This window comes from Janthinobacterium rivuli (assembly GCF_029690045.1).
Taxonomy (GTDB): Bacteria; Pseudomonadota; Gammaproteobacteria; order Burkholderiales; family Burkholderiaceae_D; genus Janthinobacterium; species Janthinobacterium rivuli.
Window position 1 is genome coordinate 1,256,975 of record NZ_CP121464.1, and the last position, 56,477, is coordinate 1,313,451.

At 61.7% G+C, this 56,477-nt stretch carries 50 protein-coding genes, 2 tRNA genes, 3 rRNA genes and 1 riboswitch (2 of these 56 running past the window's edge); of the genes, 26 read left to right on the plus strand and 29 right to left on the minus strand.

The window, feature by feature from the left end; translation table 11 throughout:
- The 8 genes from ftsW to P9875_RS05760 all read left to right on the plus strand — a co-directional run.
- On the plus strand, nucleotides 1–1,054 hold the 3' portion of the coding sequence (gene ftsW, locus P9875_RS05725) for a putative lipid II flippase FtsW (protein ID WP_035824835.1). The gene continues 158 nt to the left of window position 1, outside the view; 1,054 of the gene's 1,212 nt are visible here — the last part of the coding sequence; its start codon lies off the left edge, out of view; it ends in the stop codon at nucleotides 1,052–1,054.
- Nucleotides 1,051–2,145, plus strand: a complete 1,095-nt coding sequence (gene murG, locus P9875_RS05730; protein ID WP_081922689.1) for an undecaprenyldiphospho-muramoylpentapeptide beta-N-acetylglucosaminyltransferase — start codon at nucleotides 1,051–1,053, stop codon at nucleotides 2,143–2,145. Before ftsW ends, murG begins: the two co-directional genes overlap by 4 nt.
- A gap of 10 nt (nucleotides 2,146–2,155) precedes the next feature.
- A complete protein-coding gene (gene murC, locus P9875_RS05735; protein ID WP_278317802.1) occupies nucleotides 2,156–3,559 on the plus strand; it encodes a UDP-N-acetylmuramate--L-alanine ligase in 1,404 nt (467 codons plus the stop codon).
- Nucleotide 3,560: 1 nt separating this feature from the next.
- A complete protein-coding gene (locus P9875_RS05740) occupies nucleotides 3,561–4,529 on the plus strand; it encodes a D-alanine--D-alanine ligase (RefSeq protein WP_278317803.1) in 969 nt (322 codons plus the stop codon).
- 1 nt (nucleotide 4,530) lies between these two features.
- Nucleotides 4,531–5,343, plus strand: a complete 813-nt coding sequence (locus P9875_RS05745; protein WP_035824841.1) for a cell division protein FtsQ/DivIB — start codon at nucleotides 4,531–4,533, stop codon at nucleotides 5,341–5,343.
- 42 nt (nucleotides 5,344–5,385) lie between these two features.
- Nucleotides 5,386–6,618, plus strand: coding sequence for a cell division protein FtsA (gene ftsA, locus P9875_RS05750; RefSeq protein ID WP_010394955.1), 1,233 nt, complete (start codon nucleotides 5,386–5,388; stop codon nucleotides 6,616–6,618).
- A 154-nt stretch (nucleotides 6,619–6,772) separates the two neighbouring features.
- Nucleotides 6,773–7,981, plus strand: a complete 1,209-nt coding sequence (gene ftsZ / locus P9875_RS05755; protein WP_034784974.1) for a cell division protein FtsZ — start codon at nucleotides 6,773–6,775, stop codon at nucleotides 7,979–7,981.
- 183 nt (nucleotides 7,982–8,164) lie between these two features.
- Nucleotides 8,165–8,671 (plus strand): peroxiredoxin, encoded by a 507-nt coding sequence (locus P9875_RS05760; RefSeq protein ID WP_099379775.1) that lies wholly within the window; start codon nucleotides 8,165–8,167, stop codon nucleotides 8,669–8,671.
- 45 nt (nucleotides 8,672–8,716) lie between these two features.
- Here P9875_RS05760 and P9875_RS05765 read toward each other — a convergent pair whose 3' ends face one another.
- Complete coding sequence (locus P9875_RS05765; protein WP_278317804.1) at nucleotides 8,717–9,484, minus strand: class I SAM-dependent methyltransferase; 768 nt, start codon at nucleotides 9,482–9,484, stop codon at nucleotides 8,717–8,719.
- 104 nt (nucleotides 9,485–9,588) lie between these two features.
- Here P9875_RS05765 and P9875_RS05770 point away from each other — a divergent pair, with 104 nt between their 5' ends.
- On the plus strand, nucleotides 9,589–10,362 hold the full coding sequence (locus P9875_RS05770; protein ID WP_278317805.1) for a helix-turn-helix transcriptional regulator: 774 nt from the start codon (nucleotides 9,589–9,591) through the stop codon (nucleotides 10,360–10,362).
- A 3-nt stretch (nucleotides 10,363–10,365) separates the two neighbouring features.
- Here the strand turns inward: P9875_RS05770 and P9875_RS05775 are convergent, their stop codons facing one another.
- The 8 genes from P9875_RS05775 to nosZ all read right to left on the minus strand — a co-directional run bounded on the left by P9875_RS05775 (nucleotide 10,366) and on the right by nosZ (nucleotide 19,559).
- On the minus strand, nucleotides 10,366–11,406 hold the full coding sequence (locus P9875_RS05775) for an FAD:protein FMN transferase (RefSeq protein ID WP_278317806.1): 1,041 nt from the start codon (nucleotides 11,404–11,406) through the stop codon (nucleotides 10,366–10,368).
- Nucleotides 11,407–11,454: 48 nt separating this feature from the next.
- Nucleotides 11,455–11,772 (minus strand): c-type cytochrome, encoded by a 318-nt coding sequence (locus P9875_RS05780; protein ID WP_278317807.1) that lies wholly within the window; start codon nucleotides 11,770–11,772, stop codon nucleotides 11,455–11,457.
- A 96-nt stretch (nucleotides 11,773–11,868) separates the two neighbouring features.
- Nucleotides 11,869–12,390 carry a nitrous oxide reductase accessory protein NosL gene (locus P9875_RS05785; RefSeq protein WP_278317808.1) on the minus strand — a complete coding sequence of 174 codons (522 nt, stop codon included), beginning with the start codon at nucleotides 12,388–12,390 and terminating at the stop codon, nucleotides 11,869–11,871.
- The gene (locus P9875_RS05790; RefSeq protein ID WP_200880309.1) at nucleotides 12,387–13,211 is read right to left on the minus strand and encodes an ABC transporter permease; all 825 of its coding nucleotides are present in this window, start codon (nucleotides 13,209–13,211) and stop codon (nucleotides 12,387–12,389) included. Before P9875_RS05790 ends, P9875_RS05785 begins: the two co-directional genes overlap by 4 nt.
- Entirely contained in the window at nucleotides 13,195–14,148 is a 954-nt protein-coding gene (locus tag P9875_RS05795) for an ABC transporter ATP-binding protein (protein ID WP_278317809.1), read from the minus strand. Before P9875_RS05795 ends, P9875_RS05790 begins: the two co-directional genes overlap by 17 nt.
- Nucleotides 14,117–15,385, minus strand: a complete 1,269-nt coding sequence (locus tag P9875_RS05800; RefSeq protein WP_278318793.1) for a nitrous oxide reductase family maturation protein NosD — start codon at nucleotides 15,383–15,385, stop codon at nucleotides 14,117–14,119. Before P9875_RS05800 ends, P9875_RS05795 begins: the two co-directional genes overlap by 32 nt.
- 29 nt (nucleotides 15,386–15,414) lie before the next feature.
- Entirely contained in the window at nucleotides 15,415–17,544 is a 2,130-nt protein-coding gene (locus tag P9875_RS05805) for a NosR/NirI family protein (protein ID WP_278318794.1), read from the minus strand.
- A 101-nt stretch (nucleotides 17,545–17,645) separates the two neighbouring features.
- Nucleotides 17,646–19,559 (minus strand): TAT-dependent nitrous-oxide reductase, encoded by a 1,914-nt coding sequence (gene nosZ, locus P9875_RS05810; protein WP_051959385.1) that lies wholly within the window; start codon nucleotides 19,557–19,559, stop codon nucleotides 17,646–17,648.
- 303 nt (nucleotides 19,560–19,862) lie between these two features.
- Between nosZ and P9875_RS05815 the strand changes: the two genes are divergently transcribed.
- Nucleotides 19,863–20,705 (plus strand): DMT family transporter, encoded by an 843-nt coding sequence (locus P9875_RS05815; protein WP_099403246.1) that lies wholly within the window; start codon nucleotides 19,863–19,865, stop codon nucleotides 20,703–20,705.
- A gap of 50 nt (nucleotides 20,706–20,755) precedes the next feature.
- On the plus strand, nucleotides 20,756–21,691 hold the full coding sequence (gene lpxC / locus P9875_RS05820; protein WP_099403245.1) for a UDP-3-O-acyl-N-acetylglucosamine deacetylase: 936 nt from the start codon (nucleotides 20,756–20,758) through the stop codon (nucleotides 21,689–21,691).
- Between the two features lie 70 nt (nucleotides 21,692–21,761).
- Here the strand turns inward: lpxC and P9875_RS05825 are convergent, their stop codons facing one another.
- Nucleotides 21,762–22,271, minus strand: coding sequence for a DciA family protein (locus tag P9875_RS05825; protein WP_034748833.1), 510 nt, complete (start codon nucleotides 22,269–22,271; stop codon nucleotides 21,762–21,764).
- 279 nt (nucleotides 22,272–22,550) lie between these two features.
- On the opposite strand from P9875_RS05825, the gene secA reads away from it, so the two are divergent.
- The 6 genes from secA (at nucleotide 22,551) to P9875_RS05855 (ending at nucleotide 28,771) form a co-directional block, all read left to right on the plus strand.
- Nucleotides 22,551–25,319 (plus strand): preprotein translocase subunit SecA, encoded by a 2,769-nt coding sequence (gene secA / locus P9875_RS05830; protein ID WP_035824866.1) that lies wholly within the window; start codon nucleotides 22,551–22,553, stop codon nucleotides 25,317–25,319.
- A 155-nt stretch (nucleotides 25,320–25,474) separates the two neighbouring features.
- Nucleotides 25,475–26,713 carry a bifunctional glutamate N-acetyltransferase/amino-acid acetyltransferase ArgJ gene (gene argJ / locus P9875_RS05835; protein ID WP_278317810.1) on the plus strand — a complete coding sequence of 413 codons (1,239 nt, stop codon included), beginning with the start codon at nucleotides 25,475–25,477 and terminating at the stop codon, nucleotides 26,711–26,713.
- The gene (locus P9875_RS05840; protein ID WP_278317811.1) at nucleotides 26,710–27,591 is read left to right on the plus strand and encodes an ATP-binding protein; all 882 of its coding nucleotides are present in this window, start codon (nucleotides 26,710–26,712) and stop codon (nucleotides 27,589–27,591) included. The genes argJ and P9875_RS05840 overlap by 4 nt, the downstream gene beginning before the upstream one ends.
- The gene (locus P9875_RS05845; protein WP_278317812.1) at nucleotides 27,588–28,010 is read left to right on the plus strand and encodes an NUDIX domain-containing protein; all 423 of its coding nucleotides are present in this window, start codon (nucleotides 27,588–27,590) and stop codon (nucleotides 28,008–28,010) included. The genes P9875_RS05840 and P9875_RS05845 overlap by 4 nt, the downstream gene beginning before the upstream one ends.
- A gap of 122 nt (nucleotides 28,011–28,132) precedes the next feature.
- On the plus strand, nucleotides 28,133–28,342 hold the full coding sequence (locus P9875_RS05850) for a FitA-like ribbon-helix-helix domain-containing protein (RefSeq protein WP_278317813.1): 210 nt from the start codon (nucleotides 28,133–28,135) through the stop codon (nucleotides 28,340–28,342).
- Between the two features lie 12 nt (nucleotides 28,343–28,354).
- Entirely contained in the window at nucleotides 28,355–28,771 is a 417-nt protein-coding gene (locus tag P9875_RS05855; RefSeq protein ID WP_278317814.1) for a hypothetical protein, read from the plus strand.
- A gap of 23 nt (nucleotides 28,772–28,794) precedes the next feature.
- Here P9875_RS05855 and yacG read toward each other — a convergent pair whose 3' ends face one another.
- From yacG to P9875_RS05885, 6 genes are all read right to left on the minus strand, one after another.
- Nucleotides 28,795–28,986 carry a DNA gyrase inhibitor YacG gene (gene yacG, locus P9875_RS05860; protein WP_034748814.1) on the minus strand — a complete coding sequence of 64 codons (192 nt, stop codon included), beginning with the start codon at nucleotides 28,984–28,986 and terminating at the stop codon, nucleotides 28,795–28,797.
- A gap of 18 nt (nucleotides 28,987–29,004) precedes the next feature.
- Nucleotides 29,005–29,760 carry a cell division protein ZapD gene (zapD, locus tag P9875_RS05865; RefSeq protein WP_035824877.1) on the minus strand — a complete coding sequence of 252 codons (756 nt, stop codon included), beginning with the start codon at nucleotides 29,758–29,760 and terminating at the stop codon, nucleotides 29,005–29,007.
- A gap of 62 nt (nucleotides 29,761–29,822) precedes the next feature.
- A complete protein-coding gene (coaE, locus tag P9875_RS05870; protein ID WP_278317815.1) occupies nucleotides 29,823–30,470 on the minus strand; it encodes a dephospho-CoA kinase in 648 nt (215 codons plus the stop codon).
- Between the two features lie 22 nt (nucleotides 30,471–30,492).
- Complete coding sequence (locus P9875_RS05875; RefSeq protein ID WP_278317816.1) at nucleotides 30,493–31,362, minus strand: prepilin peptidase; 870 nt, start codon at nucleotides 31,360–31,362, stop codon at nucleotides 30,493–30,495.
- Between the two features lie 106 nt (nucleotides 31,363–31,468).
- Complete coding sequence (locus P9875_RS05880; protein WP_278317817.1) at nucleotides 31,469–32,665, minus strand: type II secretion system F family protein; 1,197 nt, start codon at nucleotides 32,663–32,665, stop codon at nucleotides 31,469–31,471.
- Nucleotides 32,666–32,738: 73 nt separating this feature from the next.
- Nucleotides 32,739–34,211 carry a DHA2 family efflux MFS transporter permease subunit gene (locus tag P9875_RS05885; protein WP_278317818.1) on the minus strand — a complete coding sequence of 491 codons (1,473 nt, stop codon included), beginning with the start codon at nucleotides 34,209–34,211 and terminating at the stop codon, nucleotides 32,739–32,741.
- Nucleotides 34,212–34,379: 168 nt separating this feature from the next.
- Here P9875_RS05885 and P9875_RS05890 point away from each other — a divergent pair, with 168 nt between their 5' ends.
- Together P9875_RS05890 and P9875_RS05895 are read left to right on the plus strand one after the other, a co-directional pair.
- Nucleotides 34,380–35,351: a helix-turn-helix domain-containing protein gene (locus tag P9875_RS05890; protein ID WP_161784208.1), complete on the plus strand. Its 972-nt coding sequence runs from the start codon at nucleotides 34,380–34,382 to the stop codon at nucleotides 35,349–35,351.
- Between the two features lie 116 nt (nucleotides 35,352–35,467).
- Nucleotides 35,468–36,622, plus strand: a complete 1,155-nt coding sequence (locus P9875_RS05895; RefSeq protein WP_051959387.1) for a hypothetical protein — start codon at nucleotides 35,468–35,470, stop codon at nucleotides 36,620–36,622.
- Between the two features lie 66 nt (nucleotides 36,623–36,688).
- Here P9875_RS05895 and P9875_RS05900 read toward each other — a convergent pair whose 3' ends face one another.
- From P9875_RS05900 to cobT, 13 genes are all read right to left on the minus strand, one after another.
- Entirely contained in the window at nucleotides 36,689–38,143 is a 1,455-nt protein-coding gene (locus P9875_RS05900; RefSeq protein WP_278317819.1) for a cobyric acid synthase, read from the minus strand.
- On the minus strand, nucleotides 38,140–38,949 hold the full coding sequence (locus P9875_RS05905) for an ABC transporter substrate-binding protein (RefSeq protein ID WP_278317820.1): 810 nt from the start codon (nucleotides 38,947–38,949) through the stop codon (nucleotides 38,140–38,142). The genes P9875_RS05900 and P9875_RS05905 overlap by 4 nt, the downstream gene beginning before the upstream one ends.
- Nucleotides 38,946–39,848, minus strand: coding sequence for a cobalamin-binding protein (locus P9875_RS05910; protein ID WP_278317821.1), 903 nt, complete (start codon nucleotides 39,846–39,848; stop codon nucleotides 38,946–38,948). The genes P9875_RS05905 and P9875_RS05910 overlap by 4 nt, the downstream gene beginning before the upstream one ends.
- Complete coding sequence (cobD, locus tag P9875_RS05915; protein ID WP_278317822.1) at nucleotides 39,845–40,831, minus strand: threonine-phosphate decarboxylase CobD; 987 nt, start codon at nucleotides 40,829–40,831, stop codon at nucleotides 39,845–39,847. Before cobD ends, P9875_RS05910 begins: the two co-directional genes overlap by 4 nt.
- A complete protein-coding gene (gene cbiB, locus P9875_RS05920) occupies nucleotides 40,824–41,777 on the minus strand; it encodes an adenosylcobinamide-phosphate synthase CbiB (protein ID WP_278317823.1) in 954 nt (317 codons plus the stop codon). The genes cobD and cbiB overlap by 8 nt, the downstream gene beginning before the upstream one ends.
- Nucleotides 41,771–42,337, minus strand: coding sequence for a bifunctional adenosylcobinamide kinase/adenosylcobinamide-phosphate guanylyltransferase (gene cobU / locus P9875_RS05925; protein WP_278317824.1), 567 nt, complete (start codon nucleotides 42,335–42,337; stop codon nucleotides 41,771–41,773). The genes cbiB and cobU overlap by 7 nt, the downstream gene beginning before the upstream one ends.
- Nucleotides 42,338–42,344: 7 nt before the next feature.
- The gene (gene cobO, locus P9875_RS05930; RefSeq protein WP_035824906.1) at nucleotides 42,345–42,977 is read right to left on the minus strand and encodes a cob(I)yrinic acid a,c-diamide adenosyltransferase; all 633 of its coding nucleotides are present in this window, start codon (nucleotides 42,975–42,977) and stop codon (nucleotides 42,345–42,347) included.
- Nucleotides 42,974–43,747 carry an ABC transporter ATP-binding protein gene (locus P9875_RS05935; RefSeq protein ID WP_035824908.1) on the minus strand — a complete coding sequence of 258 codons (774 nt, stop codon included), beginning with the start codon at nucleotides 43,745–43,747 and terminating at the stop codon, nucleotides 42,974–42,976. The genes cobO and P9875_RS05935 overlap by 4 nt, the downstream gene beginning before the upstream one ends.
- Nucleotides 43,744–44,769 carry a FecCD family ABC transporter permease gene (locus tag P9875_RS05940; protein ID WP_278317825.1) on the minus strand — a complete coding sequence of 342 codons (1,026 nt, stop codon included), beginning with the start codon at nucleotides 44,767–44,769 and terminating at the stop codon, nucleotides 43,744–43,746. Before P9875_RS05940 ends, P9875_RS05935 begins: the two co-directional genes overlap by 4 nt.
- Nucleotides 44,770–44,900: 131 nt before the next feature.
- Nucleotides 44,901–46,883 carry a TonB-dependent receptor gene (locus P9875_RS05945; protein ID WP_278317826.1) on the minus strand — a complete coding sequence of 661 codons (1,983 nt, stop codon included), beginning with the start codon at nucleotides 46,881–46,883 and terminating at the stop codon, nucleotides 44,901–44,903.
- Nucleotides 46,884–46,966: 83 nt separating this feature from the next.
- Nucleotides 46,967–47,208: riboswitch (cobalamin riboswitch) on the minus strand.
- A 44-nt stretch (nucleotides 47,209–47,252) separates the two neighbouring features.
- On the minus strand, nucleotides 47,253–47,807 hold the full coding sequence (locus P9875_RS05950; protein WP_278317827.1) for a histidine phosphatase family protein: 555 nt from the start codon (nucleotides 47,805–47,807) through the stop codon (nucleotides 47,253–47,255).
- Between the two features lie 6 nt (nucleotides 47,808–47,813).
- A complete protein-coding gene (locus P9875_RS05955; protein WP_278317828.1) occupies nucleotides 47,814–48,620 on the minus strand; it encodes an adenosylcobinamide-GDP ribazoletransferase in 807 nt (268 codons plus the stop codon).
- 4 nt (nucleotides 48,621–48,624) lie between these two features.
- Nucleotides 48,625–49,665: a nicotinate-nucleotide--dimethylbenzimidazole phosphoribosyltransferase gene (cobT, locus tag P9875_RS05960; RefSeq protein ID WP_278317829.1), complete on the minus strand. Its 1,041-nt coding sequence runs from the start codon at nucleotides 49,663–49,665 to the stop codon at nucleotides 48,625–48,627.
- Between the two features lie 464 nt (nucleotides 49,666–50,129).
- Here cobT and P9875_RS05965 point away from each other — a divergent pair.
- The 7 genes from P9875_RS05965 to P9875_RS05995 all read left to right on the plus strand — a co-directional run.
- A 16S ribosomal RNA gene (locus P9875_RS05965) occupies nucleotides 50,130–51,660 on the plus strand.
- A 98-nt stretch (nucleotides 51,661–51,758) separates the two neighbouring features.
- Nucleotides 51,759–51,835 (plus strand) — tRNA-Ile (locus tag P9875_RS05970).
- Between the two features lie 68 nt (nucleotides 51,836–51,903).
- A tRNA-Ala gene (locus P9875_RS05975) sits at nucleotides 51,904–51,979 on the plus strand.
- A gap of 239 nt (nucleotides 51,980–52,218) precedes the next feature.
- Nucleotides 52,219–55,094 (plus strand): 23S ribosomal RNA (locus P9875_RS05980).
- A gap of 138 nt (nucleotides 55,095–55,232) precedes the next feature.
- Nucleotides 55,233–55,345 (plus strand): 5S ribosomal RNA (gene rrf / locus P9875_RS05985).
- Together the 16S, 23S and 5S rRNA genes with 2 tRNA genes alongside form the textbook arrangement of a ribosomal RNA operon.
- Before the next feature lie 211 nt (nucleotides 55,346–55,556).
- Nucleotides 55,557–56,042, plus strand: coding sequence for a cytochrome c-550 PedF (gene pedF / locus P9875_RS05990; protein ID WP_035824926.1), 486 nt, complete (start codon nucleotides 55,557–55,559; stop codon nucleotides 56,040–56,042).
- Nucleotides 56,043–56,057: 15 nt separating this feature from the next.
- Nucleotides 56,058–56,477: the 5' portion of a substrate-binding periplasmic protein gene (locus P9875_RS05995; protein WP_278317830.1), read on the plus strand. The gene runs 414 nt beyond the window's last position; the window shows 420 of its 834 coding nt (coding positions 1–420); its start codon is at nucleotides 56,058–56,060; its stop codon lies beyond the right edge, outside the window.

The following is a 56,477-nucleotide window of genomic DNA, read 5'->3' on the forward strand; positions in this document are numbered from 1 at the left end:
GATTTCGCTGTCGGATGCGCGCAAGTTCGCCGCCTACACGAACAATTATTTCGTCGTGCGCCAGGCGCTGTTCATCGGTATTTCGATCATTGTCGGCGCGCTGGTGTTCCGCATCCCCGTCGCCACCTGGCAAAAGATGGCGCCGTGGCTGTTCATCGGCACCCTGGTGCTGCTGGTGATGGTCTTGATACCGGGCCTGGGCGTGTCGGTCAATGGCGGTCGCCGCTGGCTGAACCTGCCGGGCCTGCGGCCGCAGCCGTCCGAGCTGATGAAGGTGGTGATGGTGCTGTACGCGGCCGACTACACGGTGCGCAAGCAGGAATACATGCACAAGCTGACCAAGGGTTTCATGCCGATGGCGCTGGCCGTCAGCTTCGTCGGCCTGCTGCTGCTGATGGAGCCCGACCTCGGTGCTTTCGGCGTGATCGTCTGCATCGCCATGGGCATTCTGTTTTTGGGCGGCGTCAACGCCATCTGGTTCGGCGGCATCGGCGCCATGCTGACGGCGATCTTCGTCACCATCATCGCCTTGTCGAAATTCCGCCGCGAGCGGTTTTTTGCGTATCTCGATCCGTGGCAGGAAGACAATGCGCTGAACAAGGCGTATCAGCTGACGCACTCCTTGATCGCCTTCGGGCGCGGCGAGCTGTTTGGCGTGGGACTGGGCGGCAGCGTGGAAAAGCTGCATTACCTGCCCGAAGCGCATACGGACTTCTTGCTGGCCGTGATCGGCGAGGAACTGGGCCTGGTCGGCGTGCTGGTCGTGATCGGCATGTTTTACTGGATTATCAAGCGGGCGTTCGACATCGGCCGCCAGGCGATCGCCATCGACCAGACCTTTGCGGGCCTGACGGCGAAGGGCATCGCCATCTGGATCGGCGTGCAGACCTTCATCAACATGGGCGTGAACCTGGGCCTGCTGCCGACCAAGGGCCTGACCTTGCCCTTGATGAGTTATGGCGGCACGGGCGTACTGATTAACTGTATCGGCCTGGCGATCCTGCTGCGCATCGACTACGAAAACCGGATCCTGATGCGCGGGGGCCGGCTATGAACAACGTGACGAACTTGAAAACGACAAAAAGACTGATGATCATGGCGGCCGGCACCGGCGGCCATATTTTCCCGGGCCTGGCGATTGCGCAGACGATGCGCGCGCGCGGCTGGGAAGTGAGCTGGCTGGGCACGACCCACGGCATGGAGCAGGACCTGGTGCCGAAGAGCGGCATTCCCATGGACGCCATTGCGTTCTCGGGCATGCGCGGCAAGGGCCTGGCGCATACGCTCAAAGGCGGCTTCAAGATGCTGGCCAGTTTCTTTGCCATCCGCCGTTTCATCGCCAGCCGCAAGCCGGACGTGGTGATGGGCATGGGCGGCTACGTCACCGTGCCGGGCGGCCTGATGGCGCGCCTGAAGGGCGTGCCGCTGGTGCTGGTCAATGCCGACGCGGCGCTGCTGTTGTCGAACAAGACCCTGGTGCCGCTGGCGCAGCAGGTGTGCTTCGGCTTTCCCGCCGATTTCGGCAGCGCCGCCGGCAAGGCCGTCGTCACGGGCAATCCCGTGCGCGCCGAGATCCTCGCCATGGCGCCGCCTGCCATGCGTTTCACGGGCCGCAGCGGACCGTTGCGCATCCTGGTGGTGGGCGGCAGCCTGGGCGCGAAAGCGCTGAATGACAATCTGCCTGCCGCGCTGGCGCTGATGCCGGAAGCCGAGCGTCCGCTGGTGACGCACCAGTCGGGCAAGAAGAATATCGACGCCCTGCATGCCGCATATGCGCAGGCGGGCGTGCAAGCCAATGTGGTCGACTTCATCGACGACATGGCCAAGGCGTATACCGAAGCCGACCTGGTGATTTGCCGCGCAGGCGCGATCACCCTGTCGGAATTGACGGCGGCCGGCGTGGCCAGCGTGCTCGTGCCGCTGGTGGCGTCGACCACCAGCCACCAGCGCGACAACGCGCAATGGATGGCAAAACAAGGCGCGGCGATTCATCTGCCGCAGACGGAAATGAGTGCCGCGTCGCTGAGCACCTTGCTGGCGTCCTTGACGCGGGATACCTGCCAGCACATGGCGCAAGCGGCGCTGGCAGCAGGCAAGCGCGACGCCAATGAGGCGATCGCACACGTATTGGAAAAACTGGCATGAGGTTAGCTCTGTGAAGCATAAAGTAAATAATATCCACTTTGTCGGCATTGGCGGCAGCGGCATGAGCGGCATCGCCGAAGTGCTGGTCAACCTCGGCTACAAGGTGTCGGGCTCCGACCTGGGCAGCAATGCGGCGACGCAGCGCCTGGCGAGCCTGGGCGCGACCGTCATGCTCGGCCACGCGGCCGAGAACATCGGCGACGCCGATGCGGTGGTGACGTCGGGCGCCGTCCCGCAAGACAACCCGGAAGTGGCGGCCGCGCGTGCGCGCAAAATTCCGCTGGTGCCGCGCGCCGTGATGCTCGGCGAGTTGATGCGTTTGAAGCGCGGCATTGCGATTGCCGGCACGCACGGCAAGACGACGACCACCAGCCTGGTCGCTTCCGTGCTGGCGCAAGGCGGTCTCGATCCGACTTTCGTCATCGGCGGCCGTTTGACCAGCGCCGGCGCGAACGCCAAGCTGGGCTCGGGCGACTATCTGGTGGCCGAAGCCGATGAATCGGACGCCTCGTTCCTGAACCTGACGCCGATGATCGAAGTGATCACGAATATCGACGCCGATCACATGGATACGTACGAGCACGATTTTGAAAAGCTCAAGCAGGCTTTCGTGCAGTTCACGCACCGCTTGCCTTTCTATGGCCGCGCCATGCTGTGCATCGACGATCCGCACGTGCGCGCCATCATCCCGTCCGTGACCAAACCGGTCACCACCTACGGTTTCGCGGAAGACGCGCAAGTGCGCGCCATCAACGCGCGTGCCGTGGGCCTGGAAATGCATTTCACGGTGCTGCAGGAAGGTTATCCGGACCTGGACGTGGTGCTGAACCAGCCCGGCATGCACAATGTGCAGAATGCCTGCTCGGCGATCGCCATCGCGCGCGAAATCGGCATCGCCGACAGCGCCACGCAGCAAGGCCTGGCCGAGTTCTCCGGCGTGGGCCGTCGCTTCACGCGCTACGGCGACGTGGCGCTGCCGAACGGCGGCAGCTTCGCGCTGGTCGACGATTTCGGCCATCACCCTGTGGAAACGGAAGTGACCCTGGCCGCCGCGCGCGCCGCCTATCCGGGCCGCCGCCTCGTGCTGGCGTTCCAGCCGCACCGCTACAGCCGCACGCGCGACCTGTTCGAGGATTTCGTGAAAGTGCTCGGTGCGCCCGACGTATTGCTGCTGTCCGAAGTGTATGCGGCGGGCGAAGCGCCCATCGTTGCCGCCGACGGCCGCGCCCTGGCGCATGCGCTGCGCGCGCGCGGCAAGATCGAACCGATTTTCGTCGAATCCATGAAGGACATGGCCGACATCATCATGAGCGTGGCGCGCGACGGCGACGTCGTGCTGACCATGGGCGCGGGCTCCATCAGCGGCATCCCGCAACAACTGACTACGTATCCATCCAACACTGTAAAGGCCTGATGTGAACCAAGCTTCAGCTATCGACGTAAAACAATTGGGCAAGGTCGGCGTCCTGTTCGGCGGCAGCTCGGCCGAGCGCGAAGTGTCGCTGATGTCCGGCACGGGCGTGCTGGCGGCACTGAAAAGCCGTGGCGTGGACGCGCACGCGTTCGACACGGGCGAACGCAGCCTGGCCGAACTGGCCGCTGAACAATTCGACCGCGTCTTCATCGCGCTGCACGGCCGCTTCGGTGAAGACGGCAGCCTGCAGGGCGCGCTGGAGCAGCTGGGCATTCCCTACACGGGCAGCGGCGTGATGGCCTGCGCGGTAGGCATGGACAAGATCTACACCAAGATGATCTGGCTGATGCACGACTTGCCGACGCCACAGTACGCGGTGCTCGATGACAGCTCCGACCTGGCCAAGGTGGCGGCGCAACTGGGCCTGCCGCTGATCGTCAAGCCGCCGCACGAAGGCTCGACCATCGGCATCACCAAGGTCAGCGAGGCGGGCGCCTTCCAGGCCGCGTACGATATCGCCGCTGGCCTCGATGATTCGGTGCTGGCCGAGGAATTCATCACGGGCCGCGAGTTCACCGTGGCCGTGCTGGGCCAGGGCGCCACGGCGCGCGCGCTGCCGGCCGTGGAAATCGTCGCGCCGCAAGGCAATTACGATTACCAGAACAAGTACTTCACGGATGACACCAAGTATTTCTGCCCGCCACAGCTGGACCCGGCGATCATCGCCGAGATGGAACGCATCGCCGTGGCAGCCTACCGCGCCCTCGGCTGCGAAGGCTGGGGACGGGTCGACGTGCTGCTGCGCGCGGCCGACAGCAAGCTGTTTTTGCTGGAGGTGAATACCTCGCCCGGCATGACGGGTCACTCGCTCGTGCCGATGGCGGCGCGCGCGGTGGGCATCAGCTATGAAGACCTGTGCCTGGAAATCGTCGCTGGCGCGCGTCTGAAAATGCACAAGGGACAGCACTGATATGTGGCATGACGCTAAAAGCCTCAATACGACTGCCAACGGCTTGCTGGCCGCGGTTCTGGTCGTGTGCGTGGCCGCCGGCGTCTGGTGGGTGTCGCAGCGTCCCATGTTCGACCTGCGCACGATCAAGGTGGAAAGCGCGGACGACAAGGGCCTGCGCCATGTGAATTACCTGACCCTGCGCAGCGGCACCTTGGGCCGCATCAAGGGCAATTTCTTCACGACCAACCTGGAAAGCGTGCGCGGCGTGTTTGAATCGGTGCCCTGGGTACGCCGTGCCAGCGTGCGGCGCGAGTGGCCGAACCAGCTGATCGTGGCGCTGGAAGAACACGAAGCGCTGGGCACCTGGGGCGAGGACGGGCGCCTGCTGTCGGTCAAGGGCGACGTGTTTACGGCCAATGTGGCCGAAGCCGAAGACGACCATGAATTGCCTGCGTTCGCTGGCCCCGATGGCAGCGAAAAGGAAGTACTGGCCACCTATGTGCAGCTGGCCAAGTGGTTTGCACCGCTGAAGATGGTGCCGGAAACCCTGTCGCTGTCGAGCCGCTATGCGTGGACGGTGAAACTGGATAACGGCATGAGCGTGGCGCTGGGACGCGAACAGAATCATACGACCCTGAAGGCGCGGGTCGACCGGCTGGTGGGCATCTACCCGCAGCTGGCGAGCCGGCTGGAAAATATCGACACGATCGATATGCGCTACCAGAATGGCCTGGCGCTCAGTTCCGCCGGCCTGGTGATACCGGCCGAAGGCAAGGATGGCAAGCCAGTCATGAAGAAGAAAAACAGTAGTCCGGTTAAAAAACCGACTTAACCGAATAATTTTAATTTATAGCCCATACAGTAGGCGACAGAAATGACAAAAGACGCGAAAAACCTGATCGTCGGCCTCGACATCGGCACCTCGAAAGTGGTGGCGGTGGTAGCCGAAGTGATGTCCGACGGGCGCCACGAAGTGATCGGGCTGGGCCAGCACGAATCGAAGGGCCTGAAAAAAGGCGTGGTGGTCAATATCGAGGCCACGGTGGAGTCCATCCAGCGCGCGCTGGAAGAGGCCGAGCTGATGGCCGACTGCAAGATCCGCAATGTGTACGCGGGCATTGCGGGCAGCCATATCCGCAGCTTCAATTCCAGCGGCATGGTGGCCATCAAGGACAAGGAAGTGACGGCGACCGACGTGGCGCGCGTCATCGAGACGGCAAAAGCGGTTAACATTCCGACCGATCAGCAATTGCTGCACACGGTGCCGCAAGAGTTCATCGTCGACAGCCAGGAAGACGTGCGCGAGCCTATCGGCATGAGCGGCATCCGCCTGGAGGTGAAGGTGCATATCGTCACCGGCGCCGTGTCGGCGGTGCAGAACATCGTCAAGTGCGTGCGCCGCTGCGGCCTGGAAGTATCGGACCTGATCCTGCAGCCGATGGCGTCCGCCGATGCGGTGCTCACGCCCGACGAGAAGGAACTGGGTGTGGTGCTGATCGACATCGGCGGCGGCACGACCGATGTGGCGGTATTTTCCGATGGCGCGATCCGCCATACGGCAGTCATCCCCATCGCCGGCGACCAGATCACCAACGACATCGCCATGGCCTTGCGCACCCCGACCGCGGAAGCGGAAGAAATCAAGATCCGCTATGGCGTGGCCAAGCAGGTCCTGGCCGATCCCGGCGAATCGCTGGAAGTGCCCGGCCTGGGCGACCGCGGCCCGCGCAACCTGTCGCGCCAGGCGCTGGCGGCAGTGATCGAGCCGCGCGTCGAGGAGCTGTTCGCCATGGTGCACCAGGTGGTGCGCGAATCCGGCTACGAAGGCGTGCTGTCGTCGGGCATCGTGCTCACGGGCGGCACCTCCATCATGCCCGGCATGGTGGAAATGGCGGAAGATATTTTCCTGAAACCGGCGCGCCTTGGCACGCCCGAGTATCGGGGCCAGTTGGCCGACGTGGTGCGCAGTCCGCGCTATGCCACGGTATTGGGCCTGCTGCTGGAAGCGAAGAAGCAATACCTGCGCGGCCACATCGTGACGCGTCAGGACGGCTCGGTGAAGGCAGTCTGGCAGCGCATGAAGGAATGGTTTTTAGGGAATTTTTAAGGGCATGATTTGCGCCCGGCAGTACAGGTTTTTTGGCAGCATCGCAGGTACACACACATAACTTTATTTTATATTTAACCGCAGTTTTCAATCTCCAGTTCTCCTACCAATATGAGGCCTGGCGCTTGGAAACCGCATCTGATAGGAGCACATCATGGAGTTCGATATGGTCGATAACACAGCTTTAGGTACCGTCATCAAGGTCGTCGGCGTCGGCGGTGCGGGTGGCAATGCAGTCCAACACATGATCAACAAAGGCATGTCGGGTGTGGAGTTCATTGCCGCCAACACCGACGCACAGGCCCTGTCGACATCGAAGGCCCACAACATCATCCAGATCGGCGATACCGGTCTGGGTGCCGGCATGAAGCCTGCCGTCGGCCGCCAGCTGGCCGAAGAATCGCGCGCACGCATCGCCGATTCGCTGCGCGGCGCGCACATGGTCTTCATCGCCGCCGGCATGGGCGGCGGCACGGGCACGGGCGCCGCTCCCATCGTGGCCGAAGTGGCCAAGGAACTGGGCGCGCTGACGGTGGCCGTGGTATCGAAACCGTTCTCGTACGAAGGCCAGAAGTGCATGGACATCGCCGACGAAGGCCTGGAGCAGCTGTCCCTGCACGTCGATTCGCTGATCATCATCCTCAATGAAAAACTGGAAGAGATCTACGAAGACGAAAGCATGCTGGAATGGATGCAGCACGCCGATGATGTGCTCAACAACGCGGTGGCCGGCATTGCCGAGATCATCAACGTGCCTGGCCATATCAACGTCGACTTCAACGACGTGAAAACCATCATGGGCGAGCAGGGCAAGGCCATGATGGGCACGGCGACGGCGTCCGGCGTCGACCGCGCGCGCATCGCCGCCGAACAGGCTGTCGCTTCGCCGCTGCTGGACGGTATCGATCTGTCCGGCGCGCGCGGCGTGCTGGTCAACGTCACGGCCAGCCGTGGCTTGAAAGGTAAAGAGATCAAGGAAGTCATGGCTGCCGTGCGCGCGTTTGCCGCGCCGGACGCGTCGATCGCGCAAGGTATCGCCTACGACGACGCCATGGGCGACGACATCCGCGTGACCGTGGTGGCGACGGGCTTGGGCCGTGCGAAGAAAAACATCCAGCTGGTACCGCAGCAAGTGCTGCGCACCGGTACCCACAACAGCCCGTTGACCCCATCGGCTGCCATGGGTAGCGCGCAGGCGGCGACGACGACGGTTGGCGTGGCCACGCCGGCAGCCGGTTTCGACGGCATGAAGGCGCCGGCAGTATGGCGCCGCGAATCGGCTTCCGAGCAAGTGCGCGCGATGGAAAAGAATGGCATGGAGACGTACGACATTCCAGCCTTCCTGCGCAAGCAAGCCGACTAAGGTGATCCGATGTCAGTAAAGATGACGGCGGCCTGAGGGTCGCCGTTTTTTTTGCCGGCTTTTGACTTTTGACTTTGCCTTTCCGGCCATTTTCTGCACAAATACGGCAAGTCAGGCATACTATCGCGCAGTGTCGGCATCATGCCGGCAGCATCCTCAACCGACAGTACACAAGGAGTCAACATGACCATCAAGATCGGCGACACCCTGCCAGAAGGCACCCTGGCCGAATTCATCGAAAGCGAAACCGAAGGTTGCGCACTGGGCCCGAACACGTTCAACGTGCAAGATCTGGTCAAGGGCAAGAAGATCGCCATCTTCGGCCTGCCAGGCGCCTACACCCCGACCTGCTCCGCACAGCACGTGCCAGGCTACGTGCAGCACGCTGCCGACCTGAAAGCCAAAGGCGTCGATGAAATCTGGTGCATCTCCGTCAACGACGCGTTCGTGATGGGCGCCTGGGGCCGCGATCAGAAAGCCACCGGCATCGTGCGCATGATGGCTGACGGCAATGCCGCCTACAGCAAGGCACTGGGCCTGGACGCCGATTTTTCCAAGCACGGCATGGGTACGCGCTCGCAGCGTTACTCGCTGCTGGTCGACAATGGCGTCGTGACGCAATTGAACATCGAGCAAGGCGGCAAGTTTGAAGTGTCGAATGCGGAAACCTTGCTGGGCCAGCTGGCTTAAGAGCTTTTTGCTTGCATGAAAACGGCGCCATCGGCGCCGTTTTTTTTATTGCACCTGCGGTTTCGTCGCCTCGAACATGGCCGCATCGATGCTGAACGAATAATCGTCCTGCAACGCAAAATACTGGCGCGCTTCCTCGGGCGCGCCATCGAACAGGTTGCGGATGGCCGCCACGCGCTCGTTTGGCGTGCGCATGCGCGCCACCCATTCGTCGAACTGCATCGTCAGTTTCCACACGCTGCGCAAGCTGTGGCTAAAACCCGCGTTATTGAATTTGGCGCCCCATTCGCAGGTGCGGTAGTCGCGCACGTGGGATGCGTCGCGCAGCATTTCCACGGCCTGCAAGGTGCTGTCGTACAGGGCCGTCTTGGGCGCGACGATGTCGATCACGAGCAAGGTGCCGTTCGGGCGCAGCACGCGCCACGCTTCCGCGAGGGCAGCAGCCACGTCGTTCCAGTGGTGCGCGGAAAAGCGCGTGACGACCATGTCGAAGCTGGCGTCGGCAAACGGCAGGCGGGCCACGTCGCCCTGTTGCGTGCTGATGTTGTGCAAGCCGCGCTGCACTCTGGCGCAGTCCACCACGTCGAGCATGGGCTGGGCCAAGTCGTAGGCGACCACCGATTGCGCCACGGGAGCGACGGCAAAGCTGGCGTGGCCGGCGCCGCAGCCCAGGTCGAGCACCACCGGTTTGCCATGGCGGCGCGCGCATTCCTGCATCAGCACCAGGTCGGCGCCTTGCGCGTGGACGGCGCTGCTCAGGTAGGCATTGGCTGTTTTGCCAAACTGTTCGGTAACGACATCGTGCTGCTGCATGGTTTTCTCCTGGTGATGGGTGAGTTCCTGCAGAATAGGGATAAAATTATCCTGTAACAAGACCATAACTTATACTGGTATATCTACTACCATGCAGCCTTGCCATGTCGAACAAACTCGCTGAATTCATCCGCGCCCGGCGCGAAGCCGTCACCCCCGCCATGGCTGGCTTGCCCGGCGGCGGGCGGCGGCGCACGCCAGGCTTGCGGCGCGAAGAGCTGGCGCAGCTGTGCGACGTCAGTCCCACGTGGCTGACGTGGCTGGAACAGGGGCGGCCCGTGTCGGCGTCGGCCAAGATGCTGGTCCGCCTGGCGCAGGTGCTGCAGCTGAGCGCGGCCGAGCGCGCCTATCTGTTCGAGGTGGCCGACAAGCATGACCCCAGCCACGCGACAGGCGAGGGCGGGGGGCCTGCCAGCGCCGAACTGGCCGCCATCGTGTCCGCCATCGACGCGCCCGCGTACGTCCTCGACCGGGCATGGAATGCCGTGGCGTGGAACGGGGCGGCGTCCACCTTGTTTGCGGGCTGGCTGCAGGCCGGGGAGGACGCGCCGAACCAGCTGCGCTTCATGTTCCTCGATGCGGCTGCGCGCGAGCTCGTCGTCGGCTGGCCCGAGCGTGCGCGCCGCCTGGTGGCGGAGTTCCGCGCCGATATCGGTCGCCACGCAGACCAGGCGCCACTGGCCGGCCTGATCGCGGAACTGGCGCAGGCCAGCGTGGAGTTCCGCCAGTGGTGGGGCGCGCAGCAGGTGCAGGGCCGCGATGGGGGATTGCGCCGCTTCCAGCATGCGCAGCAGGGGCTGCTGGAGTTCAACCAGGTGACCCTGCACCTGGCGCGCCAGCATGAACTGAAGCTGGTGATGCTGTTGCCTGTGTCGTAGACGTCACTCGCGTGCTTGCCAGGTCCCGGCTTGCTCGTGCCGCTCTGCACCTGCAATGCGCGCTTGCATGGCTGCTGTCATGTGGACATTGCGCTGGGCGTCAACCATCAGCACTTCTTTCAGGTCGAGTTTTTCCGCCATCGCTTGCCAGTCTCGGGGGCCGGTGATGAACAGCGGTTTGGAGTGGCCGTCCGAGCGCAGGCCAGGGTCGCGGCCGCCGCTGGCGATGATGGTGACCGAAGCGACCAGATCGATCGGGTAGCCGCTGCGCGGGTCGATGATGTGCGGGCGGCGCTTGCCGTCCTTCATGAAGTAGCGTTCATAGTCACCGCTGGTGCCGATCGCTTCGTTGTCGCGCAAAGCGATCTGCGCAACTGTCCCGGCGCCACGCGGATCGCGGATGCCGACCTGCCACGGTCGTTCACCGGGCTGGCCGATGGCGATGACGTTGCCACCGATGTTGACCAGCGCCGCCTTGACGTGCGCTTCGCGCAGCAGCGCGGCGGCGCGGTCGAGCGCGTAACCTTTGGCGTAGCCGCCGAGGTCGATCATGACGGCAGGGTTGACGCTGCTGATGATGTTGCCGTTGTAGCGCAGGTCGGACAGCGATGGCCGCGCGTCGACCCAGCGCTTGATCTCGGCGGCCGGCGGTCCCTGCGCGCCGATGTCGTTTTTCTGGAAGCCCCACAGCCTGATCAGATGCCCAATGGTGGGGTTGAACAGCAGGCCGGAACGCACTGACAGTTTCTCGGCCGATTTTAGCAGGCCGACCATTTCAGCGTCGGCGCGCATTGGCTCGCCTTTGGCGATGCTGTCGTTGAGGGCGGTGAGCATGCTTGGCTCCCACGCGTGGAATTTACGGTGCAGGCGATCGAATTCTCTCAATACCTCGGCGCCAAGCAGGTCGGCGCGCTGCTGCGAACCACCGTAGATGGTGATGTCGACCGTGGTGCCGAACACGTGGCCCCGGGTTTTGTAGAGGCGTTCCTCGCCGGAACAAGCAGTCAGGAACAGCAGTAGCGCCAGCAGCGTGCGGGTGAACATGGAATGTCTCCGGGTGTGGCCGCCGCGCGCAGGCGGCGGCCAGCAGTTTTAATTGCTCTTGGCGACCATGTAGTCGACCAGTGCTTTCACTTCATCATCCTTCAGGCCTGGATTGCCGCCGCGTGGCGGCATCATTTTCACGCCGTTGATGGCGCTCAGGTACAGCGCCGGCTTGCCTTTGGTGATACGCGGTTTCCATCCCGCCTTGTCGCCAACCTTGGGCGCGCCCATGATGCCGCTGCCGTGGCAGGCCAGGCAGGTGGTGGAGTAGGTTTTCTCAACCTTGGCGGCGTCCGGCGCGGCGGCGGCGCTGGTGGCAGAGGTGATGGCTGCCAGCATTGCTGCCAGTGCAAGTAGTTTCTTCATGGTCTGTCTCTTTTCAAAAGTAAGTCGGCAAATGCCGGGGTAAAAACGGACCGGCGCTTTCCGCCGAACGGCAATGCCGGCCCAGGCGGTGGTGCTTCAATGCGCCATGGCGTGCGTCGGCATGGCGCCGCTGGCTTCGTTCAGCAGGGCCGGCGTGATCTGCTTGAAGCGCAGCACGCGGCCGCCTTCCTTGCGAACAAACGCTTCCGCGTCCACCTGCCGGCTGAACGAGGCGATGGCCGGGCCCATCGAGCCCTGCGCCTTGCTGCCTAATACATAGAGCGCGTCGTGTGCCCCGATCCAGTGGCCTTGCGGCTGTTGCCAGTTGGCGCTGCCCATGTCCTGCACGTAGAAGGCGCTGGTGGCGCGACGCTGTTCCGGTGCCAGCATTTCACCGAGCAGTTCTTTTACGTCACAGAAGTAGCTGGTCTTGCCGTCGGCGAAGCGAACCTGCGCTTTCGGCCCAGGGAAGTCGCGCAGCAGCATGCCGTCCAGTGCACACGCGGCTTCGTCGGACGGATTAATGGCTGGCAGGTTGGTGGCGCTGTACGTGCAGGCGGCCAGCGCAAGGGTGGCCAGTGCGGCCAGCGCGCTCCTGCGCAGGTGGAAAATAGTCATGAAAATCTCCTGAGTGCGATAGAAAACGGTAAAAAAATCCAGGCTAGCATCACGCCCGACAGCAGCGCCGGGTGGGTCCAGCCTTGCGGCATCACGGTGGCCAGGCCATACATGGCTTGCGCCTGGTCCGAGCTGAACACGTTCAGCAGGCGAAATACGTCGGCCGGGTTCAGCATCAGCATGGCGGCGAACAGGCCGCTACCGAGCTGGCCCTGGCTGAGCACCATCACCCCCATCAGCAGCAGGTCGAACACCAGCACGAACAGGAACCACAGCGCCAGTGCAATGCCGCTGGCGCGGACGCGGTCGCGGGTGCTGACCGATACCAGCATGGCAATGCTGAGGAAGGCCAGTCCCATCAGCACGGCGCTGGCGACGAATTGGGCGTAGCGCCAGCCCTCGGCCACAGTCAGTTGCGAGAACAGCGGCAGCAGGCCGGCGCCAAAGCCGATCGCGGTGGCGCTGGTGAGCGCCGCCGCCAGGCCGAGATATTTACCGAGCAGCACTTCCAGCGGCGTCACCGGCATCGACAGCAGCAGTTCCAGCGCACCGCGCTCGCGCTCGCCGACAATCGCGTCATAGCCGAGTATCAGGGCGATCAGCGGCACCAGATAGATCACCAGGCTGGACAGGCTGGCGATGGTGGCGTCGATGCCGTGGAAACCAACCTGTCCCTGCTGGGCTGCGCCGAAGTAGGCGATGGCCAGCGCGAAGAAGGCAAACACCAGCGCCACGGCCAGCACCCAGCGGTTGCGCAGCCGGTCACGCCATTCTTTTGCGGCCAGCACGCCGACCTGGCGCCATTCAATGCGTGCGCGCATGGGTGCCTCCGTAGCCGAGAAATACTTGTTCCAATGTCGATTCCTGAATCGCGATGTCGTCGGCGCAAGCGGCCAGCTGGCGCAGCACCGCCATCTTGTCGGCCCTGGCGCAGCGCACGTGCAGCTGTTCGCCATGCGCCTCCAGCGCCAGCTCCAGCGGCAACGCGGCCAGCGCCGCGCGCACGCCCGCCTGCAGCGCAGGCGCAATCGTGGCGGTAATGGTCAGCATCCGGGGCGCATGGGTACCCGTCCGCAGCTGCTTCAGCGTGCCTTGCGCGGCCACCGTGCCGCTCTGCATGATGAGCAGCTGGTCGACCCTGTGCTCGATCTCTGCCAGGATGTGTGAGGTGATGACGATGGTGGCGCCGCGGTCCTGCGCGGTGCGCAAGATGGCGTAAAAGTCGGCGATGCCTTGCGGGTCCAATCCGTTGGTCGGCTCATCGAGGAAGATCAAGTCCGGCTCGCCCAGCAGAGCCTGCGCCAGGCCGAGCCGCTGGCGCATGCCCTTGGAGTACCCCTGTACCGGCCGCGCGGCGGCATGCGTCAGGCCCACCAGGTCGAGCAACGGTGCGCAAGCAGCGCGCGCAATGTGCTTCAAGTCCGCAAAAAAGTGCAGTACTTCCTGGCCACTCAGGTTATCGTAGGTGAGAAAACTTTCCGGCAGATAGCCGACGCGCCGGCGCGTCTGGCGAAAGGCAGGTTCGGCCGCGTCCTGGCCCAGTACGTGCAGCGTGCCGGCGCAGGGCGTGATCAGACCGAGCATCAGCTTGAATAGCGTACTCTTGCCGGCGCCATTGTGGCCGATCAGGCCGAACATGGCGCCATGGGCGATGTCAAAGCTGACGTCCTGCAGCACCGTGAGCGCGCCGTAGCGATGCCGGATGCCGCGCAGGCTGACGGCGGCTTCAGTTGTATTCGATGCGGGGAGTGATGTCATTCCATTTCTTCCAATTCTGTGAGAGCGGGCGCATGCGCGGATGGCGGTCGACTACGCTTGGCGCGCGCAGTAGCGGAAACTGACGCGCGGCAAAGCGCAGCGTCTGCAGCGCGGGGCTGGCGCCGAGCAGCTTGAGCAGCGGGTATTGCCAGTTCAGACGGTCAACCAGGTCGTTCGCTTCATACGCCACGTCACCCTGGCCGTCGCCGTTCTGGTCCCAGCCGTTGTAATTGCTCCAGTAGTTGCCTTCCTGTTTGCCCCATTCGACATCGCGCGCGGCAACAAAGCGCACCTGCTCCTGGTTGCCGATGAAGTCGTTGCCATCGACTTGGTTGTTCGAGGAGCCGGCCGACAGGTGCACGCCGGTGCGGTTATTGATGATCAGGTTGTGACGCAGCGTGTTGTACTCGGCGTCATAGATGAAAAAACCACGGTCGTTGCCGGCCACCACGTTGTCTTCGATCAGCGAGTCCTGGATGGTGCGCAGCATGATGCCGTGATCGGTATTGCCCCACGCGATATTGCGGCGCACGGTCAGGCTGCGCACCTCCATCAGCGCCAGCCCGGCCCGGCTCAGATATACCTCGTTGTCTTCCCAGGTACTGTGGTTGGTGTTCATGTAGTGCGTGCCGTAGCGGACATGGTGGATGCGGTTGTGGCGAAATTGCGCGTCGCGCGAGACGTCGACATAGATACCGTCGCGCGTGCCGCTGATTTCGTTGCCGGTGACGCGCGCTCCGCGCGTGTCGTACACCTGGATGCCATTGCCGCGCTGCGCCGATTGCAGGTCGCGCCGGCCGGTGATGGTGTTGTTCAGCAAGCGCGCATCGTCAACGCCTTGCAGCCAGATGCCGAACAGGTTGGCGACCAGGCGACAGTCGTTGATCTGTACGCGATGCGCGCCAGGCACGATATAAATGCCGGCGTTCTGCGCAGTGAGGTCCGCGCCGCTGTCGATCACGATCAGGCCGATCAGGGTGACATCGGGGGCGGTGATGCGGATGGTGTCGCCGTGCCCTTGGCCGCTGATGGTGGGATGGCTGCGCCCTTGCAGCGTCAGCGCCTTGTCGACCAGCACGTGTTCGTTATACCTGCCGGGTGCGATCAGCAGTGTGTCGCCTTTCTGCGCACTGGCGATGGCCGCATTGATCGACGTGCCCGGCGCCACTTCCAGCACGGCGGCGGCCAGGCCCGGCCCATAGCCGGCCAGTATGACTGCCAGCACCAGCGTGCGCATCAGCGCCAGCAGGGCGGAAGGCGCCAGCCTCATGCGTCTTCCTTGCCTTGCGACGGCAGCGTTGAGCGCAAGCTGTCGAGCGTAAGGAAGTAGCCGTCGGCGCCGATACGCGTCAGCGCTTCGCCCTTGGCAGCGCGCCGCTTGCGCTCTTTCACCAGCGGTGGACAGGCGTGATCGTCGTAGTACATCACCATGCAGTCCAGGCACAGCATGCATTCCATCTGATCGATTTTGCCTTGGCTGTCGATGGCGTGCGAGCCGCAACCGGCGGCGCAGGCGTGGCAGCTGGTGCATTCTGCCTTGCGCTTCAGACCGAACAGACGGAACTTGCCGGGCAGCGCCAGGCCCGCGCCCATCGGGCACAGGTATTTGCAGTAGGGGCGCTCGCTGAACAGCGACAGGCCCAGAATGGCGCCGATGAAGAGCCAGAATGGCCAGCTGCGGTTCCATACGCCGACCAGAAACGTGGTCTTGAAGGGTTCGATTTCGGCCAGATGTTCGGCCGTCTCCATTGAGAACAGGGATACGCCGATCAGGCCGAAGAAGATGGCGTACTTCAGCCAGCGCAGCTTGTCGTGCAGTGGTTTTGGCAGCAGTTTCTGCCAGCGTTTCAGGCCGATGGCGGAACCGAGTTTCAGCATCAGGTGCTGCAGCGAGCCGAATGGACATAACCAGCCGCAGAACAGACCGCGTCCCCAGATCAGCACCGTGATGATGATGAACCACCAGAACAGGAAGATGAAGGGATCGGACAGGAACAGCTCCCAGCGCCATTGATGGATCAGCGAATGGAGCCAGGTCATGATCTGCGTGATGCTGGGCTGCGCCTTCAGGTAGAAACCGATGAAGCCGGCGCTGATGATCCACAGCACCAGCCGCGGCCAGCTGATCAAAGGCTTGTGCTTGCGCGTCGATGCACGCACCAGCCGGTCGCGTCGTGCGTACCAGATGGCGGTAAACAACAGGGTGGCGACGAAGAAGCCGATTTGCGCAATCCGGTCCAGCCAGATGTTTTGCCACGCCGGGCGCGCCGTCACCACTTTCGGATGGCCGCCTTCCAGATAGCGGGCCGGCAGCCAGTATGTCTGGTCGTAGTGGGTGAAGGTCTTGGCGCCCTTGGCGTCCAACTGATTGATCAGCAGCGTCAGCGTCCAGGGCCACGCCGGATTGAAGTGTTTCGAGCGGACGATGAAGATGCCCGATTCGCGGTATTGGGGCACATCGCCGGGCTGCAGGTGATACAGATTGAGATAGTCGGTATCGCGGAAGGTGTAGGTTTCAGGATCTTGCCGCACCTGGATGCGGTCGTAGATGCCGCCGCGCACAAAGCCCGAGCCCTTGAACGAGGTCTGGCCGCTGGCGATGACGAAGATCGCATGCTCGTCCGGCTTGAGGTCGCGCATCAGGCGCTGGTAGTTGTCCTCGCCCAGCAGGCTGTTGCCCAGCGTCGGCGTGTTGAGGTAGCCGAAGTAGAGATCGATGTAGTCGCCGCGTGCGCTGTCGGCGCCGACTTCGCGCGCGGTGATCGTCAGGCGGCCGACCGAGCCCTCGTCGGCCAGCTTGCCCCAGTTGAGGCGCTCGTCGAGCGGCGTGAAGCGGGCTGGCGGCCGCGCCGCCGCAGTGAAGATGCCGACCTGGCGGCCGATCTCATAGGCGCTGCGGGAAATTACCTGGTTCTCGGCGATGGCTGTCACGGTGGCGCCGCTGATCGCGTCCAATCCCACGCTGCCATCGCCGCCACGGCCAATTTCCAGCCTGGCGTCACCGCGCAGGCCGACATATTGTCCGATGAACTTGAGCAGCGCCGATTCCGGTATGCCGGCCAGCAGGATCGGTTCGGAATGCTTGATCACGCGCACGCCGGTAATGATGCCTGCGGTGTCCATGCCGATCAGTGTAATGACCGGCTTGCCGGAATAGGCGGGAATATCCACCACGTCGGTTGACAGGAAAACGTAGCCAACGAGCTTGCCGCCGGCGTCCAGCGCTTGCACATAGCGTGGAGAACCCATGCGCTGCGAGAAGCGCTGTGCTTGCGGCATCACGTCGCGGCAGGCGGCATGCGCGCACAGGTCGGCGCCGTGCAACAGTTCGGAGGAAAGTTCAGCGTCGTAGATGTTGGCGGCGGCGATGGGCGGCGCCAGCATAGCCAGTAACATCAAGCACGACGCCAGAGAATTGAACAAGGTTTTTAAAGTAGTCGTCATGAGAATATGCCATGCCGGCTGACGCATCAGCCGGCATGGACTTGCGGGACAACTCAGGCTTCAACCAGGAAACGGCTACGCATTTCCAGATGCAGGGCGTGGCAGAAGTGCGTGCAATACAACCAGAACGCACCGGCGTGATCGGCCTTGAAAGTGACCGACTTGGTTTCCTGCGGATTGACGATAAAGTTGATGTTGTAGGTCGGGATGGCGCAACCGTGGGTCAAATCTTCGACCTTGTCGTAGTTGGTCAGGGTGAGCGTGACTTCATCGCCTTTTTTGACCTTGATGACCGGCATGCTGAACGCCGGCGCTTGCGACATCAGACGCACATGCACCTTGTTGCCCTTGCGCTCGATGCCGGCGTTTTCCGGCGTGACGGCATTCGGGAAGTCGGTCATGGTGTGGATCTGGCGCGTCTTGACCACGTCGCGGCGCACGATAATGCCATCGTGCGGTTCCGGGTAGGCAGTGTGATCGGCTATCAGCTTCATGCTGGCGCCGCTGATGTCCACCAACTGTTCGGTTTCAGGATGCAGCGGGCCGACTGGCAGGAAGCGGTCCTTGGAGAACTTGTTGCCGGAGTTGAGGTATTTGCCGTCAGCTTCCCTGGTCTCACCCATCGATGAGTAGTTATGGCCCGGCTGGTAGTGCACGTCCAGCTTCTCGATGATGACCTTGGCGTTTTTGTCGCCCTTGAACTGGGCAATGGCTGCATCCACATTCCATTTGACGGCTTGGCTGTCGAGGAACAGCGAGGTATAGGCGTTGCCCCTGCCGTCGAAGGCGGTGTGCAGTGGGCCGAGGCCGATTTCCGGTTCGGCCACCACGGTGTCGCGCGGATCCTTGACGTTACCGTCGAACCACTGCAGCACCTTGCTCAATTCAATCACGGTGGCGGTCGGCGACAGCTTGCCGGAGCAGACGAAGTATTTTCCGTCCGGGCTGGCGTTGACGCCATGCGGGTTCTTGCTGACCGGGACGTACAGCGAGATCGCGCTTTTCGGATCGGCGTTGGCAGCCTTGCGGCCATCGACCACGGGGACCTTGGAACTGCCGATGGTGGTGAACTTGCCTGCCTTGACCAGGGCCTCGACGCGTTCGATATGCAGGAACACGCAGGCATCGCGCTCGGCCGCCATCATGCCGTTCAGGTCGGCGGCGTTTTCCACGTTGTACTGGTTGCAGGCGGCCAGCTTGCCGTCGTACGAGGTGGCGCACAGATCCATATTGCCGTCAACGCGCACCTGCCACATCACTTCCATGGTCTCTGCGCTGACGCAGCTGAACAACGCACCCCACTTGTCCGGATTGTCCAGGTCGCGGCCGTCGTTCGGCAGCGGGATATGGAATTCGGCGCCGCAGAACACGCGGGTGGTGTAGTCAATCTTCTGGTCGACCGGATCACGCTTGTCAGGGAACAGGCCGTGGAAGCCGGCCACATTCGGCAGTTCGGTGATCTTGTCGCATTCCATGGTGTCCATGCGGATGCGCGCCACGCGTGAATGCAGCTTGTCGTTGATGAACAGCCAGCGGCCGTCATACGTGCCGTTCTTGTAGCTGCCGTGGACGTGGTGGGTGTCGCCGGTGATGTATTTCAGCGTACCGTCGGGCTTGGTGCCGATGATGGCTTTCGATTCATTGGTAATACCCCAGCCGACCATGCAATCGACGTTGAACACCGGGATGCGCTTGAGCGTGCGCCCGGAAGGCAGGCCGAGCACCCGCGCTTCGCCCGAATGGCCGGAACTGATGAAAGCATAGTAGTCGTCCAGCTGGCCCGGCGCGATCTCGGTGCCGTGGTGTGCGGCCGGTGCGGCAGCGCTCTTGCCGCCGGCGGCAGCTTCCTCCTTGCAGCCGGCCAGGCCCAGCGTGACGCCTGCCAGGCCCAGTGCGGCGCTCTTGCCGAGAAAGCCGCGGCGGCTCGACGGCGTGTCGTTGGTGGTATCCATCTTCTTGCTGTCCATCTCTCGTTCTCCATCGTTGCAAAATTATAAACAGACATTTTACATACATCTTTTAAAAAAACGATGATGTGGATCAAGCATTTCAGGCACCGCCGCCGCGATTGCGGCGGTACTTGATCCAGGCACTGTTTTCGTCGTCGCCCCTGATGAGCTGGCCGGCTTGCTATAATCAATCCCGGCAGCGCCTCCGCTGTGCTGGCTCCGGACGTCGCCATAATGACGTTCCCAGTGGTCCGCCCCGGGCCTGTCGTCAAGGAGCTTTCCCTGTCTTCTCGTCAAGAAAATCTGCACAGCATCTATGCGATGCTGATTGCGGTCGCCATGTTCTCGTGCATGGATACCGCCATGAAGCTGCTGTCTGCCCATTATCCCGCCACGCAGGTCACGGCGATGCGCTCGCTCAGTTCGTTGCCACTGCTGTGCGGCTACATGCTGTACCGCGGTGCGTTCAAGGGCATCTTCCGCATACGCTGGCCTATGCACCTGTTGCGCGCCGCACTCGGCATCGCCATGCTGACCACCTTTGCCTTCGGGCTGAAGTCGCTGTCGCTGGCCGAGGCATATTCGATCTTCTTCATCGCGCCGGCTTTGATCACGGCGCTGTCGGTGTGGGTGCTGAAGGAGCACGTGGGCCGCGGGCAGTGGGTGGCGATTGGCGTCGGCCTGCTGGGCGTGCTGGTGGTGCTGCGCCCCGAAGGCACCGGCTTCCTGTCGCTGGGCGGGCTGGCGATTCTGGTGGCAGCTGCCTGCTACGCCGTGTCGGCCATCAGCGCGCGCGTGCTGGCGCGCACCGACAGCACCGAGGCGATGATGTTCTGGCTGCTGACGCTGATGTCGGTTGGCGCAGTAACGCTGGCGTGGCATATCTGGGTGCCTGTGCGTGCCGAACATGGCTCGATCTTGATGGTGCTGGCGCTGTCAGGCTTCTTCGGGCAGTTGGCGATTACCAAGGCCTTCAGCACCGGCAAGGCGTCAATCGTGGCGCCGTTCGAGTACACGGCGCTGGCCTGGGGCGTGGCGATAGACTGGCTGCTGTGGCAGGCGCTGCCGGATCGCTATACCTTGCTTGGCGCGGCGATCATTATCGCCAGCGGCATCTACCTGGTGCGGCGCGAGGCCGTGCATGTGGAAAGTGAGCATCCCTAGCATTTCTTTGCCGGTCAGCATTCCACGCCGCAACTGGATATAATCGTGCCATGTTAAAACAACGCACCATCAAACAACAGGTCCGCACCATCGGTGTCGGTTTGCACTCCGGCACCAAGGTCGAGCTGATCCTGCGTCCTGCCGCGATCGACACGGGCATCGTGTTTCGCCGCATCGACCTCGATCCCATCGTCGAGTTTCCCGCCAGCGCGATGGCCGTGGGCGATACGCGCATGGCTTCCGTGCTGATCAAGGATGGCGCCAGGGTGTCTACCGTGGAACATCTGATGTCGGCCGCGGCGGGCCTGGGCGTCGACAATATGGTTATCGACGTGAATGCGGAAGAAATTCCCATCATGGACGGTTCCGCCTCGTCCTTCGTCTACCTGCTGCAGCAGGCTGGCGTGGAAGAGCAGTCGGCGCCGAAGAAATTCATCAAGGTCATCAAGCCCGTGGAAGTGCGTCACGGCAAGGGCGACGCGGAGAAATGGGCGCGTTTGTCGCCGTACGACGGCTTCAAGCTCGATTTTTTTATTGAATTCAACCATCCGGCCGTCGATGGCACGATGCAGCGCGCCTCGGTCGATTTTGGCGACGTGTCTTACGTGCACGACGTGGCGCGCGCACGCACCTTTGGTTTCATGCAGGACGTGGAAAGCTTGCGCGGCATGGGCCTGGCCCGTGGCGGTTCGCTGGAAAACGCCATCGTCATGGACGAGTACCGCATCCTCAACGCCGACGGCTTGCGCTATGAAGACGAGTTCGTGCGCCACAAGATCCTCGACGCCATCGGCGACCTGTACCTGGTGGGCCACCCCTTGCTCGCGTACTACACGGCGCACAAGTCGGGCCACGCGCTGAACAACCAGCTGCTGCTGGCGCTGCTGGAGCAGCCCGATGCGTATGAAATCGTGTCGTTCGCCACGAACGAGGCGGCGCCGCAATCGTATTTGCGCCAGATGGAGCGCGAGTGGTCGCTGACGTAAGTCGGATGAGCGGGGCGACGCCCCGCGTAATCCGTCCTACCCGATATGCGTTAATTTAGCGCCGTTATTCTCAGTCCTTTGGTTCGCGGTGGTGGCGGACCATATTGCGCAGCGCCGCGATCAATTGCTCGTTCTGTTTCGACGCGGGCAGGGCCGTGCTCAGCTCTTCCAGGGCCGACATGGCTTTTTCCGGCAAGACCAGCGCCCGCGTATGCACGATGGGTGCGATGCTCTTGATGACTTGCACTTTCAGCTTGATGCCTGAAATCTGCCAGCCCTTTCTTTCCAGTTCCCCTTGCAGTTTCGGCAATTGCTGCTTGAGCTTGGCCGCGAGCGCCGCGTTCGGCGTGGCCAGCACCAGTTGGCCGCCCTCGAATTGCAGGATGTCGCAATGCTCGAACATGGCCGGCAAGGCCTTGGCGCAATCTTTTTGCAGGGCGGCCAGGCGCGTGACGGTGGGCATCAATGAGGCCATCGTGGCGTTGCCGCGCAGAAAATCGGTTGCGCCCGTGACGGCCGGGCCTGAACGGGCAAAGCCGTAGCCGCGGCGCGGCGCCGGAGAATAAGTGGGAGTTCGCATGGCCGAAACATAGCACACTCGCCCGCGCATGACGAGTGCTGCGGCGGGTGCGGCGTGGGCGGGCGGGCCGTATTGCCTTACAGTATGGAAAATGTCCGCAATTTCTGCCATTTGTTTGTCATTAAGCTATTGTTATATGGCGCATTACCCCAACCATGTCGGGAACGCATGATAAAATCATCGTCTTTTGCCATAGTCGAACTCCGTGCGGTGACGCGATTACTCCCTCGTTGTTCCCTACCGAGCTTTTTTTAACGGCGTTTTTTCAAGAATTCAAGCATGTCATTACTGACCCAGATTTTCGGTAGCCGCAACCAGCGGCTGCTCAAGCAATACCAAAAAACGGTACGCGAGATCAATGCGCTCGAGCCGGCCATCGAAAAGCTGTCGGATGCCGAGCTGCAAGCGAAGACGCCTGCCTTCAAGGAACGCATCGCCGCTGGCGAATCGCTCGATGCCTTGTTGCCGGAAGCATTTGCCGTCTGCCGCGAGGCCAGCAAGCGCGTCCTGCGCATGCGCCATTTCGATGTGCAGATGATCGGCGGCATGGTCTTGCATTTCGGTAAGATCGCGGAGATGGGCACGGGCGAGGGCAAGACCCTGATGGCAACCTTGCCAGCCTACCTGAATGCCTTGTCGGGCAAGGGCGTGCATATCGTCACCGTCAATGATTACCTGGCGCAGCGCGATGCCGAGACCATGGGTCGCCTGTATGCATGGCTGGGCCTGTCGACTGGCGTGAACATGTCGCAGATGGAGCACAGCGCCAAGCAGCAGGCGTACAACTCCGACATCACGTATGGCACCAACAATGAATTCGGTTTCGATTTCTTGCGCGACAACATGGTCTACGAAGCGCGCGAACGCGTGCAGCGCAGCCTGAACTTCGGCATCGTCGATGAAGTCGACTCGATCCTGATCGATGAGGCGCGTACGCCGTTGATCATTTCGGGCCAGGCCGAAAACCATACCGACCTGTATCACAAGATTAATGAAGTGCCTGCGCGCCTGACCTTGCAGATCGGCGAAGAAACGCCGGACGGCAAGGGCAAGGTTGACGTGCCGGGCGACTACACCAAGGATGAAAAAGCGCACCAGGTGCTGCTGACGGAAGCCGGCCATGAAAAGGCCGAAGGCATCCTGATGGAAATGGGCCTGCTGCCGGAAGGCGCGTCGCTGTACGATTCGGCCAACATCACGCTCGTGCATCACCTGTATGCGGCCCTGCGCGCGCATGCGCTGTACTTCAAGGATCAGCACTATGTGGTGCAGAACAATGAAGTGGTGATCGTCGATGAATTCACGGGCCGTCTGATGACGGGCCGCCGCTGGTCCGATGGCTTGCACCAGGCCGTCGAAGCGAAAGAAGGCGTCAAGATCCAGAACGAGAACCAGACCCTGGCCTCGATCACCTTCCAGAACTACTTCCGCATGTACGCCAAGCTGGCCGGCATGACCGGTACGGCCGATACCGAAGCGTACGAATTCCAGGAAATCTACGGCCTGGAAACGGTCGTGATCCCGCAAAACCGTCCGCTGCAGCGCAAGGACCGCCAGGATCAGGTCTACAAATCGTCGGCGGAAAAATACAACGCGATGTTGAACGACATCCGCGACTGCTACGAGCGCGGCCAGCCCGTGCTGGTCGGCACGACCTCGATCGAGAACTCGGAACTGCTGTCGGGCATCCTGACCAAGGCCAATTTGCCGCACAACGTGCTGAACGCGAAGCAGCATGCGCGCGAAGCGGAAATCATCGCCCAGGCAGGCCGTCCGAAAGCCATCACCATCGCCACCAACATGGCCGGTCGCGGTACGGACATCGTGTTGGGCGGTAACGTCGAAAACCAGATCAAGTTCATCGAAGCCAATGCTGAACTGAGCGACGCCGACAAGGCAGCCCAGTCGCAGACCTTGCGCGATGAATGGCAATCGCTGCACGACCACGTGGTCAATGCGGGCGGCTTGCACATCATCGGCACGGAACGCCACGAATCGCGCCGCGTCGACAATCAGTTGCGTGGCCGTGCCGGCCGCCAGGGCGATCCGGGTTCGTCGCGCTTCTACCTGTCGCTCGACGACGCGCTGCTGCGCATCTTCGCCGGCGACCGCGTGCGCGCCGTGATGGACCGCCTGAAAATGCCGGAAGGCGAACCGATCGAGGCAGGCATCGTCTCGCGTTCGATCGAATCGGCCCAGCGCAAGGTCGAAGCGCGTAACTTCGACATCCGCAAGCAATTGCTGGAATACGATGACGTCGCCAACGACCAGCGCAAGGTCATCTACCAGCAGCGTAACGAGCTGCTGGAAACGACCGATATCTCGGACATGATCGCTTCCCTGCGCCATGGCGTGTTCACCGACCTGGTGCACGAGTACGTGCCGCATGAATCGGTGGAAGAGCAGTGGGATATCAAGGGGCTGGAAAATACCCTGGCCGGCGAATGGCAGCTCGACTTGCCGCTGCAGCAAATGCTGGAAGCCGATGCGACCCTGACGGACGAAGAGATCCTGGACAAAGTGCTGGCCGCGGCCGACGCCGTGTACCAGTCGAAGATCGACATCGTCGGCAAGGAATCGTTTGGCGGCTTCGAACGCAATGTCATGCTGCAAAGCGTGGACAGCCACTGGCGCGAACACCTGGCGGCGCTCGATCACCTGCGCCAGGGTATTCATCTGCGCGGTTATGCGCAGAAGAACCCGAAACAGGAATACAAGCGTGAAGCGTTTGAACTGTTTGGCCAGATGCTCGACATGATCAAGAACGACGTCACGAAACACGTGATGACGGTACGCATCCAGTCGCGTGAAGAAGTCGATGCGGCCGAACAGGCGATGCAGCAGTCGCACGTGGAAAACGTGCATTACCAGCACGCTGAATTCGACCCGAACGCGGCGCCGGAAGAACTGCTGGCGCCTGTGGCCGGCGGCAACATGGACAACGTCGACGACATGAGCGTGAGCATGGGTGTCAAAGTGGGCCGTAACGACCCATGCCCTTGCGGCAGCGGCAAGAAGTACAAAGCTTGTCATGGAAAATTGGCGTAAAGCCGGTTTGACAGCTTGAGCAAAAACGGAGACCGCGGTCTCCGTTTTTTTATGCCGTTTCAATTGACGCGCGCGCATCTGTCGGTACGCATGTTCACCGGCGCCGCGAAGGCGCTACAATAGCGCTTCCATTTTCCCTCGCAGAAGAACTCACCATGGCCGTCAATTCTCCCAAGCCCGTCGCCGCCGACTTGAAAGCCGTCGCCGGCATTGAAATCGGTGTTGCCGAAGCCGGCATCAAGAAACCCAACCGCAAGGATTTGCTGGTATTGAAACTGGCGCCGACGGCCACCGTGGCCGGCGTGTTCACCTTGAACCGCTTTTGCGCCGCGCCCGTGCAAATTTCGAAAGCCAACCTGGCGGCAGTGACGGCCGGCGCCGCGCCTATCCGCGCGCTGCTGGTCAATACGGGCAACGCGAATGCGGGCACGGGCGAATCGGGCCTGGCCGACGCGCAGGCCAGCTGCGCCGCGCTGGCCGAGCTGCTGGGCTGCACGCCGCAGCAAATCCTGCCGTTTTCCACGGGTGTGATCCTCGAACCTTTGCCGGTCCAGCGCCTGGTCGCCGGCTTGCCGCAAGCCGTGGCCGCGCTGACGTCGGACAACTGGTTCTCGGCCGCCGAAGCCATCATGACCACTGACACGCAGCCGAAAGCCGGCTCGCGCAGCGTCACCATCGGTGGCCACGCGGTGACCCTGACGGGCATCAGCAAGGGCGCCGGCATGATCAAGCCGAACATGGCCACCATGCTCGGTTTCCTCGCGTTTGACGCCACCGTGGCGCAACCGGTGCTGGACGAACTGGTGAAGCAGGCGGCCGACAAATCGTTCAACTGCATCACCATCGACGGCGACACCTCCACCAATGACTCGTTCATGCTGGTGGCCACGGGCGCCGGCAGCCTGGTCATCGATTCCATCGACTCGCCGCACTATGCGGCACTGGCGGCGGCCGTCACCGAACTGTCTACTTTTCTCGCACAAGCCATCGTGCGCGACGGCGAAGGCGCGACCAAATTCATGACGGTGACCGTGGAAGACGGCCGCAACGTGGAAGAGTGCCGCAAGATCGCCTATTCCATCGCCCATTCGCCACTGGTGAAGACGGCTTTCTTTGCCTCCGACCCGAACCTGGGCCGCATCCTGGCCGCCATCGGCTACGCGGGCGTGGACGACCTGGACGTGGGCCAGCTGAACCTGTACCTGGACGACGTGTGGGTGGCCAAGAACGGCGGCCGCAACCCCGACTACCAGGAGCAGGATGGCCAGCGCGTGATGCAGCAAAGCGAAATCACCATCCGCGTCAAGCTGGCGCGCGGCGATGCCACGGCCACCCTGTGGACGTGCGACCTGTCGCATGACTACGTGTCGATCAACGCCGACTACCGCTCATGACCAGTCTCGATCAATTCCTGATCCGCACCGAGCGGGTGCTGGCGCGCCTCGAGTCGATCTTGCCGCCGACCTTGCCGGCCACCGACTGGAACAGCTTTGCCTTCCGCTGGCGCCGGCGCCAGGGCGCGCTGCCTTATTTGCAGGCCGTAGCCCACGTGTCGAACATCGCCTTGGATGACTTGCACAATATCGGCATGCAAAAGGCGCAGATCGAGCAGAACACGCGCCAGTTCGTCAGTAACCGTCCGGCCAACAACGTGCTGTTGACGGGCGCGCGCGGCACGGGCAAGTCCTCCTTGATCAAGGCTTGTCTGAACCAGTTCGCCGACCAGGGCTTGCGCCTGATCGAAGTGGACAAGGCGGACCTGGCCGACTTGCCCGACATCGTCGACCTGGTGGCGGCGCGCCCCGAACGCTTCATCATCTTTTGTGACGACCTGTCGTTTGAAGAAGGCGAGAGCGGCTACAAGGCGCTGAAAGTGGCGCTCGACGGCAGCATCGCCGCGCAATCGGACAATGTGCTGATCTACGCCACCTCGAACCGCCGTCACCTGATGCCGGAACGCATGTCGGACAACAGCAGCTACAAGACGGACGACGATGGCGATCTGCATCCGGGCGAGACGGTGGAAGAGAAAATCTCGCTGTCTGAGCGCTTCGGCCTGTGGCTGTCGTTCTACCCGTTCAAGCAGGACGATTACCTTGATATCGCGGCGCACTGGCTCGCTTCGTTCGGCTGCACCCAGGAACAGATCGCGCAAGCGCGCGGCGACGCCCTGCGCTGGGCCTTGCAGCGCGGTTCGCGTTCGGGCCGTGTCGCTTGGCAATTCGCGCGCGATTATGCGGGGAAACTTCCTGCGGGAAAGATGCCGCAATGAGCGACGTGAAAATCAAACCGGTGGACGTCGCCGTCGGCATCCTGATGAAGCCGAATGGCGACGTGCTGCTGGGCCAGCGCCCGGCCGGCAAGCCGTATGACGGCTATTGGGAGTTTCCTGGTGGTAAAGTCGAACCGGGCGAAGCCATTTTTGATGCCTTGAAACGCGAGTTTGTCGAGGAGCTGGGGCTGCATATCGACAGTGCCGAAGCCTGGTGCGGCGTCGAATATGTGTATCCGCACGCCCATGTGCGCCTGCATTTCTACATCAGCCGCGAATGGCGGGGCGAGCCGCAAAGCCTGGAAGGGCAGGCGTTCGCCTGGCAGGGCACGGTCGGCGTGGAACCCCTGCTGCCGGCCACCATTCCCCTGCTGGAATGGTTGGATGAGGTACGCCGGGAATCCCTCTTGCCCGCCTGATCCCCACACTTGTGCCAGCGGGCAGCAGCATGCTGCGTGCTGGCGCAAGCTTTCCTCTTACTTTCCTTGTATCGCGCGCGCTTTGCGCTACAGTGCTTTCATCACGCACAGGGGAGTCTCGCATGCCGCTGACACTGACCTTTACCGATATCGATGAATTGCTGATCGCCGCCTTGCACAAGCGTGCCCGAGCGCATGGGCGCAGCATCGAGGACGAGCACCGCGACATCCTGCGCAGCGCCTTGCGGCCGTTGCCGAAGCGCCCGCTCGACGATATTTTGCGCAGCATGCCCGACGTGGGGCTGGATGCGGATTTCGAGCGCCGCTCCTGAATCGCCACGCTGATGCCCGGCTATCTGCTCGATGCCGATGTGATCGTTGCTGCGCGCAAGGGCGGCGCCGTGCCGGCGGGCGTGGCCGGTTTTTTTGAGCGGGTGGCGCCGGAGATGCGCTATGTGCCGGTGCAGGTGATCGCGCAATTGCGCGCAGGGATACAGTGCAGCTGGCGGCGCGAGGCGGCGCTGGAAGCACTGGCGCTGGAAGGCTGGCTGGAAGCCGTGCTGGCGGAATATGCGCCCCGTTTGCTGGAATTTGACCTCGATTGCGCGCTCGTGTGCGCGCGCCTGCATGGCCGTGGCCACGCGCACGGCGTCGATAGGCAGATCGCGGCGATGGGCATCGCCTATGGCTTGACGGTGGTTAGCGGCAGGCTCGACAGTTTCGCGGCGCAAGGGCTGCGCCTGGAAAATCCGTTTATTTGAGGCTTATGGTGGCTTATTAGAGCTTACTGCGGCTTGTTGTCTTCGTCCGCGAGGGGATCTTCAAACGGGTCGGCGGCGGGGATCGTGTATTTCTCTTCGGCCCAGGCACCCAGGTCGATCTGCTTGCAGCGTTCCGAGCAGAAGGGGCGGAATTTGTTGGCTTCAGTCCATTCGACTTTGGCGGCACAGGTAGGGCAGTTAACAACGGTCATGATGGGGCAAATAAGTAACAGTTAAAAATTACAGAGCGTGAGCTCGAACGGGACATCTTCTTCCAGCGGCTTGGGTTTCAAGTCGCCGCCCTGGGTGGTGAAGCGTACCCACAGCATGTATTTGTTGGCGGAAATTTCCGGGATGGCGCCGCTGTTTTCATCCAGACTCAGGCGCAGCATCTGGTACACCTTGCCTTGCAGCATTTGCTGGTAGCTGCCGCCATTGGCGATCAGTTTAACGGGTCCGCCGGAATCGCGCAGCAGGCGCAATACCAGGGCCAGTGCATCGAACAGCGGTGCCAGCGGGGCGAACCACGCGTGGATATCGGTCAGGCGCTGTTCCGAGCTGCGTTTTTGCCAGGCAAAATACGACGGCAAGTCGAATTCGCACGCGCCGCCCGGAATGATGGTGCGGCCGCGGATGCTCATCAGCCATTCATTGTCGCGGATATTCTGTCCCGTCTTGCCTTGCGCCGCCACGAGGGCGCCGCTGACACTGTCGAGTTCAGCGAGGATGGCATCGAGGGTTTCCGGTTCCACATTCGGATTGCTGCGGTAACCGAGCAGGCTTTGGCGCTGGCGTTCGAGTTCCTGCAGCAGGTCGGACTTCAGGTCGGCGCGGCCGGCCACTTCGAGCATATCGAAAATAGTTGCCAAGGCAACATGGTGCTGCATTGCATGCTCTTGCTGGATGAAGAACTTGAATTTGTCGTACAGGTCTTCCAGCCGCAACAAGGTACGTATGCGTTCGTTGAAAGGGTATTCGTAGACAATCAAAATAATTCCCTTAAGTAAGGACCTGCAAACAATCCCGTGATTTTGAACCAAGCGTCGACAAATTACAAACGTTGCGGGGCCATTCCGGCCATTCTTTTTGAAAATGCCAGATATAAATCGTGCAACTGGGCAATCTGCGGTTCCAGGGACGCCAAATCGCCATTGTTGTCGATCACATCGTCCGCCGCCGCCAGGCGCATGGCGCGCGTTGCCTGCGTGGCCATGATGGCTTTGACTTGTTCTTCCGATAAGCCATTGCGCGCCATCACGCGCGACACTTGCAGGCTTTCCAGGCAATCGATGACCAGCACCCGGTTGACCCGCTCCACCCAGCCGCCCGACTCGACCAGCAGGGGCACGGCAAAGATCACGTAGCTGCCCGTTGCTGCTTCGGCCGCCGCCAGGGTGGCCTGGCGGATGCGCGGGTGCAGGATGGCTTCCAGTTTCGCCTTGGCGGCGGCGTCGGCAAACACGAGGTTGCGCATTTTGGTACGGTCGAGGGCGCCGCGCGCGTCCGCATAGTCGGCGCCGAACTCCGCCACCAGGGCCGGCATGGCCGCACCGTTTGGCGCCGTCAGGCTGTGCGCGATCAGGTCGGTGTCGACGATGGAAGCGCCGCGCGCGGCGAACAGGTCGGCCACCGTGCTTTTGCCGCAACCGATGCCGCCCGTGAGACCGACGCTGAAATAGGGGGCGTTTTGTATGTGCATGTATGTTTCCAAAGGAAGGCTATCAGCCGGCCAGGCCCAGCGTCAGTTGTGACAGGGGCGTGCGGTACAGCAGGGCGATGAGACCCGCGGCGGCCAGGTAGGGGCCGAACGGAATCGGCTTGTCGCGCCCGCGCTTGGCAAACACGATCAGGCCGATGCCGACCACGGCGCCCACCAGCGACGACAACAGGATGATCGTCGGCAGCATGGTCCAGCCCAGCCACGCACCTAGCGCCGCCAGCAATTTGAAGTCACCATAGCCCATTCCCTCCTTGCCTGTCGCCAGCTTGAAGGCCCAGTACACGGCCCACAAGGCCAGGTAGCCGGCGGCCGCGCCGATGACGGCGTCTTGCAGCGGCACGAAAGTACCGTTGATATTGACCAGCAGTCCCGCCCACAGCAGAGGAAAGGTGAGGTCGTCGGGCAGCATTTGCGTATCGGCATCGATGAAGGTCATGGCGATCAGCAGCCAGGCAAACACGAGCGTGGCGAGACCGGTCCAGCCGCTGCCGAAGTGCCAGATCAACAGAGCCGACAGGGCCCCCGTCAGCACTTCCACTAATGGGTAGCGCACGGAGATGGGCGACTTGCACGCGCTGCACTTGCCGCGCAGCAGCAGGTAACTGAGGACGGGAATGTTTTCCATGGCCGTGATGCGGTGGCCGCAAGCGGTACAGTTCGAGTGCGGCAGCATCAGGTTGTAGCGGTCCGTGTGCGGCAAGGGCAAGCCGCTTTCTTCCGCCACGTAATTATCGGATTCGCGCTGCATCATTTTCGGCACGCGGTGGATCACCACGTTCAGGAAACTGCCGACGATCAGGCCGAACAGGGCGGCGACGAGGGCGACGGGCAGATTGCCGGGCGCGGCGAACAGCAGGGTATCTTGCAGCATGGTGGACTAGTCTGAGGTGATGATGTTGCCGCGCAAACATTGCCTGGCACTGCCGCAGTGTAAAACATCTGCCGATGCATGGGGACGTTTTGCGCAGGGTGTATGGTCAAATCACCGCCCCCAGCTTGAAAATCGGCAAATACAGAGCGATCACGAGGGAACCGACGAGCACGCCCAGCACGACCATCAGCGCCGGCTCCAGCAGCGTGGAAAGGGTGGCCACGGTGGCGTCGATGTCGGCCTCGATGATGTCGGCCGCGCGCGACAGCATGGCGTCGAGGGCGCCCGATTCCTCGCCGATCAGGGCCAGCTGCGTCAGCAGCGGGGGAAACACGGCGCTGTGTTCCATGGCCAGGGCCAGGCTGCCGCCGGCGCGGATTTCGCGTTCGATGCGCGTCGTCGCTTCCTGGTACAGCGGGTGACCGGAGGCGGCGCCCACCAGGCCGAGCGAATCGAGCAGCGGCACGCCGGCGGCGAACATGGCCGCCAGGGTGCGCGTCCAGCGGGCGATTGCCGCCTTGCGCAAGAGTGGACCGAAGACGGGCAGGCGCAGAGCTCGCAGTTGCGTGTTGCGCCGCAGGGCGGGCCAGCGGCGCCAGGCCAGGTGCAGCAGCACGCAAGCGAACACGAGCGTCGCAAGCAAGGCCAGCCAGTAATGCACGAGGAAGGCGGACACGCCCATGACGAGCAGGGTAGGCAATGGCAACGGTGCGCCGAAACTGTCGAAAACCTGGCGGAAAGCGGGCACGACCACGCTCATGATGATGGCCGTAACAAGGATGGCGACGAGCACGATGACGAGCGGATACATCAGCGCGCCGCGCACTTGCCGCCGCAGGGTGATGGCTTTTTCCTGGTGCGTGGCCAGGCGCGCCAGCAATTCCTGCACGATGCCCGCCTGTTCGCCGGCCGCCAGCAGGTTGCAGTACAGCTCGTCAAACAGCAGCGGGAACTGGCGAAATGCCTGCTGCAGGCTGCTGCCCGCTTCGATGTCGTGGCGCAAGTCGCGCATCAGCTCCGTGACCGCGGGTTTGGCGTGGCCCTTGCCGGCGATGTCGAAGGCGTGCAGCAGCGGCACGCCGGCCGCCATCATGGTCGACAGCTGGCGCGTGAACAGGGCGATATCCTTGCGCGTGATGGTTTTGCCGGGCGCGCTGCGCGCAGCCTGCACCCGCTTCGCGAGGATGCCCTGGCGTCGTAGCGCGGCCTTGGCAGCGCTGGCGTCGGCCGCGCGCAAGACGCCATCGACCGCCTTGCCATGGCGGTCCGTGCCCTTCCACGCAAAGCGCCGTTCGGCCGCCATGTGCACCTCCTGCCGTCACGGTAGCAGCGGCAGGCCAAAGCGCCAGCGGTGCTGGCGGCAAGCTTGATGTGGCTCAGCCTTTCGTGGTTTGCACTTCCGTCTGGACAACGGCCTGGGCCTTCACGTCGGCCGCATCTTCCTCGTCGCTGTCCGTGCCCTTGCTGATGCTTTCGCCATCGTCGCGGCGCAAGGTCCAGAAGGTCAGCGAAGACAGCACCGTCAAGGCTGCCAGGGTGAGGAAGGCGTGGTGCAGGGCCGTGCTGAGCATGGCGCGGTCCGACTGCGGCATGTCGCCCAGGTACCAGCCCGTGATCAGCGAACCGAAGGCGAGGCCAAAGCTCATCGACAATTGCTGCATCGAACTGGCGATGGTGCTGGCCATGCTCGAATCGCTCTTGTCGACGTCGGCATACGCGATGGTGTTCATGCTGGAAAACTGCAGCGAATTGAAAAAGCCCATGCACAGGCTGATGGCGACGATCACGTACAGAGGCGTGCCCACGCCCACCTGCGAAAACATGGCGATGGTGACGCCGATCAGTACGGTGTTGACGATCAGCACCTGGCGGTAGCCGAAGCGGGCCAGCACGCGCGCGGAAATGAATTTCATGCCCATGGCGGCCGCGGCCGACGGCATCATCAGCAAGCCCGACTGCCAGGCGGGCAAGCCCAGGCCCAGTTGGTACAGCAACGGCAACAGGAAGGGCAGGCCGCCCACGCCCAGACGCGTGACGAAGCCGCCCACCACGGAGACGCGGAAGGTGCGGATCTTGAACAGGGTCAGGCGCAGCAGCGGATGCAGCACTTCGCTCGAATGCCAGGCATACGCGGCCAGCAGGCTGATGGAAATGAACAGCAGCACGGCAAACGAGGTGCCGTCGATGCGGTGCTCGCCAAAGATTTCCAGCAGCCACGACAGCAGCGCGATGCCCGTGCCGAACAGCACCAGGCCGATCAGATCCAGCGGACGCGGCTTGTCGCCGTAATAATCGGGCATGTAGCGGTGCGCCAGGTACAGCGCCACCAGGCCGACAGGCACGTTGACGAAGAAAATCTCGCGCCACGACAGCCAGTGCACGATCAGCCCGCCCACCGTCGGTCCCAGCAGGGGACCGATCAGGGCGGGGATGATGACGAAATTCATGGCCGCCAGCAGTTGCGACTTGGGAAAGGTGCGGATGATGGTGAGCCTGCCCACCGGCATCATCATGGCCGCGCCCACCCCTTGCAGCAGGCGCGCGGCCACCAGCATGGGCGCATTCACGGACAGGCCGCACAGGATGGAGGCGAGGGTAAAGATGGCAACGGCGGCGGAAAACACGCGCCGCGTGCCGAAGCGGTCGGCCATCCAGCCGCTGATGGGAATGCACACGGCCAGGCTCAGGATGTAGCTGGTGACGACGGCCTTCAGGCTCAGCGGCGTCACGTTCAGGCTGGCAGCCATGGCGGGGATGGCGGTGTTGACGATGGTGGAGTCGAGTTGCTCCATGAACAGGGCGGTGGCGACCACCCAGGGAAGGTAGCTTTTAATCGGGGAACTGGTCATGGATGCGAGCCTGAGGAGGAAAAACGGAGCCGACAGTACGACGAATTGTCACATAAATGGCGCAGGCGTGCCGTCCGTGCCCTCTGCTTGGCTATAATTGCTATGTTGACATGCCTCTTGCCGCGCAGCACAATGCCGCCATTCCTGGATGAAAACGGACTCGGTACGATGAGAGAATTGAATCACCTGATCCTGAATCTGTATGGCAGTGCGCAGGAATGCACGACGGGCGAGTTCCAGGGACAGGCGCTCGACATGCTGAGGCAGGCGCTTTCCTTCGATTCCGCCGCCATCATCGCCGCCTCTTTTTCTCCTGACATGGCGATTTCGCTGCACAGCCTGCACATGTATCAGCAACCGATAGAGAAACTGGCGGACCGCAAGGCGCTCGTCAGCCCGGACACGATCCTGGCCGATGCCTGCCGTTCGCGCGGCCGCTGCGTGACGATGGCGTCGGCCGAGATCGATCGGCGCTACCTGGACTTGCATGCCTACTGCAGGAAATATGCGATTGCCCACAGCATGGTGCTGATTTCACCGGCCACCCACCATGCCAACCTGGACCTGATTGCCTTGTGGCGGGCAGGGCCGGAACGCGCCTATTCCGCTACTGAAATTGAACTGGGCAACCTGCTGTTGCCGCACCTGACCCAGGCGCAGGCGATCAACAGCCGTTTGTTCCTGGCAACGGATACGCAGCCGTCACCTGGCAGTGTGCGCCTGCTGGCCAGCCTGAATGGCTGCCTGCAATATATGGAGCCGATTGCCGCCGACATGCTGCAGCGGGAGTGGCCCGAATGGGACCCGCCCATGTTGCCGGCGGACTTTGTTGCACAATTGCGGCGCCCCGGCCTCGGCCGCTACACGGGCAAAACCCTGGTGGCGCAAGTGACGGAACTGGGCGGCTACCTGTATATCCAGCTGGCGCAGCGCCCGGCGGGGCGGTCGCTGACCGGCGTCGAAAGCGCTGTGGCGCGCCTGGCGGCCACCGGCCTCAGTTACAAGGATATTGCCCGGCAACAAGGGGTATCGCCGGCCACCGTCAGGAATCAGTTGCACAGCGTATATGCCAAGCTCGATGTCGGCAACAAGACGGCGCTGGCCGCGGCGCTGACTGTGCTGACCGAGATGTTGCCGTAGAAAGTCCATAGAACAATTGTCCTATAGTAATAACTTCCAGCCGGATCTAGCATGAGCGTTGTCGTTGCGAGTCCTGTGTCATTCGCAATTTGTCCCGCAATCCTGGAAGGTCACTGATGAAGAATGCAATTTCGATCGTTTTATTTGGCGCGGCCCTGTCCGCATGCGGTGGCGGCAGCGATGGCGGCACGCCGGATGCACCCGTCACGCCGCCCGTCGTGGTCACGCCTCCCGTCGTTCCCGCCGACAGCGTGACGGTGGCATCCGAAGCCGTGGCCAAGCAGGCTGGCCTGAGCGTCATCGCCGGCGCCAGTGCCGATGAAAGCGTGTATGACGTGGCCGCCGATATCGGCGACACGTGGCGCATCACGTTCGACAGCGCCAAAAAAACCTTCAACGTCAAGGTGCTGTCGACGCAGTTCGGCCTGGTCGACCGCAGCGGCACGTTCAGCGCCACCACCACCGGCAGTATCACGACCTATGCCGGCACCGACCTGAGCCTGAGTGTCGACGCGCGCACGCGCTTGCTGACAGGGACTGTGAAACTGGGCAACATGAATTCCAATGTCAGCGGCAGCGGCTATGCCGTCACGGACGTGGCCAAGCTGGCCGGCAGCTATATTTTCCTGGGCGCCATGCGCAATGCCTCGAACGGCGGCGACCGTTTCAATCCGAAAGGAAGTCTCAAGGTGGCGGCCGATGGCAGTGCGCAACTGTGCAATGGCGGCGTGTTCAATGCGCAAGGCGTGTGTTCCGCGGTATCGCCGCAGCTGGAAGCGGAAAACGCCAGCCTGACCCTGGTCAAGGATGCGAAGAATGGCTTGCTCGTCGCCCGCCAGGGTGACCAGGACTTCGGCATCGTGCACGTGCACGCGGGCGACCGTGGGCTGGCGCTGTTCATCGACCGCTACAGCCGCAACCAGCAGAACGTGCTGCGCGTGGGCACCATCGTCGCCGCCAAACAACAAAAGATCGGCACCGAAATCGCCGGCAGTTACGCTTGCGCTGCGCCTGGCATCAGCGCGAAGATCGTCGTTGCCGGCAGCACCGCCACCATCACCAACAACACCGCTGGCAAGACGCACGCCGAAACCATCACCGTCAACAAGCTGGGCCTGGGCGCGCAGGCCGTCGATTTCGATGGCGTCGCCGTGTTCAAGGATCCCGCCGACGTGCCGGCGGATTATTCGATGTTCATGCCGGTGTCGTCGAGCATGGCGGTCGAATTCTCGACCGACCGCTCGTATATGGGCACGTGCCTGAAAAATTAAGGGGTGCTGCCACGTGCCTGTGTGAGTAGGTCGGGTTAGCCGGTACGGCGTAACCCGACACCACCATCAACGTGGCAGTCGTTCCAGCGCATCCATCAACGGCATCGCCGCGTCGGCAATCCGCTCCAGGCTGGCCTCGCGCAGGGCGGCCGTGTCCACCGTGTGGCCGGAGTCCAGCCCCGCCCAGCGCAGCAGCGCCGAACACGCGGCGGGCGTATCGAACATGCCGTGCAAATGGCTGCCGAGGATTTGCCCGTCGCCCGACACGGCGCCCTCCGGCCGCCCATCGATGACAAAGGCCGGCTGCGCCAGCGCCGCGCCATGCGAGACGCCCATGTGGATTTCATAGCCTGCGACGCGCGCATCGGCCGCGCCGGCAAACGCGCAGCGGCCGCTCACCTGTTCCAGGCGTTTTTCGCTTGTCAGTTCCGTCACCATGTCCAGCAATCCCAGCGCCGTTGACTCTCCCGCTGCGCCTTCCACGCCCAGCGGATCGCGCACGCTTTGCCCCAGCATCTGGAAGCCGCCGCAGATGCCCAGCACCTTGCCGCCGTAGCGCAGGTGTTTCGCCAGATAGGCGGGCCAGCCATGCTGCCGCAGCCAGGCCAGGTCGCCGCGCGTGTTTTTACTGCCAGGCAGGATCACCAGGTCGGCCGCTGGAATCGGCTGCCCTTGCTGGATGAATTGCAGGTCGACCTCGGGGTGGGCGCGCAACGCGTCGAAGTCCGTGTGGTTGCTGATGCGCGGCAGTTGCGGCACCACCACCTTGAAGGCGCCCCGTTCGGCCTGCATCGCTTCGACGGCGTCCTCCGCGTCGAGAAACAGGCCGTGCAGATAGGGCAGCACGGCCAGCACGGGTTTGCCCGTCTGCTGTTCGAGCCACTCGATGCCGGGCGTAAGCAGCGAGATGTCGCCGCGGAAGCGGTTGATGACGAAGCCGGCGATGCGCGCCCGCTCGCTGTCGGACAGGCACGCCAGGGTGCCGATGATGTGTGCGAAGACGCCGCCACGGTCGATGTCGGCCACCAGGATCACAGGGCAGTCGACGGCTTCGGCGAAGCCCATGTTGGCGATGTCGCGCGCGCGCAGGTTCACTTCTGCCGGGCTGCCCGCGCCTTCGACGACGACGGCGTCGTACTGCTGGCGCAAGCGCGCGTATGATTCCAGTACGGCGCCCATGGCGATGGTTTTATATTGCTGGTAGTCGCGTGCATCCATCTCGGCGCGCACCTTGCCATGGATGATCACTTGCGCCCCCGTGTTCGATGACGGTTTCAAGAGCACCGGATTCATGTCCGTGTGCGGCGCGATGCCGCAGGCCAGCGCTTGCAGGGCTTGCGCGCGGCCGATCTCGCCGCCATCGCTCGTCACGGCGCTATTCAAGGCCATGTTTTGCGGCTTGAACGGCGCTACCGTTACGCCACGGCGTTTCAATAATCGGCACAGGGCTGCGACGACGGTGCTCTTGCCCGCGTCGGACGTCGTGCCTTGCACCATCAGGGCGGGAAAGGGACTCTTCATGTTTGCTGCTCTTGCCAGGCTGCGATGATGTCGCTGATCTGGCGCAGCCCTTCGGTAATCGCCGCAGGGCCGGGTGACAGGATGTCGGGCGACTTGATTTCGAAGAGCATTCCATTGCGCACGGCGGGAATTGCATCCCAGCCCGGGCGTGCCGCCAGCTGCGCCGGCTGGAACTTCTTGCCGCACCAGCTGGCGAGGATGATGTCGGGCGCGCGTGCGACCACGTCATGGGAGTCAGCGATGATGCGCTCCTTCGCGCCGGGATGTGCGGACAATTCCGGGAAGGCGTCCGTGCCGCCGGCGATCTCGATCAGTTCCGCCGCCCAGCCGATACCGCTCATCAGGGGATCGTTCCACTCTTCAAAGTACATCACGGGCTTGCGCGCCCAGGGGGCGGCGCGGGTGCGGGCGGCGGCGATGTCGGCGCGCAGGCTGGCGATCAGTACTTTGCCCGCTTCTTCGCGCTGCACCAGGGCGGCCAGCACGGCGATCATGCGCAGGATGCCCTCCACCGTGCGCTGGTTGAACTGGTGCACTTCGATGCCGGCCTTGACCAGGTCGCGGCAGATATCGGCCTGCATGTCGCAAAAACCGATCACGAGATCCGGCTTCACTGCCAGGATACGTTCCAGGTTCGTGGACGAAAAGCCGCTGATTTTAGTCTTTTCCTCGCGCGCGCGGGGAGGGCGCACGGTAAAGCCGGAGATGCCGGCGATGACGTCTTCCGCGCCCAGCGCATACAGCGTCTCCACGGCTTCCGTCGACAAACAGGCGATGCGCTGGTAGTGACTCACAGCGTGGCTCATTGCGCCGCCTTGCTGGTGCGGCGCTGGCGCGCCACCTCCAGCTGTTCGCACATGGCGGCCGTGCCATCGATCATGCGCGGGCCGGCGCGGTTGAGAAAATCGCCATTCAGACGGAACAGGTTATTCTTGCGCACGGCCGTCATCGACGGGAAGGCGCGCCACATGGCCAGGCCGCCTTCGCTGCGCGGATCGCTTTTTTCGCTGGTGCCGAAGATGACTTCCGGGTCTTCCTGCAGCACGCCTTCCGGGGTGACGACGGGCGCCACTACCTTCATCGCGGCGAACACATTCTGGCCGCCGCACAGGCGCATGGAGTCGCTGATGATGCTCGCGCCACTCAAGGTATATAGCGGTTTGTCCCACACCTGGTAAAACACGCGCACGGGCGGGCGCTGCGCGTATTGCGCCGTCAAGCTGGCCAGTTTGGCGCGCAGCTGGGCGGCTGCCGGTTTGGCGGTTTTTTCCGTGCCCATCAACTGGCCCAGGCGCTCCATGCTGTCGGGGATATCGGCCAGCTTGCGCGGTTCGCTGTGATAGATGGGCACCTTCAGCTGGCGCAGCATGGCGATCTGGCGTTCGGCGCTGCCATGCATCCACACGACGATCAGGTCCGGCTTCAGGGCGATGATGCGCTCCATGTCGTACTGGCGGTTGTCGCCCACTTGCGTGATCTTCTTTGCCGCTTCCGGATAGTCGCTGTAGCTGACGACGCCGGCGATCTTTTCGCCGCCACCGGCCGCGAACAGCAGCTCCGTCACGTGCGGCGCCAGCGCCAGGATGCGCTGCGCCGGCTTTTCCACGGTGACGGTATTGCCGTCGTCGTCGCGCACGCTGATGGCGGCGTGTGTTTGCAGCGAGACCAGTCCAGCCAGCAGCAGCGATATTTTCAGGATTTTCATGTGTGCTTCCATGTGGTGAGGGCCTGCTGCAGGCGCAGCCAGGCGTGTTCGTCGGGGGGCAGGCCCAGGCGGATGCCGTGGGCTGCGTGGCGGAACAGGCGCACCCAGATGCCTGCTTCCGCCATGTGGCGCCAGAACGTTTCGGCGCGTGCTTCCGGCCACCACTGAAACAGCGCCGTGCCGCTGCAGGCGATGCCGTGCGCGGCCAACAGCTGATGCAAGCGGGCGCCTTCGCCGCGCAGGCGTTCGCGCATCGCTTCCTGCCAGTGCGTGTCGGTGAGCGCAGCCAGCGCCACCTGCTGTGCCGGGCCGCTGACGCTCCACGGTCCCAGCATGTCGGCCAGTTGCACCAGCAGGGCGGGATGGACGGCGACAAAGCCCAGGCGCAGTCCCGCCAGACCAAAGAATTTGCCCACCGAGCGCAGCACGATCAGGCCCGGCTGGCCTGTGTGCGGCCCAAGGCTGGCTTGCGCTTCCGTGTCGCCAAACGCTTCGTCGACCACCAGCCAGCCGCCGCGCGCGGCCAGCTTGCCTGCCCATTCCAGCAGCAGTGCGGGCGCGATGCGCTCACCGGTGGGGTTGTTCGGGTTGCAGATGACCAGCACGTCGCAGTGGTCGACGGCATCGGCCAGCTGCGCATACGGCACTTGTCGCAATTCGTGACCGTGCTGGCCCCAGTGGTGCGCGTGTTCCGCGTACGACGGCGCGGCCACCACCACGCGCGACGGTGCGCGCAGCCGGGGCAGGGCCTGGATGGCGGCTTGCGTGCCGGCGACCGGCAGCATGGCCGGCGCGTCGTAGTACGCGCAGGCGGCAGCGGCCAGCGCGGGATCGGCTTCCGGCAGCCGGTGCCAGGCGTTGGCGTCGGGTGCTGGCGCTGCATACCAGTGTGGGTTGATGCCCGTCGACAGGTCGATCCAGTCGGCGATGGGCCGTCCATATTCGCGCGCGGCGTCGCGCAGGTTGCCGCCATGTTCAAGCAAGGTATTTCCCCTTCAGGTAGAACAGGCCCGCCAGCAGCGCCATCCAGATCAGCCACAACACGGCCGTCTCGGCCACCAGGCGCCAGGCGCGGTCGATGTCGCGCGCTTCGGCGGGGCGGCCGCTGCCCAAAGGTGGGCGGCGCTCCAGCTCGCCGTCGTAGATGGCGTCGCCGCCCAAAGCCAGGCCCAGAGCCCCGGCGCCGCTGGCCATCACGGGTCCGGCGTTCGGGCTGCCCCAGTTGGGCGCCTGCGTGCGCCAGCAGTGCCAGGCGCGTTTTTTGTCGGCCATATTCTTGCCCAGCATGACATAGGAGATGGCCGTCAGGCGCGCCGGCAGGTAATTCAAGACGTCGTCGATGCGCGCGGCGCAGCAGCCGAACCAGTCGTAGCGTGCGTTGCGGTAGCCCCACATGGCGTCGAGGGTATTCGCTAGCCTGAACAGGATGGCGCCTGGGCCGCCAGCCACGGCAAACCAGAACAGGGTGCCAAAGACGGCGTCGTTGCCGTTTTCCAGCAGGGATTCCGTGCTGGCCTTGGCCAGGCTGGCTGCATCGGCATTGGCCGTGTCGCGGCTGACGATGCGCGCCGTCAGCAGGCGCGCGTTGTCCAGGTCATCGATGGCCAGGGCGTCGGCAATCGGTTGATTGTGGTCGCGCAGGCTGCGCAGGCCCAGGCAAAGATAGAGCAAGAAGACGTGGAGGGCGGCGCCGGCCAGGCCGCACAGCCAGTAGGCGGCATAGCTGATGGGCAGCACGGCCAGCAACCACGCCAGCGCACCGCGCAGCAAACGCCCACGGCCCCGGTTCAGCAGGCGTTCCAGAGCGTTGGCGAAGCGGCCAAAACCCACCAGCGGATGCCAGCGGCGCGTTTCTCCCAGCAGCAGGTCGAGCAGCACGCCGGCCGTCATCAAGGCGGTCAGCATGGGCAGCGACAGCCCGCTCAGCATGGGCCACCTTTCAGGTACAGGGGCAAGCCGGCGGCGACAAACACGGCCTTGTCGCAGACGGCCGCCACGGCCTGGTTCAAGCGGCCCGCTTCATCGGTGAAGCAGCGCGAAATGGCGCCGTAGGGCACGATGCCCATGCCCACTTCATTTGATACGAGCACAATGTCGCAAGCTGTGTCTTCGATTTCCGCCAGCGCATACAGCAGGTGCGCGCGCTCGCTGTGGAACAGTTCGGGCAGCGCGATGTCGCCCACGTCCGGATACGTCTCGCCGCTGGAAAACATCAGGTTCGTCAGCCACAGGGTCAGGCAGTCGACCAGCAGCAGGCGGCCGGGCCGTGCTTCCCGCAGGAGGGCGTCGCCCAGGCGCAGCGGTTCTTCGATAGTCACCCACCCGGCCGGGCGCTGCGCGCGGTGATGCGTGATGCGCGTGGCCATCTCGCCGTCGCCCGCCTGCGCGGTGGCGAGGTAGAGTACCTCCTTGCCGGACTCGCGGGCCAGCTTTTCCGCATGGGCGCTCTTGCCGGAACGGGCGCCGCCGAAGACCAGGGTGCGCGTCATGGCGCTGTTACCACTCGGTGCCGATTTGTGCGCCGATGCCGGCCGCATACGCATGCTTGACGACGGCCATTTCGGTGACGGTGTCGGCGATCGCGATCAGTTCATCGGGCGCGCCGCGGCCCGTGATGACCACGTGCTGCATGGCCGGGCGTTCCAGCAGGTCGGCGATGACTTTATGCACGTCGAGGTAGTTGTATTTGAGGGCGATATTGAGTTCGTCGAACAGCACCAGGCCGTAGCTGGGGTCGGCCAGGAAGGTCTTCGCCTGCTCCCATGCCAGTTCGGCTTTTTCGATGTCGCGCTCGCGGTTCTGCGTTTCCCAGGTATAACCTTCGCCCATCGCATGAAAACTGATTTCGTCGGGGAAGCGGCGCAGGAATTTTTCTTCGCCCGTCGACATGGCGCCCTTGATGAACTGCACCACGCCCACTTTCATGCCGTGGCCCATGGCGCGGATGGCCATGCCGAAGCCGCTCGAACTCTTGCCCTTGCCATTGCCCGTGTTGACGATGATGATGCCGATTTCCTTGTCGGCCTTGGCGATGGCCGCGTCGATGATGGCTTTTTTGCGTTCCATGCGCACGCGGTGGCGCTCGTTGATGGCGGCGGTGTCCGCGTCGACGGGTTTGTTATCGTTCATTGTTGATCCTCTTTTGGTATGAATATCTTGCGTTTGCCGTGCTCGATGATCTCGATCGGGTGGCCCAGGTAGTCGCCCAGGATGGATGCCTGCATCACGTCGGCCACGGGACCGGCCAGCCAGCCGCCATCGCCCATCAGCAGCAGCGCATGGGTCGAGACGCTGTGCGCCAGGTTCAGGTCATGGCCCACCATCACCACGGTTTTATTCTGTTCGCGGCACAGCTTAGCCAGCAGGCCCATGACGCTGACCTGGTGCGCCAGGTCGAGCGCGTTGGCAGGTTCATCGAGCAGCAGCAAGGGTGTATCCTGCGCCAGCATGGCGGCAATCGCCACACGCTGACGTTCGCCGCCGGACAGGCTGCGCACATCGCGCTCGGCCAGGTGTTCCACTTCCATCGAGGCCAGCGCCGCCAAGGCGATGCGCTGGTCGTCGCTGCCTTCCCAGTAATGGTTGTCGTGATACGGGTGGCGCGCCGACAGCACGGTTTCGATGACGCGGTACGAGAACGCGTCGTGGCGCGCCTGCGCCAGGAAAGCCCGTTCGCGCGCCAGTGCGTCGAGCGGCCAGTCGATCAGGGCGCGGCCCTGTATCGTCACGTGGCCCGCATCCGGTTCGCGCAAGCCGGCCAGGGTGCGCAGCAAGGTGCTTTTGCCGGCACCATTGCGGCCGATCACGCTCCAGCATTCGCCATCCCTGATGTGCCAGATGAGGTTTTCCACGAGGCAGCGCGTGCCCGCCTTCAGGCCGAGTTGGTAAGTACGTATCATGTGCGGCGTAATCGGTGCAATTGGTACAGGAAGACGGGCGCACCGATCATGGCTGTCACCACGCCGACGGGCAACTGCAACGGTGCCAGCACGGTGCGCGCCAGGGTATCGGCCAGCACGAGGAAGGTGCCGCCTGCCAGCGCGGCAGCGGGTATCAACAGGCGATGATCGGGGCCGCAGGCAAAACGCAGCGCATGCGGCACGATCAGGCCGACGAAGCCCACGCTGCCGGCGCTGGTGACGGCGCTGGCCGTGAGCAGGCCGGAACAGAAGAACAGGCCCTTGCGCAGCGCGCCCACGCGCACGCCCAGGGTGCTGGCCGCTTCCGCATGCAGCGCCATGACGTTCAGCGAGCGCGCGCAGCGCAAGGCGAAGACCAGGGCGCCGGCCAGGACCAGCCAGGGCATCAGCCGCGCCGGTGCGCCGGACAGGTCGCCGATCATCCAGAACACCATGCTGCGCAAGCGGCTTTCCGGGGCAATCGAGAGCATCAAGGTGACGATGGCCATGCAGGCCGAGGCCAGGATCACGCCCGTCAGTAGCAGGAGCGAGGCACCGCCTTCGGCCGCCGTGCCGCCGCGCAGGTCGCGCCGGGCAAAAAAGTACAGCAGCATCGATACGCCGACGGCGCCGGTAAAGGCGGCCGCATCGACCACCCACAGCGCGCACATGAACAGCAGCGCGGCCAGTGCGCCGACGGAGGCGCCGGCGGAAATGCCCAGCACATACGGGTCGGCCAGGGGATTGCGCAGCAGCGCCTGCATCATGACGCCGGCCAGCGACAGCGCCGCGCCCGTGACAAAGGCGGTCAGCGCGCGGCCCAGGCGCAGGTCAAGCAAGGTGGCGGCGAGAGTGTCGGTCTTGCCCTGCACGACATGGAGCAGGGCGGAAGGCAGGTCGGCGAGCGGGATCGCGATCGAACCGATCATGCCGGAGAAAATCAGGCTGGCAATCGCGCACACGATCAGCACCGTGAGGATCACGGTGGCGCGGTGGCGCATATTGCGGAAAAATGGGTGCATGTACTGCCTTAGGTGAAGCGGGAGCGGTGCAAGAGGCTGCGGATTTCTTCTGATGCCTTGGTGGGACGTATACGAAAAATGGCCCGCATGCGATTGCGCGTACGGGCCATTGTAATCAACTCCTGGCCGCTTTAGAAATCGTAGCGTGCCGAGAGTTTCATCTGGCGGCCATTGCTAGGATAGATGCCGCCTTTGCAGCTGTAGGCGTTGGTGAAGTACTGCTTGTCGGTCAGGTTCAAGGCATTGACCGCCACTTCCCAGGCGCCGAACTTGCGTGCATAGCGGGCATCGAACGTCGTGAACGCCGGGATCTTGGAAGAACAGGTATTGGCAAAATCGCTGCCATAGCGCTGGCTGTCTACCCATTGGGCGCCGAAGTCCGCGCTCTGGCCATCTTTCGGCACCCACGACAGGCGAGCCGACAGGGTGTTTTTCGGGATCAGTGTCAGTTCCTTGCCCGAGTTGGCCCCTTCGGTGAAGGTCGCTTTCACGTGCTGATAGTGGCCGCTGACTCTCCAGTCAGCGGCGATATTCGCGCTGGCGTCGAGCTCAAAACCCTGGTGCTTGGTTGGATCCAGGTTGGTATTGGCGCCCCAGCCCGATGCACCTGCCGTCGGATCGAAATATATTTCGTTGGTTAGCTTGTGGCGGAAGACGCGGGCATCGAGCTTGACGATGCTGTTGTCGTAGGTCGCGCCCAGTTCCAGGTCATGCGAGGTCTGGCCTTGCAGGGGCTTGTTTGCAACGGGGGTGGAGTTGTTTTCATCGGCGTTCGCCACGCGATAGCTCTGGCCGGCCTTGGCGTACAGATTTACCTGCGGCACGACATCGAAGCTGCCTTGTACGTCCCAGGCATTGAAGTTCTGCTTGATGTTGTAGGCTGTCGTGGGGTATCCGATAGGGTCGTTGAAGTCCTTATCGAAGGTTTCGTGGCGTACGCCTGCGGCGATGCGGAAGTTTTGCGGGCTGGCGAATTTCAGTTCATCGCGCACATAGAATGCCTGCGATTTCTGATCCGCCTTGGCCAGCGAATAGGAGCTGTCGATGTTGGAGTCCCATTTGATGAAGTCGACACCTGCGACGATCTCATTGAGCATGCCGTCAAACTGGCCCAGGTGACGCAGGCGTGGTGAAAACTGGTTTTGTTTGGTTTTGGCCTGCCTTGGGCTTCCGAAGATCGACTTGGCTGTCTTTTCGCTGCGAGATAATTCCGCTGCCAGATCCACTGCTCCCAGGCGTCCCTCGGCGAACGCGGTGTAGCGGTCGCTGTCGATCGAACCGAAATCTTTTGGCGTGTTTGTCTGGCGTGGATTGGCTTCAAACTGGGCCATTGTGAGGCTACCCGGGAAGCGGATATCCTGGCGCGTGCTGTCGATACGCAGGCCGGCGCGAATATCCTTGCCGCTCCATTGCGCGCCGCCGCTGAAGGTATTTTGCTTGTATTCGTTGTTATCGCGGTAGTTGTCCGTTTCCAGCCGGCCGATGGCGGCGTTCAGCGCCACGTTGTCCCAGGATTGTGCAACGGAGCCGCGCACTTCGCGCTGGCCCAGTTGGCCTGCTTCCGCAAATACGGTGCCACGGCCTGCCTGCTTGCCTGGACGCTTGGTGACGATATTGATGATGCCGCCCGTCGCGCCGTCGCCGTACAGGACGCTGCTGCCGCCGCGCGTGATTTCGATGCGCTCCACGCTATCGATGGGAATAGTTGTCAGCAGGGGATCGGCCAGCTCATTTTCCGACAGGCGCACGCCGTCGAGCACCACGACCATGTTAGGGCTGGCGGTGGCGCCGAAACCGCGCAGGTCCAGGGTGAAGTTATCCGGATTGCCAGCCAGGCCTTGGCGGCCGTAGACGCCACCGATCTTGCGGATGGCCTGGTTCACATCCGTGACGCCCGCGCGGCGGATTTCATCGGCCGTGATGATGGTGGCACCGATCGGCTGCAGTGCCGGATCGCTGTTGAAGCGGGAGCCCGTGACGACGATCTGGTCCAGCGTCTTGTTCGCGGTTTGCGCGAAGGCGGGAGCGGCGGCGATGAAGCACAGGGAAATGGCGGAAACCAGGGCGCGCGGCGCCATTGCCGGCGCGCGGCGGTGTAATACGGGAGCAGTCATGATATCGTTTTCTTCGGAAAAAGCACCCGGCTCGCGTCCCCGCAAGCCAGATTCAACGGAAGGCGCGGCGCCCGGCAAGGCCCGCACTTCCACCTGTCCTGGCCGGTATCCGGGCTGGCAAGTACCGCTATCCCACCTTCCCATGCTCGATGATTGCAAGCACAGTGGTTGTCAGAGATAGCTTGTCGCCCGCTTCCTGTTGCGAGGGGCGACACTTGCTTACCGTTGCGGGGGCAGCACACGTTCGCCGCGACTGCGGCATCGTGTTTCCCGTTTAACTGCGCTCATGGACATGAACGCGGGCACCAAAACCCCGCCATTATACGTGCAGCAGGCGTGGACTGAAATGGCTGGCTGGACGATTCGATATCAGAAATCGACGACGACCGTCGCACCGTAGGCGATTTTATGGGCGGAACGGGCGGCCAGCAGAGCCGCTTCCTCCAATGGCAGCCGGGCTTGCAGTGCCGACAGCAGGCGGATGGTGCCCGCATGGCAGATGAGGATGGCCGTTTCGTGTTGTTCGCGCAACAGATCGCCTAAAAATGCATCGACACGGGTGGCCATCGCCAGCACATTCTCGCCTCCGCCGGGGCGATACCAGGCCAGGTCGGCCGCCCAGGCATCGATGTCCGCGCGCGCAATCGCGTGCCAGGGCTGCATTTCCCATGTGCCGAAATCCATCTCGGCCAGCCGCGCGTCAAGGCGCAGGGCGCTGGAAGGCAGGTCTTGCGCCAAGGCTGTCGCCAGGCCGGCGCAGCGGCGCAGCGGACTGGCGTAGAGCGGTACGCCGGCCGGCAAAGTCGCTTGCAGGCTGGCGCGCACCGTGGCCATTTCGTGCGGCGCCACCGCCACGTCGCTGCGGCCATAGCAGGTGCCGCTGGTGACTTGCGGCGTGGGGTGGCGAACGAGGATCAGGCGCATGCTTGTTTAGTAGAAGCGCAATGGAGGTTGAAAGCTGGACAGGATGGCCAGGTAAATCGCCACTTCCGCCACCTGCTGCACGGCGCCCAGGCAGTCGCCCGTGTAGCCTTGCAGGCGGCGCTGGCATTTGCGGCCCAGCCAGAATGCGGCAGCTGCCGCCGCCACGAAGGCAAAGACCAGCGTGGCCCAGTCAAATATACCCAGCAGGCCGCAGGCGATGGCGGGCAGCAGGCCGCAGAGGGTGGCGATGATGAATTCTTCCGTCGTCATCTCTTGCGCCATCGGCTTGGCCTTGCCTTCGTCGCGTGCGTAGTTCATGAGCCAGATCAGCGACACGGCGGCCAGGCGCGAGAGCGGGTGGGCGATGAATAATGTCGCTACTACTGTGGCAGGCGGCAGCGAAGCGAGCGCCGCGCACTTGATGGCCAGCAGGCAGAGGATGCCGATGGCGCCATACGCGCCGATGCGCGAATCCTTCATGATTTCCAGCACCCGCTCGCGCGTCATGCCGCCGCCGAAACCGTCGCACATGTCGGCAAAACCGTCTTCATGGAAGGCGCCCGTCAGGTAGATGCCGGCGGCGACGGCCAGCAGCACGGCCACGGCCGAAGGCAGGAGACAGCTGGCCACCAAATACACGGCGCCACTGATGGCCGCCACCACCACGCCGACCAGCGGGAAGTAGCGCGAGGCGTGCTGCAGCCAGGCCGGCTCGAAACCCACCCAGCGCGGTATTGGCAGGCGCGTGAAGAACTGCAGCGCGATGAAGAACAATCGGCACTGGTGGATGGCGGCGGAAACGGGATTGGTCATCGTCTTAGTCTGGCGTGGACTTTTCGCTGACCTGGGCCGAGGCAAACGTCGCCATCTCGCGCATGAAGTTGACGGCCGCGTGCAGCAGCGGCAAGGCCAGCGCCGAACCCGTGCCTTCGCCGAGGCGCAAATCGAGGTGCAGCAGCGGACGTGCGTCCAGGCTGGCCAGCAACTGGCGATGGCCGTTTTCATCGGAGCAGTGCGAAAACACGCAATAATCGAGGATGGCCGGCTGCAAACGGGCCGCCACCAGCAGGGCGCTGCTGACGATGAAGCCGTCGATCAGCAGAATCATGCGCCGTTCGGCCGCCTTGAGCATGGCGCCGGCCATCATGGCGATTTCGAAGCCGCCAAAGGTGGCCAGCACGTCGAGCGGCTCATTGACTGTCGCGTGATGGGCAGCGGCCGCTTCGATCACTCGTTGTTTATGCAACACGCCATCTTTCGACAGGCCGGTGCCGGCGCCCACGCAATCGGCGACGGGTGTGCCCGTCAGCTTGTGCATCAGTGCCGCGGCAGTGGTGGTGTTGCCGATACCCATTTCGCCAAAGCCCAGCACATTGCCATCCAGGGTGGCGACCAGCTCCATCCCCGCTCGCATGGCGGCCAGGCATTGCTCTTTGCTCATGGCGGGCTCTTTGGCGAAGTTGCGGGTGCCGTGGCCTTGCTTGCGGTCAAGCAAGCCGTCGCGCGGGCCGAAATCATGGTTCACGCCAGCGTCTACTATATAGAGGGCGCAATCTGCCTGGCGGGCGAAGACATTGATGGCGGCGCCGTTGCCGAGGAAGTTCTCCACCATTTGCCAGGTCACGCTTTGCGGATAAGCGGAAATGCCTTCCGCGACGACGCCATGATCGGCCGCGAAAACGATGATGGCAGGCTGGTGCAATGCCAGTTGCGTGCCTTGCTGGATCAGCCCGATCTGATGGGCCAGGGTTTCCAGCATGCCGAGGCTGCCCAGCGGCTTGGTCTTGCTATTGATGGCGTGTTGGAGTGCGCTGGCCAGGGCGGGATTGGCGGTAGATGTAATGTGTGGGATAGGCATGGGAATCTATATGGATGAGGCAGGGTATGGTCGGCACTACGATATCACACAGCAATATTTCCCCAGATGCAAATTAGCGCTTGCGGGGAGTTCGGGCCAGGGCTATAATTCGCCCCCTCGCTGAACGACGCATGCAAATGCCGAGTGAGACGAGAGAAAAGAAGGAGTTGACGGATTTAGCGAAATGCTTCATACTCTTCCTTCTTCGCAGCTGACAAACACAACGCTTTGTCGATAGCGCGAAAGCAGTACCGAATACAGTTCTTTAACAATTAACAGTCGATAAGTGTGGGCATTTGATGTAAGTGCAGCGACAATCTTCGGATTGGCGTAAAACTTAAAATATCAAATGTTCACAAGAAATAATGAAATAGGATACTTCTTCGGAAGTAGCCTGTCAGTTTTTTGAGTGAGCGACCCGTCAGCAATGACGGTGCCAATAAAATGGCAAAGTAACAGAGATTAAACTGAAGAGTTTGATCCTGGCTCAGATTGAACGCTGGCGGCATGCCTTACACATGCAAGTCGAACGGCAGCACGGAGCTTGCTCTGGTGGCGAGTGGCGAACGGGTGAGTAATATATCGGAACGTACCCTGGAGTGGGGGATAACGTAGCGAAAGTTACGCTAATACCGCATACGATCTAAGGATGAAAGTGGGGGATCGCAAGACCTCATGCTCGTGGAGCGGCCGATATCTGATTAGCTAGTTGGTAGGGTAAAAGCCTACCAAGGCATCGATCAGTAGCTGGTCTGAGAGGACGACCAGCCACACTGGAACTGAGACACGGTCCAGACTCCTACGGGAGGCAGCAGTGGGGAATTTTGGACAATGGGCGAAAGCCTGATCCAGCAATGCCGCGTGAGTGAAGAAGGCCTTCGGGTTGTAAAGCTCTTTTGTCAGGGAAGAAACGGTGAGAGCTAATATCTTTTGCTAATGACGGTACCTGAAGAATAAGCACCGGCTAACTACGTGCCAGCAGCCGCGGTAATACGTAGGGTGCAAGCGTTAATCGGAATTACTGGGCGTAAAGCGTGCGCAGGCGGTTTTGTAAGTCTGATGTGAAATCCCCGGGCTCAACCTGGGAATTGCATTGGAGACTGCAAGGCTAGAATCTGGCAGAGGGGGGTAGAATTCCACGTGTAGCAGTGAAATGCGTAGATATGTGGAGGAACACCGATGGCGAAGGCAGCCCCCTGGGTCAAGATTGACGCTCATGCACGAAAGCGTGGGGAGCAAACAGGATTAGATACCCTGGTAGTCCACGCCCTAAACGATGTCTACTAGTTGTCGGGTCTTAATTGACTTGGTAACGCAGCTAACGCGTGAAGTAGACCGCCTGGGGAGTACGGTCGCAAGATTAAAACTCAAAGGAATTGACGGGGACCCGCACAAGCGGTGGATGATGTGGATTAATTCGATGCAACGCGAAAAACCTTACCTACCCTTGACATGGCTGGAATCCTCGAGAGATTGAGGAGTGCTCGAAAGAGAACCAGTACACAGGTGCTGCATGGCTGTCGTCAGCTCGTGTCGTGAGATGTTGGGTTAAGTCCCGCAACGAGCGCAACCCTTGTCATTAGTTGCTACGAAAGGGCACTCTAATGAGACTGCCGGTGACAAACCGGAGGAAGGTGGGGATGACGTCAAGTCCTCATGGCCCTTATGGGTAGGGCTTCACACGTCATACAATGGTACATACAGAGCGCCGCCAACCCGCGAGGGGGAGCTAATCGCAGAAAGTGTATCGTAGTCCGGATTGTAGTCTGCAACTCGACTGCATGAAGTTGGAATCGCTAGTAATCGCGGATCAGCATGTCGCGGTGAATACGTTCCCGGGTCTTGTACACACCGCCCGTCACACCATGGGAGCGGGTTTTACCAGAAGTAGGTAGCTTAACCGCAAGGAGGGCGCTTACCACGGTAGGATTCGTGACTGGGGTGAAGTCGTAACAAGGTAGCCGTATCGGAAGGTGCGGCTGGATCACCTCCTTTCTAGAGTTTGCACGAATCAGTAATGGTTCACGCATCAAATGTTCACACTTATCGGCTGTTAAATGAAGAAGAAACAGTAGTCGTAGTAGTTCCGCGTTGGGGCTGTAGCTCAGCTGGTTAGAGCACCGTGTTGATAACGCGGGGGTCGTTGGTTCGAGTCCAACCAGCCCTACCAGCAGAAACAGACCCGGGGGTAAGGTGGACGCTAGTCCAGCCAGACCTACCAGTAATGTAATACCCACAGGGGGATTAGCTCAGCTGGGAGAGCACCTGCTTTGCAAGCAGGGGGTCGTCGGTTCGATCCCGTCATCCTCCACCAAAGTTTTACTCGAAAGTGCAAACGTAAGCCAGTAGGTTTAGGTTTGATCTTTTAGCGATCAAAGCTGTTTCGTTCTTTAACAATCTGGAAGAAGTAAAGATTATTTATTGATCGGTTTGCCGTAAAAAGCGAATCGATGGGTAATGATTGTATGTATCAACAAACAAGCAACAACGTTGTACTTTCTTATCCCTGTAGCGCTCTTTTCGTTTGAAAGAATGAAGAGGCTAACGTTATAGGGACAAGCGAATAAGTGCACATGGTGGATGCCTTGGCGATTACAGGCGATGAAGGACGTAGTAGCTTGCGATAAGCTGCGGGGAGTGAGCAAACACACTTTGATCCGCAGATTTCCGAATGGGGCAACCCACCCTTTTAGGGTATTGCATACTGAATACATAGGTATGCAAGGCGAACGCGGCGAACTGAAACATCTAAGTAGCTGCAGGAAAAGAAATCAACCGAGATTCCCAAAGTAGCGGCGAGCGAAATGGGAAGAGCCTGTACGTGATAGTCGGACTGATAGAAGAATCCTCTGGAAATAGGAACCGTAGCGGGTGATAGTCCCGTATTCGAAATCGGACCGGTGATACTAAGCGTACGACAAGTAGGGCGGGACACGTGACATCCTGTCTGAATATGGGGGGACCATCCTCCAAGGCTAAATACTCGTAATCGACCGATAGTGAACCAGTACCGTGAGGGAAAGGCGAAAAGAACCCCGGAAGGGGAGTGAAATAGATCCTGAAACCGTGTGCATACAAACAGTAGGAGCGGACTTGTTCCGTGACTGCGTACCTTTTGTATAATGGGTCAGCGACTTACATTCAGTGGCAAGGTTAACCGCATAGGGAAGCCGTAGAGAAATCGAGTCCGAATAGGGCGATCAGTCGCTGGGTGTAGACCCGAAACCAAGTGATCTACTCATGGCCAGGATGAAGGTGCGGTAACACGCCCTGGAGGTCCGAACCCACTAATGTTGAAAAATTAGGGGATGAGCTGTGGGTAGGGGTGAAAGGCTAAACAAACTTGGAAATAGCTGGTTCTCTCCGAAAACTATTTAGGTAGTGCCTCAAGTATCACCATCGGGGGTAGAGCACTGTTATGGCTAGGGGGTCATTGCGACTTACCAAACCATTGCAAACTCCGAATACCGATGAGTGCGAGCTTGGGAGACAGACGTCGGGTGCTAACGTCCGGCGTCAAGAGGGAAACAACCCAGACCGCCAGCTAAGGTCCCAAAGATTGGCTAAGTGGAAAACGAAGTGGGAAGGCTAAAACAGTCAGGATGTTGGCTTAGAAGCAGCCATCATTTAAAGAAAGCGTAATAGCTCACTGATCGAGTCGTCCTGCGCGGAAGATGTAACGGGGCTAAGCCAGTCACCGAAGCTGCGGATATCCTTTATTGGATATGGTAGGAGAGCGTTCTGTAAGCCTGCGAAGGTGTCTTGTAAAGGATGCTGGAGGTATCAGAAGTGCGAATGCTGACATGAGTAGCGATAATGGGGGTGAAAAGCCTCCACGCCGTAAGCCCAAGGTTTCCTGTTCAACGTTCATCGGAGCAGGGTGAGTCGGCCCCTAAGGCGAGGCAGAGATGCGTAGCTGATGGGAAGCAGGTTAATATTCCTGCACCGTCGTATGATGCGATGGGGGGACGGATCGCGGAAGGTTGTCCAACTGTTGGAATAGTTGGTTTTTGGCTCATAGAAGGCGCTTAGGCAAATCCGGGCGCGGAATTCAAGGGGTTGAGACGAGTGAATTTATTCACGAAGCAATCGGAAGTGGTTCCAAGAAAAGCCTCTAAGCTTCAGTCATACGAGACCGTACCGCAAACCGACACAGGTGGGCGAGATGAGTATTCTAAGGCGCTTGAGAGAACTCGGGAGAAGGAACTCGGCAAATTGGTACCGTAACTTCGGGAAAAGGTACGCCCCGGTAGCTTGATTGGTTTACTCCATGAGGGTGAAAGGGTTGCAATAAACTGGTGGCTGCGACTGTTTAATAAAAACACAGCACTCTGCAAACACGAAAGTGGACGTATAGGGTGTGACGCCTGCCCGGTGCTGGAAGATTAAATGATGGGGTGCAAGCTCTTGATTGAAGTCCCAGTAAACGGCGGCCGTAACTATAACGGTCCTAAGGTAGCGAAATTCCTTGTCGGGTAAGTTCCGACCTGCACGAATGGCGTAACGATGGCCACACTGTCTCCTCCCGAGACTCAGCGAAGTTGAAATGTTTGTGATGATGCAATCTACCCGCGGCTAGACGGAAAGACCCCATGAACCTTTACTGTAGCTTTGCATTGGACTTTGAACCAATCTGTGTAGGATAGGTGGGAGGCTTTGAAGCGGGGACGCTAGTTCTCGTGGAGCCAACCTTGAAATACCACCCTGGTTTGTTTGAGGTTCTAACCTTGGTCCGTTATCCGGATCGGGGACAGTGCATGGTAGGCAGTTTGACTGGGGCGGTCTCCTCCTAAAGTGTAACGGAGGAGTTCGAAGGTACGCTAGATACGGTCGGACATCGTGTTGATAGTGCAATGGCATAAGCGTGCTTAACTGCGAGACTGACAAGTCGAGCAGGTACGAAAGTAGGACATAGTGATCCGGTGGTTCTGTATGGAAGGGCCATCGCTCAACGGATAAAAGGTACTCTGGGGATAACAGGCTGATTCCTCCCAAGAGTTCATATCGACGGGGGAGTTTGGCACCTCGATGTCGGCTCATCACATCCTGGGGCTGTAGCCGGTCCCAAGGGTATGGCTGTTCGCCATTTAAAGTGGTACGTGAGCTGGGTTTAAAACGTCGTGAGACAGTTTGGTCCCTATCTGCCGTGGGCGTTGGAAATTTGAAGGGGGCTGCTCCTAGTACGAGAGGACCGGAGTGGACGAACCTCTGGTGTACCGGTTGTCACGCCAGTGGCATTGCCGGGTAGCTAAGTTCGGAAGAGATAACCGCTGAAAGCATCTAAGCGGGAAACTTGCCTTGAGATGAGATTTCCCAGAGCCTTGAGCTCTTTGAAGGGTCGTTCGAGACCAGGACGTTGATAGGCTGGGTGTGGAAGTGCAGTAATGCATTAAGCTAACCAGTACTAATTGCCCGTACGGCTTGTCCCTATAACCTTAGCAGGTACAGAGGATAAGACGGTACAACGTTGTGCGTTTGTTGATACTACCAGTCATTACCCCAATCTTTGCTTCTTCCAGATTCAGGCTTTGTCGCTCCATCGAGGACAAATGCCAGTACAAGTTATGCCTGATGACCATAGCAAGTTGGTCCCACCCCTTCCCATCCCGAACAGGACCGTGAAACAACTTTGCGCCGATGATAGTGCTGCAACCAGTGTGAAAGTAGGTTATCGTCAGGCTTGTTATTCGAAAAAACCCCTTCCGGTGATCCGGTTGGGGTTTTTTTACGTCTGGTGGTTTTGTCTGGCGCTGTCGGATTACACGTGCGGTGACACAAATACGTGTTGCAGCTGTTCCAAATTGATACATGGGCGGTCGGATGTGGGGCATAAGTGCATGGCATGGCATTTGCTCTTCTTGGGTATTGACTAAAAAACCAAGGAGACCAGCATGACCTATTCCATTCGTACCCTGCTCGGCGTTGCCGCCGCCGGCGCCGTTGCCCTCACTTCCCTGCTGACCTTGCCGCATGCCTATGCGCACGGTAATGTCACGCCGCAAGGCGTCGACACCACCGGCTTGCCCAAGGTGGGCGACAAGTGGCTCGAACAAAACCCGTATCGTGGCAACAAGCTGGCCTTGACTGTAGGCACCTCGGCCTACAACCAGAATTGCGCCCGCTGCCACGGCATCGAAGCCATCTCGGGCGGCATCGCGCCGGACTTGCGCCAGTTGGACCGCGATTGTTTTGGTATCAAGAATGAGACAAAGAAACAGGCTTGCTACAAGGAGACGGACAATTACTACCTGACCACCATCCGCCACGGTAAAGTGCGCAATGGCGCCGTGTACATGCCGCCGTTCGAAGGCGTATTTAATCAGGAAGCCATGTGGGCCATCAAGACCTATCTGGAAACCCGTAGAGAATCGAACTGATCACGAAGGAGTCCCATGCGTTCATTTCAATTCCGCGGCGCGCGCGCGATGATCTCGCTCGCTTGCCTGGCGCTGTGCGCAGCCGCGCCGGCGCGCGCCGACTGGCAGAAAGTGCAGCAGTCGGGCAGCCTGAAAGTGGCTGTGTACAACGAGTTCGCGCCGTTTTCCGACAAGGGGGCGGGCATCGATATCGACATCGCCGAAGCGCTGGCGAAAAAGTTGGGCTTGAAACTGAGCTTGCTGCCATTTCCCGCCGGCGAAAACCTGAACGATGACTTGCGCAATATGGTGTGGAAGGGGCATTACCTCGGTTATGGTCCTGCCGATGTGATGTTGCACGTGCCGGTCGACAAGAAGTTGATGGCGGATAACGACAAGGTCGAGATCTTCGCGCCGTATTACGTGGAAACCGTGCGCCTGGCGCGTAGCGCGCAA

What these genes read in the sequence shown, in the direction of transcription:
- murG (WP_081922689.1), top strand. Translation starts at nt 1,051, where the DNA reads ATGAACAACGTGACGAACTTGAAAACGACAAAAAGACTGATGATCATG.
- P9875_RS05745 (WP_035824841.1), top strand. Translation starts at nt 4,531, where the DNA reads ATGTGGCATGACGCTAAAAGCCTCAATACGACTGCCAACGGCTTGCTG.
- ftsA (WP_010394955.1), top strand. Translation starts at nt 5,386, where the DNA reads ATGACAAAAGACGCGAAAAACCTGATCGTCGGCCTCGACATCGGCACC.
- ftsZ (WP_034784974.1), top strand. Translation starts at nt 6,773, where the DNA reads ATGGAGTTCGATATGGTCGATAACACAGCTTTAGGTACCGTCATCAAG.
- P9875_RS05760 (WP_099379775.1), top strand. Translation starts at nt 8,165, where the DNA reads ATGACCATCAAGATCGGCGACACCCTGCCAGAAGGCACCCTGGCCGAA.
- P9875_RS05765 (WP_278317804.1), bottom strand. Translation starts at nt 9,484, where the DNA reads ATGCAGCAGCACGATGTCGTTACCGAACAGTTTGGCAAAACAGCCAAT.
- P9875_RS05770 (WP_278317805.1), top strand. Translation starts at nt 9,589, where the DNA reads ATGTCGAACAAACTCGCTGAATTCATCCGCGCCCGGCGCGAAGCCGTC.
- P9875_RS05775 (WP_278317806.1), bottom strand. Translation starts at nt 11,406, where the DNA reads ATGTTCACCCGCACGCTGCTGGCGCTACTGCTGTTCCTGACTGCTTGT.
- P9875_RS05780 (WP_278317807.1), bottom strand. Translation starts at nt 11,772, where the DNA reads ATGAAGAAACTACTTGCACTGGCAGCAATGCTGGCAGCCATCACCTCT.
- P9875_RS05785 (WP_278317808.1), bottom strand. Translation starts at nt 12,390, where the DNA reads ATGACTATTTTCCACCTGCGCAGGAGCGCGCTGGCCGCACTGGCCACC.
- P9875_RS05790 (WP_200880309.1), bottom strand. Translation starts at nt 13,211, where the DNA reads ATGCGCGCACGCATTGAATGGCGCCAGGTCGGCGTGCTGGCCGCAAAA.
- P9875_RS05795 (WP_278317809.1), bottom strand. Translation starts at nt 14,148, where the DNA reads ATGACATCACTCCCCGCATCGAATACAACTGAAGCCGCCGTCAGCCTG.
- P9875_RS05800 (WP_278318793.1), bottom strand. Translation starts at nt 15,385, where the DNA reads ATGCGCACGCTGGTGCTGGCAGTCATACTGGCCGGCTATGGGCCGGGC.
- P9875_RS05805 (WP_278318794.1), bottom strand. Translation starts at nt 17,544, where the DNA reads ATGTTACTGGCTATGCTGGCGCCGCCCATCGCCGCCGCCAACATCTAC.
- nosZ (WP_051959385.1), bottom strand. Translation starts at nt 19,559, where the DNA reads ATGGACAGCAAGAAGATGGATACCACCAACGACACGCCGTCGAGCCGC.
- P9875_RS05815 (WP_099403246.1), top strand. Translation starts at nt 19,863, where the DNA reads ATGCTGATTGCGGTCGCCATGTTCTCGTGCATGGATACCGCCATGAAG.
- lpxC (WP_099403245.1), top strand. Translation starts at nt 20,756, where the DNA reads ATGTTAAAACAACGCACCATCAAACAACAGGTCCGCACCATCGGTGTC.
- P9875_RS05825 (WP_034748833.1), bottom strand. Translation starts at nt 22,271, where the DNA reads ATGCGAACTCCCACTTATTCTCCGGCGCCGCGCCGCGGCTACGGCTTT.
- secA (WP_035824866.1), top strand. Translation starts at nt 22,551, where the DNA reads ATGTCATTACTGACCCAGATTTTCGGTAGCCGCAACCAGCGGCTGCTC.
- argJ (WP_278317810.1), top strand. Translation starts at nt 25,475, where the DNA reads ATGGCCGTCAATTCTCCCAAGCCCGTCGCCGCCGACTTGAAAGCCGTC.
- P9875_RS05840 (WP_278317811.1), top strand. Translation starts at nt 26,710, where the DNA reads ATGACCAGTCTCGATCAATTCCTGATCCGCACCGAGCGGGTGCTGGCG.
- P9875_RS05845 (WP_278317812.1), top strand. Translation starts at nt 27,588, where the DNA reads ATGAGCGACGTGAAAATCAAACCGGTGGACGTCGCCGTCGGCATCCTG.
- P9875_RS05850 (WP_278317813.1), top strand. Translation starts at nt 28,133, where the DNA reads ATGCCGCTGACACTGACCTTTACCGATATCGATGAATTGCTGATCGCC.
- P9875_RS05855 (WP_278317814.1), top strand. Translation starts at nt 28,355, where the DNA reads ATGCCCGGCTATCTGCTCGATGCCGATGTGATCGTTGCTGCGCGCAAG.
- coaE (WP_278317815.1), bottom strand. Translation starts at nt 30,470, where the DNA reads ATGCACATACAAAACGCCCCCTATTTCAGCGTCGGTCTCACGGGCGGC.
- P9875_RS05875 (WP_278317816.1), bottom strand. Translation starts at nt 31,362, where the DNA reads ATGCTGCAAGATACCCTGCTGTTCGCCGCGCCCGGCAATCTGCCCGTC.
- P9875_RS05880 (WP_278317817.1), bottom strand. Translation starts at nt 32,665, where the DNA reads ATGGCGGCCGAACGGCGCTTTGCGTGGAAGGGCACGGACCGCCATGGC.
- P9875_RS05885 (WP_278317818.1), bottom strand. Translation starts at nt 34,211, where the DNA reads ATGACCAGTTCCCCGATTAAAAGCTACCTTCCCTGGGTGGTCGCCACC.
- P9875_RS05890 (WP_161784208.1), top strand. Translation starts at nt 34,380, where the DNA reads ATGAGAGAATTGAATCACCTGATCCTGAATCTGTATGGCAGTGCGCAG.
- P9875_RS05895 (WP_051959387.1), top strand. Translation starts at nt 35,468, where the DNA reads ATGAAGAATGCAATTTCGATCGTTTTATTTGGCGCGGCCCTGTCCGCA.
- P9875_RS05900 (WP_278317819.1), bottom strand. Translation starts at nt 38,143, where the DNA reads ATGAAGAGTCCCTTTCCCGCCCTGATGGTGCAAGGCACGACGTCCGAC.
- P9875_RS05905 (WP_278317820.1), bottom strand. Translation starts at nt 38,949, where the DNA reads ATGAGCCACGCTGTGAGTCACTACCAGCGCATCGCCTGTTTGTCGACG.
- P9875_RS05910 (WP_278317821.1), bottom strand. Translation starts at nt 39,848, where the DNA reads ATGAAAATCCTGAAAATATCGCTGCTGCTGGCTGGACTGGTCTCGCTG.
- cbiB (WP_278317823.1), bottom strand. Translation starts at nt 41,777, where the DNA reads ATGCTGAGCGGGCTGTCGCTGCCCATGCTGACCGCCTTGATGACGGCC.
- cobU (WP_278317824.1), bottom strand. Translation starts at nt 42,337, where the DNA reads ATGACGCGCACCCTGGTCTTCGGCGGCGCCCGTTCCGGCAAGAGCGCC.
- cobO (WP_035824906.1), bottom strand. Translation starts at nt 42,977, where the DNA reads ATGAACGATAACAAACCCGTCGACGCGGACACCGCCGCCATCAACGAG.
- P9875_RS05935 (WP_035824908.1), bottom strand. Translation starts at nt 43,747, where the DNA reads ATGATACGTACTTACCAACTCGGCCTGAAGGCGGGCACGCGCTGCCTC.
- P9875_RS05940 (WP_278317825.1), bottom strand. Translation starts at nt 44,769, where the DNA reads ATGCACCCATTTTTCCGCAATATGCGCCACCGCGCCACCGTGATCCTC.
- P9875_RS05945 (WP_278317826.1), bottom strand. Translation starts at nt 46,883, where the DNA reads ATGACTGCTCCCGTATTACACCGCCGCGCGCCGGCAATGGCGCCGCGC.
- P9875_RS05950 (WP_278317827.1), bottom strand. Translation starts at nt 47,807, where the DNA reads ATGCGCCTGATCCTCGTTCGCCACCCCACGCCGCAAGTCACCAGCGGC.
- P9875_RS05955 (WP_278317828.1), bottom strand. Translation starts at nt 48,620, where the DNA reads ATGACCAATCCCGTTTCCGCCGCCATCCACCAGTGCCGATTGTTCTTC.
- cobT (WP_278317829.1), bottom strand. Translation starts at nt 49,665, where the DNA reads ATGCCTATCCCACACATTACATCTACCGCCAATCCCGCCCTGGCCAGC.
- pedF (WP_035824926.1), top strand. Translation starts at nt 55,557, where the DNA reads ATGACCTATTCCATTCGTACCCTGCTCGGCGTTGCCGCCGCCGGCGCC.